General features: G+C 48.6%; 40 protein-coding genes and 2 tRNA genes. 5 read left to right on the forward strand and 37 right to left on the reverse strand.

Translation table 11 applies throughout. The features are described 5' to 3' along the window. Positions 1–5: 5 nt before the first annotated feature. The 4 genes from HMPREF1492_RS07565 to tsaD form a co-directional block, all read right to left on the reverse strand. Positions 6–536, reverse strand: coding sequence for an IS30 family transposase (locus HMPREF1492_RS07565; RefSeq protein ID WP_156924064.1), 531 nt, complete (start codon positions 534–536; stop codon positions 6–8). 76 nt (positions 537–612) lie between these two features. Then, complete coding sequence (locus tag HMPREF1492_RS07865; protein ID WP_156924065.1) at positions 613–1,038, reverse strand: helix-turn-helix domain-containing protein; 426 nt, start codon at positions 1,036–1,038, stop codon at positions 613–615. 205 nt (positions 1,039–1,243) lie between these two features. After that, a complete protein-coding gene (locus tag HMPREF1492_RS02360; RefSeq protein WP_035435548.1) occupies positions 1,244–3,277 on the reverse strand; it encodes an NAD(+) synthase in 2,034 nt (677 codons plus the stop codon). Positions 3,278–3,287: 10 nt separating this feature from the next. Beyond that, positions 3,288–5,759: a tRNA (adenosine(37)-N6)-threonylcarbamoyltransferase complex transferase subunit TsaD gene (gene tsaD, locus HMPREF1492_RS02365; protein WP_035435550.1), complete on the reverse strand. Its 2,472-nt coding sequence runs from the start codon at positions 5,757–5,759 to the stop codon at positions 3,288–3,290. A gap of 379 nt (positions 5,760–6,138) precedes the next feature. Between tsaD and HMPREF1492_RS02370 the strand changes: the two genes are divergently transcribed. After that, positions 6,139–7,023 (forward strand): Abi family protein, encoded by an 885-nt coding sequence (locus tag HMPREF1492_RS02370; RefSeq protein ID WP_035435552.1) that lies wholly within the window; start codon positions 6,139–6,141, stop codon positions 7,021–7,023. A 16-nt stretch (positions 7,024–7,039) separates the two neighbouring features. On the opposite strand, the gene mcrC is transcribed toward HMPREF1492_RS02370, so the two are convergent. From mcrC to HMPREF1492_RS02435, 13 genes are all read right to left on the reverse strand, one after another. After that, a complete protein-coding gene (mcrC, locus tag HMPREF1492_RS02375; protein WP_084054966.1) occupies positions 7,040–8,176 on the reverse strand; it encodes a 5-methylcytosine-specific restriction endonuclease system specificity protein McrC in 1,137 nt (378 codons plus the stop codon). After that, positions 8,173–9,744, reverse strand: coding sequence for an AAA family ATPase (locus tag HMPREF1492_RS02380; protein ID WP_035435553.1), 1,572 nt, complete (start codon positions 9,742–9,744; stop codon positions 8,173–8,175). Before HMPREF1492_RS02380 ends, mcrC begins: the two co-directional genes overlap by 4 nt. Positions 9,745–9,969: 225 nt before the next feature. After that, positions 9,970–11,295 (reverse strand): PTS sugar transporter subunit IIC, encoded by a 1,326-nt coding sequence (locus tag HMPREF1492_RS02385; RefSeq protein WP_035435555.1) that lies wholly within the window; start codon positions 11,293–11,295, stop codon positions 9,970–9,972. 234 nt (positions 11,296–11,529) lie between these two features. Next, entirely contained in the window at positions 11,530–12,621 is a 1,092-nt protein-coding gene (locus HMPREF1492_RS02390) for a DUF871 domain-containing protein (RefSeq protein ID WP_035435557.1), read from the reverse strand. A gap of 82 nt (positions 12,622–12,703) precedes the next feature. Next, positions 12,704–14,077, reverse strand: a complete 1,374-nt coding sequence (locus tag HMPREF1492_RS02395; RefSeq protein ID WP_156924087.1) for a PTS sugar transporter subunit IIC — start codon at positions 14,075–14,077, stop codon at positions 12,704–12,706. Positions 14,078–14,144: 67 nt separating this feature from the next. Next, complete coding sequence (locus HMPREF1492_RS02400; RefSeq protein WP_035428454.1) at positions 14,145–14,468, reverse strand: PTS sugar transporter subunit IIB; 324 nt, start codon at positions 14,466–14,468, stop codon at positions 14,145–14,147. Positions 14,469–14,480: 12 nt separating this feature from the next. Further along, positions 14,481–14,813: a PTS sugar transporter subunit IIA gene (locus HMPREF1492_RS02405; protein WP_035432511.1), complete on the reverse strand. Its 333-nt coding sequence runs from the start codon at positions 14,811–14,813 to the stop codon at positions 14,481–14,483. Between the two features lie 2 nt (positions 14,814–14,815). After that, complete coding sequence (locus HMPREF1492_RS02410; RefSeq protein WP_051479362.1) at positions 14,816–16,741, reverse strand: BglG family transcription antiterminator; 1,926 nt, start codon at positions 16,739–16,741, stop codon at positions 14,816–14,818. A gap of 189 nt (positions 16,742–16,930) precedes the next feature. Further along, positions 16,931–18,118 carry a tyrosine-protein phosphatase gene (locus HMPREF1492_RS02415; RefSeq protein ID WP_035432509.1) on the reverse strand — a complete coding sequence of 396 codons (1,188 nt, stop codon included), beginning with the start codon at positions 18,116–18,118 and terminating at the stop codon, positions 16,931–16,933. A 150-nt stretch (positions 18,119–18,268) separates the two neighbouring features. Continuing rightward, positions 18,269–18,754, reverse strand: a complete 486-nt coding sequence (locus HMPREF1492_RS02420) for a DUF4411 family protein (RefSeq protein ID WP_035432506.1) — start codon at positions 18,752–18,754, stop codon at positions 18,269–18,271. Next, positions 18,755–19,906 (reverse strand): ImmA/IrrE family metallo-endopeptidase, encoded by a 1,152-nt coding sequence (locus HMPREF1492_RS02425; protein WP_035432504.1) that lies wholly within the window; start codon positions 19,904–19,906, stop codon positions 18,755–18,757. It lies immediately after the preceding gene. Between the two features lie 64 nt (positions 19,907–19,970). Then, complete coding sequence (locus tag HMPREF1492_RS02430; RefSeq protein WP_051479363.1) at positions 19,971–21,683, reverse strand: DUF2075 domain-containing protein; 1,713 nt, start codon at positions 21,681–21,683, stop codon at positions 19,971–19,973. A gap of 63 nt (positions 21,684–21,746) precedes the next feature. Next, positions 21,747–22,043 (reverse strand): hypothetical protein, encoded by a 297-nt coding sequence (locus tag HMPREF1492_RS02435; RefSeq protein ID WP_035435560.1) that lies wholly within the window; start codon positions 22,041–22,043, stop codon positions 21,747–21,749. Between the two features lie 269 nt (positions 22,044–22,312). Between HMPREF1492_RS02435 and HMPREF1492_RS02440 the strand changes: the two genes are divergently transcribed. Both HMPREF1492_RS02440 and HMPREF1492_RS02445 read left to right on the forward strand, forming a co-directional pair. Continuing rightward, positions 22,313–23,260 (forward strand): 3-hydroxyacyl-CoA dehydrogenase, encoded by a 948-nt coding sequence (locus HMPREF1492_RS02440; RefSeq protein WP_035435564.1) that lies wholly within the window; start codon positions 22,313–22,315, stop codon positions 23,258–23,260. A 336-nt stretch (positions 23,261–23,596) separates the two neighbouring features. Then, on the forward strand, positions 23,597–24,418 hold the full coding sequence (locus HMPREF1492_RS02445; RefSeq protein WP_035435566.1) for a hypothetical protein: 822 nt from the start codon (positions 23,597–23,599) through the stop codon (positions 24,416–24,418). Positions 24,419–24,577: 159 nt separating this feature from the next. Here HMPREF1492_RS02445 and HMPREF1492_RS02450 read toward each other — a convergent pair whose 3' ends face one another. The 7 genes from HMPREF1492_RS02450 to HMPREF1492_RS02480 all read right to left on the reverse strand — a co-directional run bounded on the left by HMPREF1492_RS02450 (position 24,578) and on the right by HMPREF1492_RS02480 (position 30,270). Next, the gene (locus HMPREF1492_RS02450) at positions 24,578–25,519 is read right to left on the reverse strand and encodes a transketolase family protein (protein WP_035435568.1); all 942 of its coding nucleotides are present in this window, start codon (positions 25,517–25,519) and stop codon (positions 24,578–24,580) included. Position 25,520: 1 nt separating this feature from the next. Next, the gene (locus tag HMPREF1492_RS02455) at positions 25,521–26,342 is read right to left on the reverse strand and encodes a transketolase (RefSeq protein WP_035435570.1); all 822 of its coding nucleotides are present in this window, start codon (positions 26,340–26,342) and stop codon (positions 25,521–25,523) included. Between the two features lie 36 nt (positions 26,343–26,378). Further along, positions 26,379–26,663: a PTS sugar transporter subunit IIB gene (locus HMPREF1492_RS02460; RefSeq protein WP_035435572.1), complete on the reverse strand. Its 285-nt coding sequence runs from the start codon at positions 26,661–26,663 to the stop codon at positions 26,379–26,381. A gap of 154 nt (positions 26,664–26,817) precedes the next feature. Beyond that, positions 26,818–28,287, reverse strand: a complete 1,470-nt coding sequence (gene ulaA / locus HMPREF1492_RS02465) for a PTS ascorbate transporter subunit IIC (protein ID WP_035435575.1) — start codon at positions 28,285–28,287, stop codon at positions 26,818–26,820. Positions 28,288–28,882: 595 nt separating this feature from the next. Then, positions 28,883–28,959: transfer RNA gene (locus HMPREF1492_RS02470), tRNA-Pro, on the reverse strand. Between the two features lie 60 nt (positions 28,960–29,019). Next, on the reverse strand, positions 29,020–29,940 hold the full coding sequence (locus HMPREF1492_RS02475; protein WP_035435576.1) for a 4-(cytidine 5'-diphospho)-2-C-methyl-D-erythritol kinase: 921 nt from the start codon (positions 29,938–29,940) through the stop codon (positions 29,020–29,022). Between the two features lie 39 nt (positions 29,941–29,979). Beyond that, positions 29,980–30,270 (reverse strand): Veg family protein, encoded by a 291-nt coding sequence (locus tag HMPREF1492_RS02480; protein WP_035435578.1) that lies wholly within the window; start codon positions 30,268–30,270, stop codon positions 29,980–29,982. Between the two features lie 347 nt (positions 30,271–30,617). On the opposite strand from HMPREF1492_RS02480, the gene HMPREF1492_RS02485 reads away from it, so the two are divergent. Then, complete coding sequence (locus tag HMPREF1492_RS02485; RefSeq protein WP_035435581.1) at positions 30,618–31,352, forward strand: hypothetical protein; 735 nt, start codon at positions 30,618–30,620, stop codon at positions 31,350–31,352. A gap of 163 nt (positions 31,353–31,515) precedes the next feature. On the opposite strand, the gene nagB is transcribed toward HMPREF1492_RS02485, so the two are convergent. From nagB to pepT, 13 genes are all read right to left on the reverse strand, one after another. Then, positions 31,516–32,250 carry a glucosamine-6-phosphate deaminase gene (gene nagB / locus HMPREF1492_RS02490; RefSeq protein ID WP_035432484.1) on the reverse strand — a complete coding sequence of 245 codons (735 nt, stop codon included), beginning with the start codon at positions 32,248–32,250 and terminating at the stop codon, positions 31,516–31,518. Positions 32,251–32,591: 341 nt separating this feature from the next. Further along, positions 32,592–33,242 (reverse strand): RdgB/HAM1 family non-canonical purine NTP pyrophosphatase, encoded by a 651-nt coding sequence (gene rdgB / locus HMPREF1492_RS02495; RefSeq protein WP_051479364.1) that lies wholly within the window; start codon positions 33,240–33,242, stop codon positions 32,592–32,594. Between the two features lie 2 nt (positions 33,243–33,244). After that, complete coding sequence (rph, locus tag HMPREF1492_RS02500; RefSeq protein ID WP_084054967.1) at positions 33,245–34,084, reverse strand: ribonuclease PH; 840 nt, start codon at positions 34,082–34,084, stop codon at positions 33,245–33,247. A gap of 50 nt (positions 34,085–34,134) precedes the next feature. Continuing rightward, a tRNA-Val gene (locus HMPREF1492_RS02505) sits at positions 34,135–34,210 on the reverse strand. Between the two features lie 46 nt (positions 34,211–34,256). After that, entirely contained in the window at positions 34,257–35,636 is a 1,380-nt protein-coding gene (locus HMPREF1492_RS02510; RefSeq protein WP_035435583.1) for an FAD-dependent oxidoreductase, read from the reverse strand. Continuing rightward, the gene (locus tag HMPREF1492_RS02515; protein ID WP_035435584.1) at positions 35,626–36,261 is read right to left on the reverse strand and encodes a hypothetical protein; all 636 of its coding nucleotides are present in this window, start codon (positions 36,259–36,261) and stop codon (positions 35,626–35,628) included. Before HMPREF1492_RS02515 ends, HMPREF1492_RS02510 begins: the two co-directional genes overlap by 11 nt. A gap of 6 nt (positions 36,262–36,267) precedes the next feature. Next, complete coding sequence (locus HMPREF1492_RS02520) at positions 36,268–38,415, reverse strand: hydantoinase/oxoprolinase family protein (protein ID WP_035435587.1); 2,148 nt, start codon at positions 38,413–38,415, stop codon at positions 36,268–36,270. A 95-nt stretch (positions 38,416–38,510) separates the two neighbouring features. Beyond that, positions 38,511–39,812, reverse strand: coding sequence for a C4-dicarboxylate ABC transporter (locus HMPREF1492_RS02525; RefSeq protein ID WP_035435590.1), 1,302 nt, complete (start codon positions 39,810–39,812; stop codon positions 38,511–38,513). Between the two features lie 243 nt (positions 39,813–40,055). Further along, positions 40,056–41,117: a winged helix-turn-helix domain-containing protein gene (locus HMPREF1492_RS02530; protein WP_035435593.1), complete on the reverse strand. Its 1,062-nt coding sequence runs from the start codon at positions 41,115–41,117 to the stop codon at positions 40,056–40,058. Positions 41,118–41,264: 147 nt separating this feature from the next. Next, complete coding sequence (locus HMPREF1492_RS02535; protein WP_035435596.1) at positions 41,265–42,062, reverse strand: HAD family hydrolase; 798 nt, start codon at positions 42,060–42,062, stop codon at positions 41,265–41,267. 1 nt (position 42,063) lies between these two features. Continuing rightward, positions 42,064–42,921 carry an HAD hydrolase family protein gene (locus tag HMPREF1492_RS02540; protein WP_035435599.1) on the reverse strand — a complete coding sequence of 286 codons (858 nt, stop codon included), beginning with the start codon at positions 42,919–42,921 and terminating at the stop codon, positions 42,064–42,066. Positions 42,922–43,042: 121 nt separating this feature from the next. After that, positions 43,043–43,585, reverse strand: coding sequence for a hypothetical protein (locus HMPREF1492_RS02545; RefSeq protein ID WP_035435602.1), 543 nt, complete (start codon positions 43,583–43,585; stop codon positions 43,043–43,045). Positions 43,586–43,749: 164 nt separating this feature from the next. Next, positions 43,750–45,012 (reverse strand): peptidase T, encoded by a 1,263-nt coding sequence (pepT, locus tag HMPREF1492_RS02550; RefSeq protein ID WP_035435605.1) that lies wholly within the window; start codon positions 45,010–45,012, stop codon positions 43,750–43,752. 245 nt (positions 45,013–45,257) lie between these two features. Between pepT and HMPREF1492_RS02555 the strand changes: the two genes are divergently transcribed. Next, positions 45,258–46,934, forward strand: coding sequence for a glycoside hydrolase family 32 protein (locus tag HMPREF1492_RS02555; RefSeq protein WP_051479365.1), 1,677 nt, complete (start codon positions 45,258–45,260; stop codon positions 46,932–46,934). The last annotated feature ends 218 nt before the right edge of the window (positions 46,935–47,152 follow it).

Here is a 47,152-nt window from a genome sequence, read left to right on the forward strand (position 1 = left end):
AATTCTCAAAGCAAGTGCAACGTTTGGTGATGGTAGACTTCCCAAGGGCACTTCCAACCCAGACGCTTACGTGGCCTCAGATTGAGCTCATTATATACTGCCTCAATCTCTCTATCGCTAATCGATGAGAGGTCTGTACCTTTTGGAAAATACTCTCTGATGAGACCGTTGGTATTTTCATTGGTACCTCTTTGCCAGGGATGATGTGGAAGACAGAAGTAGATACTTACTCCAATAGCTTCTTGAAGTTCTGCTGCTCGAGCAAACTCAGATCCACGATCAAGCGTTATGGTTTTTACTACCTCACCTCTCAAAGCTTGCTGTATAGCTACATTGACATCAGCACTAGACCCTGATGCAGCTTTGCCACCAACAAGGTAGCCGCTCATACGGTCAACTTGTGTGACCAGGCGTGGCCCTTTGGCCTTACCGATGACGGTATCACCTTCCCAGTCTCCAATGCGTTGGCGATCTGCAACCTCTTTTGGTCTTTCGACAAGTTCATGAGTTATCCGTATTTTTCCTCTGCGCTCTATGAGGTGTTTTGTATGCCGTCGTTTACCTCGGTGTCTAAGTCTCTACGTACAGACTGTACACCTGGAAGTTCACAGTCTAGTTTTCCGAGTGTATGGCTCTATATATAGTGCTACAGCTGACAGGAGCGTAGGAAAGTTCTAAGTGTAGTCTGCCTGCAATCTGCTCAGGTGAGAAGTGGCGACTACAGATAAGAAAGACAATACGTGCACGAAGGCTTGGATCATCGAGTAGGGTGCGTTTCTTGCAAGCCTGGCGTCGAACATCGGTCTTTCTCTGAGCAGTCGAAGCCCTATAGCACAGATGCGCCACTCCAATGATTGTCCAACCGTTTCTTTTAATCTCTCGTGAAATACTTGATTTGTTTCGACCGAGCTTACGAGCAATCTGGCTTATACTTTCATGATTTTTCCACCAGACCATAATGTCTTCGCGCTCTTCAATGCTAAGATGGCTATAGTGACCCATGGAAATCCTTTCAATGATCGTTGTCGTAAGCGCCATTGTAGACCCATGGGTCACTACCTTGTCTTTTGTTGTTGCACTTGCAATGAGAATTCAAGGGCCAAAACCACCTCTTCCCCACCCAAAGCGAAAATCCACCTGCATAAAAGTACCCGGCTATTCATTTTCATGAATAGCCGGGTACTGAACGCCTGAGAAATACGCCCTACCACGCTACGATCTGCCGCGCTACGATCTGCCGCGCTTACGCCTCCAAACTCTCCAGTTCAGAGAGCCAAAGCGAGCTCGAGGCGTCGGACGGCATGCGCAGGTCGCCACGCGGAGACAACGAAACCGAACCAACCTTTGGTCCGTCGGGCATCGCCGAGCGCTTAAACTGCTGCGAGAAGAAGCGGCGATAGAACACCTTTAGCCAGTGCACGATAGTCTCGTGGTCGTAAATCTCCTGGTCAGTACCTGTGCCAAATGCGCACTCGGCAAGACGCAGAACCTTGAGCGGGCCACTTCCGTGACGAAGCACGTGGAATAAGAAGAAATCGTGCAACTCGTATGGGCCAACCAGGTCCTCCGTCTTCTGCTCAATGGAACCGTCTGCCGCGGATGGCAGCAGCTCAGGAGAAACCGGTGTGTCCAGGACGTCGCGCAAAACGTGAGCAATTTCGTCCTCGCCCTGCTCCTCATAAGCGTCGGCGCAGTAATCGACAAGGTACCTGACCAGCGTCTTTGGTACCGAAGCATTTACGCCGTACATGGACATCTGGTCACCGTTATACGTTGCCCAACCGAGCGCCAGCTCGGAAAGGTCGCCCGTACCAATGACCATACCGCCCACCTGGTTGGCAACGTCCATCAGAATCTGCGTGCGCTCGCGAGCCTGGGCGTTTTCGTACACAACGTCGTGAACATCCTGGTTGTGGCCGATGTCGGCAAAGTGCTGCAGCACAGAATCCACAATGGAAATCTCGCGCAGGTCGGCGCCAAGCGACTGCACCAGCTCAATAGCGTTGGTGTACGTGCGGTCCGTGGTGCCAAATCCCGGCATCGTCACAGCTACAATGCCCGAGCGGTCGTATCCCAGCTGGTCAAACGCTCGCACCGTGACGAGAAGAGCCAGCGTAGAGTCAAGTCCTCCCGAAATGCCAATAACCGCATGGTCAGAGCCGGTATGCGCCAGTCTTGAAGCCAAACCGTGAGCCTGAATCGACAGAATCTCCTCGCAGCGTGTTGCGCGAGCGTCATCCATCGCGGGCACAAACGGATGTGGGTCAACGTACCTGGTCAGGGGCGTGCGGATTGCAAGCTCGACGCCCTCGCCCTCGCTGTCGTGGCCGTGACCTGCGGCGGCGTGCTCGTTGCCACCCTCGCCGTCAAACTCCAGCGAGAAATACGTGGTCAGGTGCTTGTAATCCTCCGGCGTCGGAGCAACCTCAAACGTCGACGTGCGCCTGCGGTCAGCCGCCAGCGATAGCACGTCAATCTCGGACACGGCAATACCCTCGCCAAACACGCCAGAGTCAGCGAGCACACGGCCATTCTCGACAACAAGATCATGGCCCGAGAAAACCAAATCGGTCGTAGACTCGCCCTCACCAGCACTTGCGTAAACGTAGCCGCAGATCAGATGCGCGCTCTGTTGCGCAACCAGCTGACGACGGTACGCGGACTTGCCGGCCAGCGCGGGCGACGCGGACAAGTTGCAGATCAGCGTGGCGCCGGCGACGGCGTGCGCGTTTGACGGCGGCATGGGCACCCAGAGGTCCTCGCAGATCTCCGCGCCCACGACCAGCTCAGGGATGGTGTCGCACGCGAACAGCTGGTTGGTACCAAACGGAACCTCGCCCAGCAGGCCAAAGTCCACGCTGGTGACCGTCTTGGGGCCAGAAACAAAGTGTCGGCCCTCGTAAAACTCGTTGTACATGGGCACGTAGCGCTTGGGCACCAGGCCCAAAAGCTCTCCCCTAAAGAGAACAGCGGCGCAGTTGTAGAGCTTGCCAGCTACGCGAACAGGCAGGCCTAGCAGCAGCAACGCGTCGACGTCGGCCGTGCGGGCAGCAATGGAAACCAAGCCGCGCTCGGCAGCGTCCAGGAGCGCATCCTGCCAGAACAGGTCCTCGCAGGTGTAGCCCGTGATGCAGAGCTCGGGCAGTACGACCACCTTGGCACCGCAATTACCTGCGGCTTCTTCGATGGCCGCCAGGCAGCTCTCCACGTTAAATGCCACGTCGGCCACGCGGACGCGCGGCGTGATACTTGCAACTTTGATGAATCCGTCTTGCACAATAGCCTCCTTACATGCCGCTTGGGACAACGGGCGCCGCATCCGACGACCACGATCCCAGCTGCGCGTTGGGGTTTGCGTCCAAGGTCAATGGCGAGAAACCCTGCGTACGGTAGCTACGAAGCGCGCCGACGGCAATCATTGCGGCGTTGTCGCCGCAAACCGACATCGGAGGCACCGTTACTCGAACGCCCATACGACCAAAGGTTTCCTTATATGCAGCTCTAAGTGCGGGGTTTGCAGCTACGCCGCCACCCACGCAGAAATCGGAGACGCCCGTCTCCTCAACAGCAGTTTTAGCCTTTGCAACCTGCACGTCAATAACAGCCTGCTCAAACGAAGCAGCCAAATCGGGCAGATTGATTGCTCTACCTGCGCGATTCTCGCCCTCAATGTAGGTAATAACGGCTGTCTTCAGGCCAGAAAGGCTGAAGGAATAGTCGCCGCTGTGCATCATCGCGCGCGGGAAGTGGATGGCCTTAGGATTGCCCTGAGCTGCAAGTTTGCTGATTACGGGGCCACCTGGATAGCCGAGGCCAAGCGCCTTGGCAACCTTATCAAATGCCTCACCCACAGCGTCATCAATGGTGGAGCCCAGGACCACGTAATCTCCCCAGGCACGCACGTGTACCAGCATAGTATTGCCGCCCGAGACCAGGCTGGCCACAAACGGCGGCTCTAAGTCCGGCGTCTCAAACAGGTTGGCCAGCAGGTGGCCTTCCAGGTGATGAACGGGAATAAGCGGCAAGTCAGTGGCCACGCAGAAGCCCTTGGCAAACGCCACGCCTACAACAAGCGCGCCGACAAGGCCTGGACCTGCAGTAACACCAACGGCGGCCAGGTCAGACGGCACCAGCGTGTCGCAACCAAAGTGCGCGCCCGCGCGGGCCATGGTCTCTTCGAAGAGACCCACGATAGCCTCGGTATGCTTGCGAGAAGCAATCTCGGGCACGACGCCACCAAAGCGGGCATGGAAGTCAATTTGCGTTGCAACGACGTTTGCGCAGACCACGCCGTGTGAATCCATAATGCACATGGCAGTTTCGTCGCACGAGGACTCAAGGCTGAGAATCAAATCCCCTGCCTCGCGCAGTGCCGCAAGCGTCTCTTCAGAGCGCTCACCTGCAACAATAGGCCACGGACGCACTGATGCGTGAGGTTCAGGGTTTCTCGCCTCAAAGCCAGCACCAACCGCCAAAGGCAGCTGCGCCGTCATCAAAAGCGCCGCGCAATCTGGACCGTAATATCCCGGGCGACGACCAACTTCAGCAAATCCCAGCTTGCTATAGGCGCCCTGAGCTGGAGCGTTATCCTCCTCCACCTCAAGGGTAATCGCAGACGCACCAAGCATCTGAGCGTCGTACGCCACGCGTTCTACCAGCTTGGATGCGATTCCCTGGCGGCGACGCTCGGGCGCAACCACCACTTCTTCCACCTCAAACTCGGCTCCTGCCAGGCGACCGCCCGCAAAGCCAATAACCGTTCCGCGGTCGTGAGCCAGCCACCAGCTACGCCCAACGCCCGAAAGCTCGTCGTAGAACGTCTGCTTTGACCAGGCCGAATGCGCAGCGTCAGCATACGTTGCCGCCTCAAGCTCCGCCACCTGGTCCAGATCGTTCATCGTCATCGGACGAAGCTGCAGGTGAATATCGGCCAGCGCATCATCCACGCCGGTCAGAGCCACCGTTGTCGGCTCCTTCAAGCCCAAACGTTTGCGCTCCGACTCCTCCGCGTCCGAAAGTCGCGTGTAAATGGGCAGCACCAGCGCCGGATCGCCCGCACCTGCCTGCTGATACTCGGGCATGCACACCGCGCGTACCAGGCCTTCTCCTGTTGGAAACCACGTTGCTTCATCGGTGTATGTCGAGAAACCCGCGCGCTCAAAACGCTCACGGTACTTCAATAAGCCATTGCCTGTGAGCGTGAGCTGGTCCTTATCAGTCCTGCTCGACCACTCCTCCACACAAGCGTCTGCCTTGAGGACGGTCTCCACCGGGAAGGTTCTATGTACTCCAGCATTATCCAGCTGGTAGATGCCCGGATAGACCTCGCCGCGCATAGCGTCTGCAACAACGCCAACGGTGCCGCGCACGCCCGCCTTCCACGCGCTGAACGCCATGGCGTCAAGCGCACTTGCGCCGTAAAGCGGCAGGCCAGAGCCGCATGCAATGCCCTTTGCAGTTGCCACGCCAATGCGAACGCCCGTGAACGAGCCAGGTCCTCTACCTGCGATTACAGCGTCAACGTCGGCCATGGTCAGACCAGCGGCGTCAAGCGCCTCCTGGACTGAACCCACAAGCTCCACGTTTGCCTGGCGACGGCACAGGTGATCCGTTGACGCCAGTACTTCAACGTCAAACCCGCCGTCTGCGGCTGCCGCAGCGGCATCGCGCCTGGTCAGACGTGCGACCGTACACGCCAGCATGTCTGTAGACGTATCAACCGCAAGCACCACGTTTGTTTCATTTTTTATAGCAAGCATAAACACTCTTCTCGGCGTAAAAACGCCTTGTATCACGCCAACATTTCTTCTTGTAACTCTATAACTATACGCCAAGCCACGCCCGCAAACAGCGCGAGTCCCAACCCCGCAAAACTTTTACGCAGCGACTTATCTACCGGCGCGTTTATACGTCGCAACTTAATCAAACCTTGGCTAGCGAGAAACGCTCTGATGCCTACACCATATACACAAACCTGCATAAATAGCTTGGAAAGATTGCTACAGAGAATTTACAGTTTCAGCCCTATTACTCTAGACAATCTTGCTATTTAGTTTATAGTTAATTCATCAGCGCCCACCCAAGGCTACGCAATGCGTCCTGAAATGCGGTGGGCCTTTTCATAGCATTGGGATTCACATGGAAAATAAACCTTTTAAAAGCATCGATGAGATGTGTTGTTTATTAATTCAAGACCGTGGACTTATCTGCCCAGATGATAATGAACTGAGGAAATTTTTAAGTAGGACAAATTACTATCGTTTCTCTGGATATGCTCGTGATTTTCAAGAAGATCCGGAGAAAGGTAAGAACTCGTTTGTCGGCAATACTTCTTTTCAAGATATTAATAAACTTATTAACCTAGATGCTAAATTACGAATTCTGCTGACAGAGCAATTAAGTGTTATCGAAATCGCAATTAGAGCAAAGCTTGCTCACGAATTTGGTAATGAGTACGGTTCAAATGCTTACTATCTTGATTGCAAAGCCTATACGGATCACAATTTTGCAAAAAAATTTATAATTCCGGGAATTTTTTCAGATCTTGATCATGACAAAAGCCGAATCATTCAGCATTATTCAAAAGAGAGTTTCAACACACCATACGAAAAATATCATGATGTACCAATCTGGGTTGCTGTAGAGGTCCTCTCCTTTGGAAGAATTTCTAATATGATTAGCTATTCAGATAATATTGAAGTAACCAAAAGAGTAGCTAAATCTCTCGGTGTCCAATGGAAACCTTTTTCAAGTGTTGTTCATTCTTTACATGTACTAAGAAATTTGTGTGCACATCATCGTCAACTATGGAATAGACCCATGCGCATCCAATGCCCAGTTCAGAAAAAACTTCGCCCAAAAGACATTAGCTTTGACCCCAAGAGCGTTTACGCTCACATACTAATGGCCAACTACTACAGAAAAGCCATCGATGGGGATACTTCGGTTGCCAGAAGAATACAAGAACTTCTCGATAAGAACGATGTTTTTACAGAAGGTATTTATTTACCTCATCCAAAATAGCCACATCTAAAAAAGCCTATATACTTATATCAACATGACCGGTTCCGCTATAGCTTTTGCATAGTCCAGGGCCGGTCCTACTTTTTTCTATCCCAAACTGGTCTTCCACAATCCGGTCAAGCTGTGCCGAAATGCACGAGAACTCTTTGTTCAAATCAAGCGTCTGCACAGAAATCTTATTACCGCTTATGTGATACACGTCGTCAGGAGCCAGCAGCTCATTTGTTCGCGCGTACAAAAGCATGCCTGAAACCTTCCGGTCTGCACCTTTTACCTGGGCTTCTTTGTTCTTCACATACGTATATATCTGATACAAATTACCCGAATGCACCTTATGCGCACCAAAATTTTCCTGAAGCGAATGCTGATAATACTTCGCGTCAATAATTAAAATCTGATCCCCATACGAGAGCGTAATATCCGTCTGCATGTCCGGCAAAAGCCCAACGTATCCATCGTCCAAATCCCAAGGAATTTGCGATGCTCTAGCAGAAAAACCTTTCACATGCTGGGCAAACTCCTGCGCGTAATATTCCAGAATGAACTTCTCGTACAACCTATGCATTTTTTGCTCGTCAATAAAACTTGCCAGGTGATACTCGCCATCTTCAGTGGTCATAAGCATACCTTCAACAATCAACTGGCAAATTGAGAGTAGCAACTGATACGTGCGGTTATTGCGCTGAAAACGAATATCCGCCCAGCGAACCTGTTTTAAATCAACCTCATCAATGTCCGAAAAGAAAAGCATTTCTCGCTTAAGAGCCACTTTATACTGCGACGTTACATCCTTCTGTTTGAGCAGCAACAGAGCCACGGACTTTAAAATCTGATTGAATAGGTTGTTTTGCGAAAGCTCATCAAAATCGCAGGTAACTTGCGCGCGCTGAGCAAGACGGTTCCTAATGGTCCCCGGCATTTCAATTTTGCCTCGAACAACCGCTAGATCCTCCACACAATTTATGTACTCGCGATACAAGCCCTGCTTGAGCTGCAAACCAATTCCCTTGGACAAGATGGCCGCAAACAGGTTATAAATCGAGTCAAACGTCTCCTTCTGCACGTCCTCATACACAGATTCCCGCAGCGTAGTGAAGGCGTACGACAGCATATAGTAAATATTTTTTATGAAGATATGCCTATCTTCGGTCATTGAAACACTCCATGAAGGATGTTCTCCCAGCGCTGGTATTTCTCATGGTCGTCAAACCAATACTCGCCCAGCATTGGCAAGATGTCGTAATCCACAACCTCCTGCATCCATTCATCGGTGCAGCTCAGCTCATCGCGACCGCAGAAATAGCTGTGTCCAATGCAAAATCCTCTGCCTAGCGATCTATCTGACGCAATCTCCAAGTTCAGCTCAATCACCTTGGCGAGAAGATCGTTGAAAGTTTCATTTTTAAGTGACTGCTGGTACTGGATAAAGCCCTCAGTCTCAAAGCCAGGCTCCATCTCAAAGAAGCTAAAGCGACGACGCAAAGCGTAATCAATCATTGCCAGGCTTCTGTCTGCCGTATTCATCATTCCGATAATGTAAAGGTTCTCTGGGACCGAGAACTTCTCGTCATTGTACGCAAGTGTAGCTGGTGTACCTCGATAATCATTCTCAATGAGCATCAAAAGTTCGCCAAAAATCTTGCTCAGATTGCCGCGGTTAATCTCGTCGATAATAAAGAAATACTTTGCGTCAGGATCCGCCTCTGCCTTCTTGCAAAAACGATAGAACACGCCTTTCTTGAGCTCAAAGCTTGCCCCATTAGGCTTGTAGCCCATCATAAAGTCTTCGTACGAATAATTCTGGTGGAATTGTACGAACTCAATAGCGTCCTCGTTCACGGCACCTATCAGCGAATATGCAAGTCTTTTTGCCGAGAAGGTCTTTCCAACTCCTGGTGCTCCCTGCAAAATGATGTTCTTTTTATTTAGTAATACGGCAGCTAACTTGTCATATTTCTCTTCCGACATAAATACTTCCTCCAAAAATTTTCCCTTGTTATATGGAGGAATACAAAACAACTTATCATCAGGTGGAGTTGGAGGAATCTCTTTATAATCCTTTGAGAAATACGCAATATCAGCCGTTAGAGTCACAAAATAAGGATCGGGATAGCAATCTTCTGTTAAAGCAGAGGTAAACATCTTAATGAGTTCGGAATCTTCAGAAATTACATCTCTAACTTCATTATAAAATTTCGTATACGTCCTTATATTAGTTGTAGATGCCCCTTGCTTAAACTCGTAATTGCTCTCTAACCTATCCGATAAAGCTTTTACTTGTCTAAACTTATATATGTAATATATGTCTGGATATCTAAGCCAAAGATAAGTTGTGATGGTTCCCTCTTTTTGATAATGCTGCTTCCCTTCAGGACCATATGTTTCAAGCAGCTTATCTGACCGTGCGATAAACCCATTGATACGCTCAATTAAATCGATATTCTCGTCAAAGAGCTGCATAAACATAGAGCGAACCTCTTCTGGGTTCTGCTCGGCATAGAACTCAATCATCTTACGAGAAAAATCATAAGAAGTAGTTAAAAGATTTTCCGTTTTAGACAGCGACTTACTCAGCATCGCAGGAAAATCCTGGGCGTTTATATCCCAGTTATCCTGGAAGCACTTAATTGCTTCCCACTTATATTTTTCTTCCTCCCAGTGAGAAGGAAAATTCTCTTTGTACTGAGTGAGGACCTCATCAAGAGATTGTCTATCTATCATTGCTGCTCCCTTTTAGGCAAAAGCCAGTAAATCTTTCTGGTTGCTCGCATACATTGCCAGACCAACCTGTGTCATCGCCTATCATGTACTACCAGTTAAATTGCGCTTTATACTGATAGTATCCTCCTAATTGGGACTCATATTTTTAACTTCTTACACATTTCGGCGAACAGAAAAAGCAGCTCACCCAAAGCTGCCTTCAACGCACACTATGTCTCCACGGCACTAGACTGCGCGCTCTGTCTCAGCTCCCTTTTCCTCCTTGAGAAATTGCATATCCAGAGCCTTAATAAACGGCAGGTAGATTGCCATATCAATCAAAATCAATACGAGCTGAAGCAAAGCACCCTGCCATCCGCACAGAAGAAATCCCGAGATCAATGGAGGGGTACTTCCAGGCAGCATAATACCGTTGCACAGAGGCACCAAGCCGGCGCTCATTGCGGACCACGCAATTAAAACGTTAACAACCGGCGTAAAAATCAGAGGAATTGCCATGATGGGATTCAAAACTATCGGCAGTCCATACATAACCGGCTCGTTGATACCAAAAATACCAGGCACAATAGAAATCTTTGCAATGTCTTTTGCACGGCGAGAATTGCAGAAAAAAAATATCACAATCAACAGTGAAAGGGTTGATCCTCCGCCACCAAACAGCGCAAAGAACGCATCAAACTCTCGATTGATAATGTTGGGCAGTGCTGTTCCAGCTGCAAAAGCAGCCTGGTTTTCCAGTGTAAGCGCGGTCAAAATCGGCGTAAAAATAGGGCTCGTAATGTTTGACCCGTTAATGCCAAAGAACCAGAAAATACCCTGGATGACGTAAGCAATCGCCAAGGCCCACACGGTTCCGCCAAGCATGGTCAGTGGAATCTGCAACATCGAATAAATGCAGGTAAATGCATCTCCCCAAGGGGTAAGTGCAAACAAAACGCTAATCGCCCACACTGCGGCAAACGTGAGCGCCATCGGAACCAGAGCACTAAACGCAAGCGAAACAGACGTAGGAACACCCTCCGGCATCCTAATAACCCAGTTCTTCTTGATAGCAAATCCAAAAATGGACACCGACAAAAAACCTACGATAATCGCTACAAACACACCCCTCGCGCCGGTCCACGCAAGAGGAATGCTCTCCACCAAAAATGGCTGAGAAGCTCCCTGGGGCAAAAACTCAGTCACCTGAGGCATCAAAATAAACCAGCTGACGAGCGAAACCATACCAGCAGAAACTCGATCCTCTAAACCAAGTTGATCAGCAAAGTTGTAGCCAATCTCGAACGACAAAAATATTGCCATAAGCGAAACAGTGCAGGCAGAAGGAATGGCCAACAGCGAGAAAAGCGACTTGCCCTGAATCGTAGTGGACTTCAAGAAATCAACCCACGCAGGAATTGGCAAGTTGCCTACCAACGTAAACATTGATCCGATAATAAGGATTGGCATGAGCATGGCAAAAGAGTCGCGCATAGTAAGAAGATATTTATTCTTACTCACCAACTCTGCCATTGGCATAAGCTTTTTCTCAAGGCCTTGCGCTACATTCATATAGTCCCCAAAACAGCACGTAAATCCCTACAAAATTCAGAAATGAGAATCTTATAACAAATGCAACGCTAGCCGTCTATCGCAAGGTCATTCACATAAAATTCACCTGCGGACAACACCAAACCCATTCCAAATACCTTAAATTTGTTATTAAAAACCTGGCGAGAAGATCACTCCTCTCGCCAGGCGACTAATTTTCCATTTCAGCATTGATGTAGCAGCCAAACAACCCCGCTAGTCTCTAACAAATCCAAACGGGAATTCAGGTTTCACATAATCCAACAAGAAAAGTTCGTCTTCTGGGATACGTCCTACAACATTACGGGTTCCATCATCCTCAAAATCTCTTAGAGCAACTTCAACTTCTCCCAGGTAATGAGACAGATTGTCATTCACTACTAATACATCTCCGCGCTTAATATGACAATTTGCGCGCTCGCGAGCAGGAATTGAAGTGGAATACTCAAACATCCTAGGCACTGAAGAACGCAGATAATACTCAGATGCATCGCCACGTGTTACGTGGTTGAACTGATACAAAACGTTCTTCTCGACCTCAGTTGCACCAGAATCAAATTCAACCTTGAACGTTACCTTAGTAGTATCTACGGCGGCTAGTGCGGCAAGTTCCTCTTCAGAAGCAAAGCAATTGCCAATCATAATGTCGTCAATAAGGCCAGTTGCCAACAGGTGTCTTGCCTGCAAATCAATTGAACGAGTACGATCATCTTCGCAGGTAGGAAGACCATCATAAACCGGCCATGGACCAAACGTATTATCCTGCTGACTCGTCACAAATGCCGCCTGAGTTAAACCCATACCAAAATAATGCTCGGAGAATTCAATAAAGCGTTTCTCGCTCAAGCCAGAAAATCTCTGTGGATAAAAATTGTGACAAACGCACATATTGCGACGATATGCGCCACGCTCAATAAGTAGATCAAGCGACAGCATCTGACTGGCATTAAACTCAACCGCAATGCCATAAGGATTTCTTGTCAGAGCAATGTCCTGACGGTCTCCCAAATGCCCATCAAGGCGAATAATATCAACGCCCATCTTGGCAAAAACAGAAATATCAGTTGCCGTTGCCCCTAAGTGCTGGAATACGCGCGGGTTGGTATCCACTGCAACCGTAAACCCATACCCATGAGCGCGGTCCATAAACTGTGAAAACTCAGCTACTGTCTCTTCTGGTGATTTATCCACAGAAAGTAAGCATGTGAAAATGCGCGAGAAACCATAGTTACTTGCTAATGCCATATAGGCATCATCGGCTTCAGGTGTTGAGTGCTCTGGATAAAGAGAAATTCCAAGCCTATGCATCACTTCCTCCAATCAAGCATACAGACTGATACCTGGCACAGCGTCTTAGCGTTGCACCAGGTACAGCTCAAATACAAAAGTTTTACAGCACGACAGAATCAAGGTCGATAGAATCAAAGTCTTCCAGCTCAGTAGAAGATTCCTCGGAAGCTGCGGCTTCTTCCTTCAGATATTCCTTATCCAACGTCTTGATGAAAGGCAGATAAATAAAGATTCCCAGAATAATCAAGAAGAGCTGCAGGACAGCGCCTTGCCAACCACTCAGCAGGAATCCAGAAACCAGAGGAGGAGTAGTCCAAGGAAGCATAACGCCATTGCACAGAGGTACTAAACCAAGATCCATGATGAAGTACGCAATAATGATGTTGACCACTGGAGTGAGGATAAAGGGGATCAACATAACAGGGTTAAGAACAATAGGAAGACCAAAGATAATTGGCTCGTTGATACCAAAGATACCAGGAGCAACAGAAATCTTTGCCAGATCTTTAATACGCTTGGAATTGCAGAACAGAAGCATTGCAATCAGCAAAGAGAGCGTAGAACCGCCGCCGCCAAAGGTTGCAAAGAAGGTCTCGAACTCACGGTTAACAATGTTAGGAAGTGCTGCGCCAGCAGCAAATGCAGCCTGATTTTCCAGCGAAAGTGCGGTAAGAATTGGTGTGTAAATTGAACCAGTAACGCTGGAGCCATGAATACCAATAAACCAGAATCCACTTGCCAAAACATAACTAAATGCCAATGCCCAAACAGTTCCACCAAGTGAAGTCAAAGGAGCCTGAAGGATTGCATAAATGAAGTTAAAGGCATTGCCCCATGGGGAAATGATAAAGACAATTCCAACCAGCCATACGGCGGTAAATGCAACGGTCATAGGGATAAGAGCGCTGAATGCACGGGCAACAGTAGGTGGAACGCCCTCTGGCATCTTAATGGTCCAGTCTTTTTTAATGATGTAGCCAAACACGCCTACTGCAAAAAATCCCACAATCATGGCAATGAAGACGCCTTTTGCACCCGTCCATGCAAGAGGAATACTGTCTACCAGGAATGGCTCTACGCCTTCTTCAGGTGAAAACTCAGTTACCTGAGGCATAAGGATGAACCAACCTACCAAAGAAACAATGCCCGCTGACGCGCGGTCTTTAATACCAATGTGCTCGGCAAAGTTATAGCCAATGTTAAAGGCCAGGAAGATTGCCATGAGCGAAACAGTACATGCGGAAGGAATAGCCAGCAGAGCAAACAGCGATTTATCTGGCTGAACCATCGTAGTCTTCAAAAAATCAATCCACGCAGGAATTGGGAAGTTGCGAAGCAAAGTAAACATAGAGCCAATAATCAGGATTGGCATGACCATTGCAAACGAATCTCGCATGGTCAGAAGGTATTTATTTTTACCAATCATTTCAGCTAGCGGCATAAGTCGCTTTTCAAATACATCCATCGTTTTCATAGAACCCTCCAAACTAACAACTCTCCATTTTTTATAAAATCACAGATAAAACGTATAGCGAGAAACCCTATGCAGTAGAACCACGCTTAATCAAAGAAATGGCCATCTTAAGCACACGCTCGCCGTTCAAGTTGCCATAATCCGCTGACTCAATAACGCCAACAGGAATTTTTGCTCCGTATTTTGCGTTTACATCGTCAAAGCTAAAACGAACCTGAGGTCCCAGTAAAATGCAGTCAGGAGTGTCGTGCTCTACCTGGAAATCAATCGCGGTAGAAGAAAATGCCTCGACCTTTACTTGAATTCCATGGGCATCAGCAACCTCTTGCATCTTGTTTGCAAGCATACTTGTGGACATACCTGCACTACAAAACAAATCAATCTTTTTCATACCTACTTCCTTTCATTCACCACTGCTCGTAGTTACTTGCTTACAAAGCTCAACGATTTGCACTGCTAAATCGTGTGTGGTAAGAGCACACATCAAATGATCTTGTCCGTGGACCATCAGCAAAGATAGTGGCTTGTTATCCTGTCCAATAATTTCCTGCTGAATCCGTTCCATCTGAAACTCATGCGCTCGATTTAACGATTCTGAACTCTGTTTCAACAGCTCATCTGCCTGGTCAAACTTTCCCAAACGAGCGCACTTGATTGCTTGTATTGCATAGCTTTTTGCATCCCCACCATGCACAACCAAGTTGGTGACAATAGCCTCTACCTCTCTTTCATCCATTCCTATCCCCTCTTTCTCAAACCATCACCTGACGATGTAATCTGACCAACAAAAGTTGAAAAACTTTGATGCTTTACAAGTGAACAAATTTCCTCTTTATCCATAAGAAGGGACGCCATGTTCTTGTTAAATAAACGGGTCTTCTCGTCTTCTGAACAAGAAACTGAGATTAAAAACACAGCAGCTACGTCATGACCATCCCAATCAATTGGGTTGTCCAATAAGCCAACTGCCACACAAGTACGATTGGATACAGGCCTTGAGGGATGAGGAAGTGCAACCAAGTTTCCAAAGGCAGTCATTGCTAAAGTTTCGCGGTCAAAAACAAGAGCTCTGAACTCATCTTCAGAAACAGAGATGTTTGATCTCTCAATGCTGCATAATTGACTAATCAAAAAGTTAAGTACTTCCTCCTTGCTCCTATACGCAAGATGTGGGAAGAAAAGGTGTTCGTTGAATTGTTTAGCAAACTCTGCTCGTTCATCTCGACGCAGTAAGTCTTTAACTACCTGGTCTTTATTAATATCATCAAGCAAGAATCCCGAATAACACACGGGAACTGGCAAAGGAGATTCAATCTCAACGGTAGAGAACACGTAATCAATATGCGAGAAATCAATCGAAGAAATCTGGCTTAAATTGCACGTAGAAATTGTCCCGATATAAGGCCCAAATTCCTCTTTAATACGAATTCCCAAAATCTTTGAGGTACCTAGACCTGTTGCACAAACACACAACACATTCTTTTTTGGCAGTTCAGTACGCTTGCGCTCCAAAGCCAATGCAAATGCCAGAGCCAGATAAGCTACCTCATGCTCAGTTAACGTTGCTTCGTACTCTTTGGCCAAAATTGTTGACGACTCCATGGCCATTAAATACGCCAGAGGCATTCGATACTGGATGTCAGTAAGCAGCGGATTCTCTATCTGCAGGTTATAGTGAAGACGAACTGAGAGCGGCACAATATGTCTAGCTAAACCCATATGTAGCTCAAGATCATTTCTGAAATCAAATCTAAAGCTACTCCATACCAAATCAACCATCTGGCGAGTTACGGCAAATACATCATCAGTAATCACTAGATTTGGAGATTCAGAAATATCTTTAAACATCTTTTTAGATGCCAAGTGAACTGCTATATAGGCAACCTCTATCTGAGGAAACTCAACATCAAACTCAGATGACAGGCGATTTACCAGCTTTTGCGCTACGGTATATTCATACGAGCACTGAATTCTCTTAAGCGAGTCTTCCTGTCCTACAACATAGCGCTGTTGCTTAATGCGATTAATTGCAACCACTATATGAATGACAAGATTTCTAATTGCAAAATCATTCAAGCTGACATCATGATGTTCAACACACTCAACTACCAGCTTTGTTACATCAGTAATAAGTTCATTATTTTCTACCGTGGCGTGACAGCTGCCCGAATATTCTTCGTTTGTTACCAGACTTGCCAGGCAGAGTCGCTTATTAAATTCAGTACCTTCAATCTGAATTCCATAATGCGATTTACGCATTATGTGCAGGTCAAATCTGGCGAGAAACTCTTCAGCTTGTTTTAAATCAGCCGAGATAGTCTTACGAGAAACGTAAAGAATCTCTGATAACTCGTCTACCGTGACCCAATCGCTTCGATTAAGCAGATCGTCCAATATATATGCCACGCGTTCATTAGAAGTCTGAGGTAACTGATCTTCTTTATTAAGCCAGCAATCCAAGAGCTCAGGATTAAGAACTTCAAGATGATAACCCTGACCCTTTATTGTTGTAATTTCAGCAATACCTGAGAGTAATTCTTTTGCACGCTTGATATATGCACGCACGGTGCGCTCGGAGACGCATAAGGACTCAGACAGCGTTGATGTAGAAACATCTTCCTGTTTTGCCAAGCACGTTATGAGACGAACAAGTTTGTCATCCATGACGCACCCTCCTTTTTAACAAATTATAAAAAGGGGCTCTGACGTTTCCATTTCCAATTCCGCCAACGGTAAAAGGAAATCAACTTCACATAACATTATTTAAATCTGTTATTAAAAAACCTGGCGAGAAGATCGCTCCTCTCGCCAGGCGACTAACCTGTCAGTTCTTTGCAGTTGCAGCCACAACCACTACTTCTTTGTCAGTCTTGCAATGAGCTGATCAACCTCGGCATCAGTCATTCCAGCGTCGGTCAGATACTTACGAGCACCAGCCGCGTAATCTAAACCGTCAAGCGAGCCACCCAGAGGCTGCCCACCAACACAAAGAGCAATGTCATTGAATTTAACCTCTACAACAGCATCGTAGCGAGCTTTGTCGTTCTTCTCGCTAATACCGTAATAATTGTCATAAGTGGCCATATAGTCATCGCGCATTTCCTCATACGATGCACCACAAAGACCTTCAAGCAAAGCGCAAGTAAAGCCCGTGCGATCCTTGCCTTCCGTGCAGTGAGTAAGATACGGTCCCTCATGCTTAATCATCTCGCGCAAGCCTGCAACCAGACGCTCAGCATACTTTTTACTACGATAATTTGCATTCAAGTCCAAAGCAGTAACGTTTCCGGCCTCATATAGTCCCTTATGCCAAGAAACATCGTAATCGGCTTTCTGGTAATAACCCTCAATCTCTTCATTGCTATCAGCAAGATCCAAAATGTATTGAACGCCACATTTTTGAGCAAGCTCAGCAGCGTAAGGTGCACGATTGTTCTGGTTATCAATAGGTGATGCCGAACGATACATCACATTCTCTGCCATGTTTCCGCCCCTCATAGCACGGAAGTTAGCAAAGACCTCGTCACTTGCATAGTCGGAACGATTTTTAGTGTATGTTGCGCCAAGAGCCTTTTGAACTGTTGCGTATTTTTGCTTCTCGTGCAGAGTTACGGTACCGGTATCGCCCTCTTTAAGACCGGCGGTTTCCCACAGAGGGTCTCCGTTGTTCACGCATACGTCAATATGAGGATATCCGGGATACCCGCTAATCAAAGCCTCACCAGTCTTAGTATAGTAGCCGTTATAGTACGGAATATCGGTAAGCTTGTAGCCGTTGCTAAACGTAACATCCACGCTATCGCCAAACTCAAAGCCCATCTTATTAAAGTCCTCGATGGTAATATCCAGATAAACACCACCAAACTTGGTCTCATGCGTAGCAGCAAGCGCCCCTGTTGTAAGTTCTTTCTGCTGCGTTTGCTCCGCGGGCTTGTTCTCTTGCTGAGAAGGTGCAACGTTGCACCCTACCAACATAAACGAGAGCACCAGAGCCATGAACATACTCAAAACCGCAGTAAACCGCTTCTGTAACTTTTGCATTTCTCGCCTCTTTTCTCTTGTTTCTGCATGTCAAAAGCACAGTGCTTTAACTATATGTCTGGCGAGAAACCCCACCTGTTAAAACGGGTAGGGTTTACATGAACGGTTAAGTTTTATCGGTGGGTGGAGAAAGGTGATAAGGTCATCAATTTAAAATATAAAATTAAAATTTCTCATAAATTCAAAATTATCAATACAATCAATATTAAATTGATCACAGACATTAGGGATTTTAATTTTATTCTTTGAGTTACTGCTTACTTCATTTGTAACTAAAACATAATTGTTCAATTTAGCCTCAGCACACAGCCATGCATCTGCGCGAGACTGATTCTCAAATTCCGCAATCGCTTCTTTTGTATACCCAGCATTTTTTGCCCAGTCTATAATTTCTAAATAGTCAGGCAAAATATTTTTAGATGTTTTCATTGGCTTATATGACTTTAAAGAGTCAAACCATTTTTTTAAAGCATCGTCTTTACGCCTAATTTCATCAAGAACAGTTTCATGAATTACAACATCCTTATTAACAATATGTGACTCCATCTTATCCCAAAAACTTGGAAAGAGGTCAAGCGGATAAGCCTTCATTCCATAGATCCAATAATTTGAGTCGAGAAGATATACGGTAGACATCTAAGATACCTTCTCAAAAAATTTATTGAAACTATTTATATTCATGCATGTCAAATCTGCCGCATCGCGATAACTAATAAAACCCGAATTAACTGCAGACCATATGGCATCGGAAAAAACATTTCCTAAGCGATATTGCTTAGTTCTGTAGTAATTTCCGCCACTATTAGTTTTTTTAATAGGGCTAAGCGTAGATTTATATTTTTTATACAGCTCAAAAAAACTCTCACGATTAACTAAATCTAAATCAAGAATACGACGTGCAACTACAATAAAATTGACCTTAAGATGCTGGGCGATTATTTTAGTTTTATTGTAGATGTTTGTATTGGACTCATTCCAATACTTTAAAATTAAATCAGCAGGAACTAAAAATTCTGCAGCGACGCCATTACAAAATTTTTCAATGGAATTACTATCGGATTCTTCTTCGTCATTAGGATTGCTAACTCCTGTTTGAGCATATGCTAAATGTGCAAGCTCATGAACTAGTGTAAAAATTTGTGCAGTTTTAGCATCTCTTCCATTAATGAAGATTAACGGAGCTTTTTTATCTGCCAAAACAAAACCACGAAATTCACTTACATTCAGTGGTCTAGAAGTATTATCTTTTACCACTCCATTTACAATAACGGCAATGCCAAGACTTTCTATCTTATCTTTTAAGAATTTAAACGCTTCATCCACCGTTTTAAATTTTGTTGCCCAGTCGTTTTCCAGCTTTAATAAAGAATGGAGCTTACTAGATAAGCTACTAATATTTTCTTTATCCATTTCGAGTGCCGCAAAAGATCCTACGAAATTAACATCTTCATATTTCTCATGAGAGAAATAATCTTTCATCCACTCTTGGCGTCTTTTCATCAAACTAATTGTGTCATATAGCTCAGGACTGGGCTCGACAGTAGATACATCATCTACTGTTCTAAAATCTGCAATCTGTAAATTAAAGTCAGGCATTTGATCAGAGAACAAGTCAGATAGGCTTACATGCGTGAGTGCCGCAAACCTCTTCATTTGATTAATTGTGGGAGAATGAGTGCCTTCGAACCACTGATCAAATTTAGGAAATTTTTTTACTATCTCGTCTTTGTTTATATTACTGCGCTTCGCAGCCCATAAACAAACTTCTTTATTTAGTTGATTCTGCATTCACACCACCCCTCCCTCAAGAAATAGCTAATATGATAAACACCCTAATGAATGTATTTATAGATTATTTCATGATATAACAATAACACTTTAAATATTCCCTCAAGGCATCATCCACTACATACACATGCGTTCCGTAGATGCCTCGAGTAAGAAGAACGTAGTAGATGTTCTTGATGTATTGGGTTAGCTGCTCAGCAGTTGCTCCACCCTTACCCTTTTTGTCAAAGTAGTGGTCTTTATCGCCAATTAGTCTTCCGGTTATCGGATCTAGCTTTAAATCTGGACCAATAATTACGTACGAGTAGCTTAAATCATACCCCTGGGCTGTATGAACACATCCGACTTCCTGAGCATATATCGGATTAGCCACTCCATTACCAACCCAGTTAGCAAGCATAGAATTCCATCTGAACGACTTGTCTCCTATAACAATATCTTTCAGAGGGGAAGCGACTGGTTTACCTTTTGTTTTCCAATCCCATGCATATCCAGCAAGCATTCTTGTCAGATTATGTTCTGATAATTTCTGTTCAAAACTATCTGTGAAATCATCTATTGAGTCATGAAGGACAAACTCATAGTTATCAAATGTTCTTCTCGCGGGGTGTTTATCATTCAGAATGTCTGAAATGTAATTCAGGTATTCCGCTCCACCTTGAACTCTCATTTGATTTTCTAGTCTAATAGGATGCCTAAGGGCATCTCCAAGTTTTTCTTCAAACGAGTTAGGGTCGATATCCGCAGGCTTAATTGACTGTGATGCATCGTAAAAGAAGATTGGAAGTTTAGTGAGCTTTAATGCCCAATCTAACTGTGTGGATTCTTTTGGCAAACCAAGCTTTTTATTTACTTCATCATAGCTGCCAAAAGCAGTAATCCCTCGACGTGCCGTTAAACGATGTGACTCATCAATGAGCAGAATATCAAATGGTTTCTCTACCTCGGGGTTATAGCCAAATTTGGGATTTGCCAAGTCATTGGGTCCAATAACATCCCTTGCATTGAGTCCGCCAACGCCCTTTAACGACTTCTTTAAAGTTGCTCTTAAGGAGGTCATAGGTTCAACAATTTTGATATTCAAGTCTTTGAACTTCTCGTCATCACGAAGAGCTTTTAATAGATAGATAGCAAGAATCGTCTTACCTGTACCAGGCATTCCTTGGACAACGATAGGTTTGGCTTTTGACAGGTCAGATTCAATTGCAGAATAAATTTTATTAAGAGCAACTCGCTGATCAACCGACAAGCTTTTGTAAGGAGAGTATTTAAATACTTCCGATTCTTCAATTTCGCTGATAGTCTTATCTGCTAACTCCATCCTACGGAGCTCTTCCCAAAGATCATCAAACATTGATTCATACTTTTCTTTAGAAAAGTAATTTAAGTTGCTATGACCTTCGTTTTTATTAGTGAGCTTATAGACTCCATCAGCAGCCATAAGACCAATCAGACGATTTTCATAATCCTTAATAACTGACTGGTTAAACTCTTGATTAAAAATAATATTTACACTGGTAAATAAATCCTTTTCGGAATTTTTACTATGCTGAGACATACGCTCACTAACACTTGTGGTCTCACCCACATAAGCACTTTTTTGGCGAGGATTATCGTTAGCCAAAATATAAACCATTGGCCAGTTTTGAACTTTATCATCATCCAATTGAAGAGAAGAGATTTCAATTCCTTGAGTCGGAGTAAATCGACACCGGTCAACAAAAAACGGAGCTCCTTGAGGAGACTCTGCATCTGACTTTGTATCGATTACTTTCATACTCCATCCCCACCCAGAAGTTAACAAATTGATTGTACTGCTAACAGGGATGATGCAACTACCTTAACTCTCTCTTGTACCTGTAAACACAAAGTCTCGGTTAGCGATGTGGGCGATGCCTTGAATGGTGTCGCCTTCAACGGAGCCGCCTACAGCAAAGATAACAGGACCCACAAAAGACTCAAGCTTGCCGCCAAAGGTAAACGAGTTGTCGGTAACCTTGCCGTTCTCAATATCAATCTGGACACCCATGGCGGTCAGAGAGCCAGTGAGTTTCTCGCCAGAGGTAATGAGAACAGCGGTACCCTCTTTGGCTCCAACGGGAGAATCCATTTGAATCTTGTATGTTCCGTCGATCATGATGCCTCTATTCTGTCCAGATGTTATACCTGGTGTTTTATTGGCTTGCAGCCAATAAACTGCGCTAAAACCAGCTGCTGGTGGTACGCCTCTATTCTACCTAAGAAGTGTGAGGGATAGATGTGGTTTCTCGCCAAGGGGTGATTTGTAGGAATTAAATGAAAGTTGGAAATTTTCCGAACGAATGTTTGACGGAGAGTTTCTGGGGTATAGGGACGGTAGATAAATCGCGCGGCACTTCTCGCCACGCTTGTAGAAAGGAACGTCCTATGGACATTTCACAGGTTAAGAAAGTTGTAGTTGCTGGCGGCGGCGTTTTGGGCAGCCAGATTGCATTCCAGACCGCGTATCGCGGCTACGAGACCACCATTTGGCTGAGATCCGAGGCTTCAATTGAGCGCGCTCGTCCAAAGATTGAGCACCTCAGAGAGGTGTATCTGAACACCCTCGAGGCTATGAAGAGCGATCCTAAGGCTTACGCTTACGGCCTCATTGCTCAGGACGAGATTACTCCAGAGAAGCTTGACCAGCTTAAAGAGCAGGTAGAGCGCGCATACAGCAACCTCAAGCTTACTTCCGATTGGGACGAGGCTTTTGGTGACGCTGACTTTGTTATCGAGTCTGTCGCTGAGAATCCAGAGCAGAAGATTGAGTTCTACACCGAGCTAGCCAAGCACCTGCCCGAGAAGACTATTGTGGCAACTAACAGCTCAACCATGATTCCAAGCATGTTTGCTGCAGCTACTGGTCGTCCCGAGAAGTACCTGGCTCTTCACTTTGCTAACGAGATTTGGCGCAACCCAATCGGCGAGGTCATGGGTCACGCAGGTACCGCTCAGGAGAACTTTGACATGGTCGTCGCTTTTGCGGCAAGCATCCGTATGATTCCGGTCAAGGTTCTGAAGGAGCAGCCTGGCTACCTGCTGAACTCTATGCTGGTACCTCTTCTGGTCTCCGCAGAGCAGCTCTGGGCTAACGGCGTCGGCGACGTCGAGGACATCGACAGGGCTTGGCGCATTGGCACCGGTTCGCCAAAGGGTCCGTTCCAGATTCTGGACATCATTGGCCTGGTCACCGCATACAACGTTGCTCTGATGAATCCTGCAGCTAAGGATCCTGAGTCCGTACAGGGTCGCATTGTTGCCCTCCTCAAGGAGAAGATTGACAAGGGCGAGACCGGCGTTGCCGCTGGTAAGGGCTTCTACGAGTACAAGTAAGGGCATACAGGTAGAAAGCAATTTCAACCCGGCATCCATTTCGTGTGGATGTCGGGTTTCTTGTGCGAAAGCGCTGCTAGTGGACGGGGCTTCTCGCCAGGCGGCGCTGGAAGTCTGGCGGATGCCTAGGGGCGCCTGATTTCTGCAAAGAATCTGTAAGTTTTGCCTAAAAGCATCAAAGAAACTGTGGATTTGCCTGATTTTGTAAAAGAATCGGTGGCTCAAATACAGATTCTTTGCACATTTCAGGCGGGTTTTGAAGTGTATCTGGTCATGAGTCGCCTCCCCGCCGTAGAATTGTTATAGTTTCGGTGCTGAAGTCCATGGGAGGCGTGAGTGGTTGAGTCTTTCAAACTATTCGTTCGGACCTACACGTATTGGGTAGGGCTCATCCTCGGCTTTGCGATAGTGCCCGGTTCCCTGCTCTTCATCGGTGGAGTCGCCCCGGTGAGCACCCCATTGTGGCTTGCCCCTCTAGCAGGACTGCTATTTTTTATCATTGATAGGCCATCAACATGGGAGACGCCGCTCTGTCGAGCATTACTGATCCGCGTATTGGGTACAGGGGTTGCGGCCATCGCGTTAGTCGCTTTTGATGCAGTTGCTTCCACCCAGTATGGATCTCAACATTGGAGTGAGACGCTCCTATCTCTCGGTCTCGGCTGGATTGCCTTCACGGTCATGGCAGGACGGATGCTCATGAGGAGCTCAGCCCGATTTGCCACGCCTACTTTCACGAACAGGGATGCGATCCGTACGTACACGACATGGATTGGAATCTTCTTCGGGATTTTCTATATCCCCGCCACGGGGCTCGCCGCAGCTGGCACTCTTTTGATGGTATTTCCACTTTATGGAGCGTTTCTCACCGGCCTGGTTCTTTTGATTGTTGACCCGCCACAACGATGGCCACAACGGAGAGTGAGAGCACTGTGGACACGACTCTTGTCAAGCGGGGCAGCAGCATTACTACTTGCTGTCACGAACTCGTTCTATCGCAGTACTGACACACACGAGATTTTCGTTGGGGACTGGCTGGGAAACCTGCTCTTCTGCGTAGGCGCTTGGGCACTTTATGCCGCAGTGGCTGGGGCCGCGTATCTTATGCGTGGCCCCAGCCACGAAGCATCTGACAACTCAGTAGATGAATTCAGCTAGAGCTTGTCCTTTGCGGTTCCTCCGTCGCTTGCAAGTCCGATGTGATTCAAAAGCCCTTCTCGCCAGATGACGAGAAGGGCTTTGTTTGTGCGACGATAACGTGCGACGGGCGTGCTGCCGTGCCCCATGCACGCTAAAGCACGCCAGAGCTCGAAGAGCTTACTTCAAGAAGTCCTTGACGGATGCAAGGACGCTCGGGGTATCCAGGCCGTACTTAGCAAGAACCTGAAGTGCTGGTCCGGACTCGCCATAGGTGTCCTGAACGCCAATGACCTTGACAGGAACAGGAGTGTTCTCGGAAAGTGCCTGGCAAACCGCACTGCCCAGACCGCCGATAACGGAGTGCTCCTCAATAGTCACAACCTTGCCGGTCTTTGCTGCAGAAGCGGTAATCAGCTCAGTATCCAGAGGCTTGATGGTGTGGATGTTGATGACCTCAGCGTTGACGCCCTCTGCGGCCAGCTGCTCAGCAACCTCAAGAGCCACAGGAACCATAAGGCCACAAGCTACCAGCGTAACGTCAGTACCCTCCTTGAGAACAATACCCTTACCCAGCTCAAAGTGATAGTCAGGGTTGGTGTTGAAAACAGGAACAGGGAGGCGGCCAAAGCGCATATAAACAGGACCGTCATGGTCGTAAGCGGCCTTAACAGCGGCCTCAGCCTCAACAGCGTCGGATGGAATGATAACCGTCATGCCAGGAATGGTACGCATAACAGCAATATCCTCATTGCACTGGTGAGTAGCGCCGTCCTCTCCTACCGAGAGGCCTCCATGGGTAGCGCCAATCTTGACGTTTAGGTGAGGATAACCCACCGAGTTTCTGATCTGCTCAAACGCACGACCAGACGTGAACATTGCAAACGAAGTTGCAAAGACCTTGTGACCCGTAGCCGCAACGCCGGCTGCCATGCCAATCATATTGGCCTCAGCAATTCCGCAGTCCACGAAGCGCTCAGGATACTCCTCGCCGTACTTGCCGGAACGAGTTGCCTCTGCCAAGTCAGCATCAAAGACAAGAAGATCGTCGTGCTCTTTACCAAGCTCTACCAGGGCTTTTCCGTAAGCCTCTCTGGTGGCAATTTTCTGTACATCTGCCATGTTATGCCACCTCTCCCTCAAGCTCTTTAAGTGCCTGCTCGTATTGCTCCTGGTTAGGAGCCTTACCGTGCCAACCTACCTGGTTCTCCATGAAGGAGACGCCCTTGCCCTTTACGGTGTGGGCAATGATAACGGTTGGCTGACCCTTGACGGTGCGAGCCTCAGCAAATGCAGCTGCAAGCTGATCAAAGTCGTGTCCATCAGCTACATCAATAACGTGGAATTTGAACGCCTTGAACTTCTCGTCAATTGGCTGTGGTGTGTTGATCTGATCAAGCGAGCCATCAAGCTGCAGGTTATTGTTGTCAACAATAAGCGTGAGGTTATCAAGCTGATGGTTGCCGGCAAACATGGCAGCCTCCCAGACCTGGCCCTCTTCGATTTCGCCGTCGCCCAGAAGTGCGTAGACGCGGTAGTCCTTGTTGAACTTCTTGCCGGCCAGCGCCATACCAACGGCGGTGGAAACGCCCTGGCCAAGGGAGCCGGTACTCATGTCAACGCCAGGCGTATCGTTCATGTTTGGGTGACCCTGAAGGCGTGAGTTGAGCGCGCGGAAAGTCTTGAGCTCCTCCTTGGGGAAGAAGCCGCGCTCGGCCAAAACGCCGTAGAGCGCTGGGGTAACGTGCCCCTTTGAAAGCACAAAACGGTCCCTGCAAGGACAGTTTGGCTTGGTGGGGTCTACGTGCATCTCCTTGAAGTAGAGATACGTTAGGATTTCTGTTGCAGAAAGCGAGCCACCGGGATGGCCGGATTTGGCCGTAAAGACCTGCGTGAGGATGCTTTTGCGCACCTCACGAGCAACCTGTTTAAGGTCGACGTCCATGTAATTTCCTTTCACGTGCTACGTGCGAGTCAGCGCTTACAGACCGAACTTCTCGCTAAGCTTTTCCTTCATCTCATCCTTATCAAGAATGTTGGAGAGAATGATCTTCTCGTCCTCTGGAATGTCAGCGATAAAATCCTCAAGGTCGCGAGCAACAATAAAGAGGTCAGCTGCACCGGGAGTAACGTCGGAAACGGTTGAGTGCTCAACCTCGACGCCGCTCACGCCCAGCTCATTCAAGACGTCCTGGATCTGCATCTCAACCATAAGACTAGAACCAAGTCCACTTCCGCAACAACAAAGAATCTTCTGGATAGCCATAAAAGCCCCTTTCAATTCACCACGTGTGATATGTGGGTTACGTGGGTTAAAAAGTCGGGCCCCATCCAAGGACGAAGCCCGACCTAGATACCTAAATTCTACTCGCATTTTCTGCAGCAACTGCGATGTTTAGCTGCAATTCTGTGAGCGGATGCTACTCGGCCTTCTTCTCCTCTGCCTTCTTAGGAGCAACAAGGTTGAAGAGAATTGGGAGGCAGAAGCAGACAACGCAGATGCCCGTGAGAACTGCGCCCTGGACGTTCAGAGCAACGTTACCAAAGATCAGCGCCATGATAGAGAAGTCGGCGTCGGAGAAGGTAGCGGAGGTGAAGCCCATGAGGGTGAAGACTGGCATGCACAGTGCAGGCAGGAAGGTAATGAGCAGACCGTGGACAAAAGAGCCAGCGATGCAGCCCTTGATGCCGCCCTCTGCGTTACCAAAGACGCCTGCGGTTGCGCCGCAGAAGAAGTGAGGAACAACGCCTGGGAGGATCAGGGCAATAGCTGCGATCTGTGCATTAATGACACCAAGGATAAGCAGGCCCAGGATGCCGCCAACGAAGGAGCTCAGGAAGCCGATGATAACGGCGTTTGGAGCATAGGTGAATGCGATTGGGCAGTCGATTGCTGGCTTTGCACCAGGGACAAGCTTCTGAGCAATACCCTTAAATGCAGGAACAATCTCGCCAATGATCAGACGGACACCGGACAGAATGATGTAAACACCACCAGCGAAGGAGAGGCCGCGGGTAAATGCCCAGACAATCCAGTTAGTGGTGGTCTCGGTACCAATGTTGAGCAGGTCGCCGAGGTGCTGGAGACCAGCATACTGTGGGTTAGAAACAAACTCTGCAGCGGTAGTTCCTGCAGGTACCAAGGTTAGAAGACCGCGACTGACAGCAACGCCGGTGATAACCAAGAACATGATGATCATGGTCAGACCGATGGAAACAGTGTTGTCGCGCAGGAAGATGAGACGCTTGGAGAACTTGATATTCTCGGTGCTATTCTCGCGATCGGAAGCAAAGAGCTTACCAACCATACCAGCAAGCCAGTAACCAGCTCCGCCGAAGTGGCCAAGTGCAACGGAATCGCTGCCGGTAACCTTACGCATGGTTGGCTGGCAGTATGCAGGAGACAGAACCATGATCAGAGCAAGCAAGCATGCGCCGGAGATGTAGAGCATCCAACCGGAAAGGCCGCCGACGTGCAGGATGATGGCGAGCATAGCTGCCATGTAGAGGGTGTGGTGGCCGGTGAGGAAGATGTAGTTAAAGCGAGAAAAACGTGCGAGGACAATGTTTAGGACCATGCCGACGCACATGATGATTGCGGTTGCTTGGCCAAACTCGCCAAGTGCCAGGGAAACGACAGCCTCGTTGTTTGGGACGACACCCTGCATGTCAAAGGCAAAGTTGAAGATTTCACCAAAGGCCAGGAGGGAACCGGTCTGCAAGAAACCTGCACCTGCAGAAAGAACGAGGAAGCCGACGATGGTCTTGAGGGTGCCCTTGATGAGGTCCTCAACTGGCTTTCCCTGAAGTGCCAAACCTAGCAGGGCAACAAGACCGACTAGGATGGCTGGTGTTGATAACACATTGACAAAAAACTCAACAACAGGCATACAAAACCCCTTTCAACAAAACGCGTGTGTGCAAGCGCGTAGAAACGACGGTGCGCGCGTTGCCTTAAACGTAGTGCTCTTCGTCTGATTGTAATCCATTTGTGTTTATTTTGTGTCGATTTATTTATGTTTTTGTAGGCCTAAACATTCACAATGTTCATTTGATAGAAAAATGAAGCTCAAAACAATAAGAAAGTGTACTCATAGAGCTGTCATGTAGATTTTTAAGGAACGGTTGATACAAGGTCCAGGCGATTATGTGTCCGCCTAACCAAAAACGTATAAACAATCTCAAATATGCACGAAAACTAGTCAAGAAATTGATATGCCGGAAAGTGGCGTCTGATTTGGGTAAAAAATCCGTTTAGTTGGAGATTTATTTTCTAGCTCGGCGTTTTGGCACTTACGTTTTTCCAGTTGAGCTTTTTTATAAAAGTTTCAATCAAAATTGACCGAGAGTTTATGCTGGTAGATGACCTGCATAGAATGCATACGTTTTTGTATATTCCAACTAAACGCATTTTTTACCACTTTGACTGCCAAAACGCTTATTTCGCGGTAAAAACGGTGGAAGTTCACTGATTATCAGGAAAAATGGTCGGGTTGACTGGATTTGAACCAGCGACCTCTCGGTCCCGAACCGAGCGCTCTACCAAGCTGAGCCACAACCCGTTATGTTTTGCCTTGTCCGATGGGATAAATCCATCAAACATTTGCCGCTCTATGTTACCACTACAACTTGCAGGTAGTGGAGAATCCTCGCCAACCTTTTGCTTGAGCTGCGGCTGCAATTGCGTCGGCAGCATCCTGTGATTCGCAAAGTGCAAAAGAGCTGCTACCTGAGCCGGAAACCTGAGCGCCAAGAACGCCAGACTGTGCCTTTAGCCACTCCTCTACCTCGGCCACCTGTGGTTTTAGTGATTTTGCTGCTGGCGCAAGATTGTTGAAAAGGAGGCTTGCTACCTGCTGAATAAATTGCTTACTTGCATCGTGATCAGAAGTAGCACCCTGGCCAGCGTCACGCAAAAGCGCGGACAAATTCTCGTAGGACTCTGGTGCAATTGGTGACGTATCAAACTGGTCGTATGCCTCTTTGGTAACGACACCTGTTTCTGCTGGTAAAACAATGGCAAGAGGAGCGTCAACAGTAGACGTATAGGTTTCTACCAGCGTATCCCCAGCGCCAAGCATAAGTGATGGTCGCGGATCCAAGAAGAATGCAACGTCTGCGCCAACAGCCTTGGCTACCTCAACTACCAGTGGGTCTAGCGGGTCAACGCCCCAACGCTGGGCCAACAGATAGAGCGTCGCGGCGGCATCGGCGGACGATCCGCCCAGGCCGGCCTTCTCGGGAATGTGAACCTGCACGTCAATGGAAACATCTGGGGAAACTCCCAGCTTATCGGCGAGAAGAACCGCGGCCTTCCAGGTTGTTGTGCGCTCGGGCAACACGCAGAGCTGCGGCTCATGTGTAACCGTAAGCTCCGGCGCGTCATCGACAACAACAGTGTCGTACAGCGCAACGGGAACCATGAGTGAATCTACTTTATGGTATCCTCGCTGGTCTTTCTGAACGTGAATCCCCAAGTGAAGATTGACCTTGCAAGGAATTTTGATGGTTTGGCGTCCAAAATTGGACAACGAGGCAGCCATGAGTGTGAGCCTAGTCGAAGTGATGCGGGCGCTTCTGAACTACTCTTCAAACTCGAAGTCAAACAAACGCTCACCGGTCTCAAAATCAAAAAGCTCAACAGTGCCGGTCAGAACGTCAACGTACTGGTAGGACTGGCGGGCAGTGCGACCGCGGCGCTCGCCAACCTCAACGATAAAAAGAGATGGATGCGCCATGACCAGGGTGCCTGTGCGCTCAACAATACGAGAACGTCCCATGTTGGCCTTGACCTTGAGTTTTTGGCCCTGAAGTGAGCTGAGCTTCTCGTGAATCTCGTCTACACGATTAACTGGTGGAATCTCGTTTTCCATCAATCCTCCAAGTCAATCAGTACGTTTGCGGTGCGACACGTTGATGTGTCGGAGATTTGTACCGGTCGACAAACAATAGTCAGAATTTCCGAAACTCCACTATACGAGGTAGAAAATAAAATCTCAAGGTTTTACAACAAATGTCACGGGAACAACATCAGTCGATCGGTCAGGTTTGCGTCAAGATCGCGAGAAGATCGCGAGAAGATCGTATCAGGCGCGCGTCAGATTTGCGTCAGGTTGGCATCGGACTTGCAACGACAGCGCGTCAGAACCCCAACAAATTTATGACAAATAGGGGTCCTCTGATAAAATTAGTAACTAACTTCAAAACACAAGGAGGCCCAATGACTGAGACTCTGGGATATGCCATCAGTAAGACCTGGTATATCGTGCTTATTTTTGTTGCTCTTGCTATCGGAATCGCATTCCTTTCCAAAAAGAAATCATCTAAAGCTCTTGTTGCTTTATCAGCGCTTTGCCTGGTATTTAGCGTAGGGTCGTTCGCATTTGGTGGATTGACTGTTTCTGAAGCACAGTCCAAAGGCGCTTCATCTGAACAGCTCAATTCCATGAACCTTATCGAGCTTGTCCAGGCTAACCAAGCCGCACCAGCTCAGACCTCTGTTAATGATGTCAACGAGCTCTACAACAAGATCGTTTACGTCTATCAGTACGGCTCGCCTATTTCGCAGTCGCTCGCGAGCGACAATCCCTTTGTTCACCATGATCTACCTTGGGTAGCAGCGACTCTTCCAGAGCTGAAGAAGGAGTTTGACAGAAACGAAGTAGTCTATGTGTCAACAAACAGTCAGATTTTCAAACAACTGCACATCAACCCTGGTGAAAACGCCGTCGAGCCTTTTATATTCTTTGTTACTTCGGTCAATCCAGCTGGAAGAATTTTCCCACTTACAACTGGCGATATGTCTCGTACTGGCAAAAAAGATGGCGATAAAATCACGGTTGGTGACAATCTTGAGTTTACGCTTCGCACGGTTCATACCGATCAGGGAGACTATGTGCTTGGCCTTAACTACCAGGTCCTTTTGGCTATCAGCAGTTACTACAAGGACTATTAATATTTTTCGGAGTTCCAATAAATGCGCGATTGTAGAGCGTCACTAAACACGCAGGTACAACGCTTACGCACGATAAACTGCTACAAAAAAACTCCCATTCATGTGGATGGGAGTTTTGTTTTCTCGACAGGTGCTTTTTTAGAAGCTTTGGGTCAACCAGACTTTACTCAGCTGGGCAGAGCGAGAGGGCGGCCTCGTCAGCAATAACGGTGCAGTTAGTATGAAGCTGCAGGATAGAGGCTGGGCACTGAGGCGAAACGTTGCCGTAGCACATGTCGTAAACAGCCTTAGCCTTGTCCTCACCGCTAGCCACAATCAGAATGCTGCGCGCGAACATGATGGTCTGCGTACCCATGGTGTAGGCCTGACGAGGGACGTCCTCCATGCGCTCAAACAGGCGGCTATTTGCCTGAATGGTGCTCTCGGTAAGATCAACGCAATGCGTACCCTTGGAGAAATGGTCGTCAGGCTCGTTGAAGCCAATATGACCATTGTGGCCAATACCAAGAAGCTGCAGGTCAGGATAGCCAGCCTTAGCAACAAGCCTATCGTACTCGGCGCAAGCTGCCTCGACGTCAGGATTAGAGCCGTCGGGCACATGAGTGTTCTCAAGATCAATATTTACCAGGTCAAAGAGGTTTTTGCGCATGAAATAGTGATAGCTCTGAGGATCGTCGTGAGAAAGACCACGGTACTCGTCAAGGTTATACGTAGAAACCTGCGAGAAGTCCAGGTCTCCCCTCTTGCACCAATCAGCGAGCTGAGCATAGGTGCCAATTGGCGTTGAACCAGTTGCCAGACCAAGAACACAATTTGGCTTCAGAATAATTTGTGCAGAAATGACATTTGCAGCTTTTCTACTCATGTCCTCGTAATCGCGAGTGCGAACAATCCTCATGCTTTCCTCCAAGACAGAAGTCACAGTTACATTTAGTTTAACATTTGAAACAAAGAAAAAAGTAACCGGTCGGCGAGAAGAACAAATATCTCGCTGACCGGTTTTGACCTGTTATATGGCGTGTTTCTGTCGCTATTCTGTTGCGATTCTGTCGCGATTCTGTCGCGATTCTAACGTAGGGCTGACGCCAATCTGACGCGGCGGTAGTTTTCTGTCTGGAATCTGTCAGGAATCTGTCGCGATTCTAACGTGAGTCTGACATAGCGGCAGTTATCTGTCAGAAATCTGACGCAAACCTGACATGACCCTGACGAGAATCTGACGCGAAACCTACGCCGTGCCTATCCCAGAATCTGCTTGGAAAGATCCTGCAGAGCGTGGAAACGATGAGATATAGCGTTCTTCTCGTCAGGCTCAAGCTCTGCCATGGTTTTACCTGGAGCATCCTCTGGCCAGAAGAGTGGGTCGTAACCAAAACCGTTGTGACCCTTTGGCTCATGGCCAATAACGCCCTCGCAGTCACCCTCTCCTACCAGCACAGATCCGTCTCTGTAGACCAGAGCAACGGTGGAGTGGAAGCGAGCAGTGCGATCCTCATCAGCAACGTTAGCAAGCTCAGCCAAAAGCTTCTGATTGTTTGCAGCATCATTGCCATGCTCGCCAGCATAACGAGCAGAATAGATTCCAGGAGCTCCGTCCAGAGCGTCAACGCAAATGCCGGAGTCGTCTGCAATAGCCGCTACGCAATCTACCTCGTCAAGCGCAGCCATTGCCTTAATCAGAGCGTTGTCACGGAACGACTGGCCATTCTCCTCTGGATCAGGAAAATCGCCCAGCTGTCCAAGCGCTACAAAGCTCATACCAGGCATTACCTTAGAGAGGATAGCCTCAATCTCAACAAGTTTGTGAGCGTTGCCTGTTGCAACTACCACGGTTGTATTTGGATCAAAGGTCACAGCGTTAGAACCCTGATTTTCACTGTTTTGACTCATGGTTACTCCCTAAATCCAGTCACTTGATTTTGCAAGTCAACAAGGTGAGCGATGCCAGCTTGACCAAGGTCGAGAAGCTGGTTGAGCTGCTCTCGATCAAACGGACCGCCCTCGCCTGTTCCTTGTACTTCAATTATCTGTCCAGTTTCTGTTCCAACAAGGTTCATGTCAATGTCCGCATGAGAATCCTCGGGATAGTCAAGGTCCAGCAGCGGCTTGCCATTCACATATCCCATAGAAATCGCAGCTACCTGACCTGTGAGAGGAAGTCTGGGGAGAATGTCCTTCTCGACAAGTGAGTAGAGTGCGTCGTGGAGTGCCACCCAAGCACCCGTGATACTGGCGGTTCTGGTGCCGCCGTCTGCCTGAAGGACGTCGCAGTCCAGCGTGATGGTGTACTCGCCCAGACGGTTGAGGTCGACAACGGAGCGTAGCGAGCGGCCGATCAGGCGCTCAATCTCCATGGAACGACCCTTGCGGTTGGCGCGCTCTCGCTTGGTGCGGCGGTTAGTTGACGCAGGTAACATGGCATATTCGGCCGTGACCCAGCCCGCGCGAGAACTGCGTCGCCATGCAGGGACGCCCTCTTCGACGGTAGCGGTGCACAGGACACGCGTGTCGCCAAACGTGACCAGGCACGATCCGTCGGCATTCTTCATAACGTTGCGCTCGAGGGTGACGGGGCGCATCTGGTCCCACGCGCGATCAAACGAGCGCGCGGGCTCCGTGGCGGTTCCGGTCTGCGCGGCGGCTCCGGGCTCCGTAGCTGCGTCGGTCTGAGCGGTGGCTCCGGCCTGCGCGGGTTTCTCGCCAGAAAACCTGCCTTCTACCTGATTATCCATTGCACTCCTAAGAAAAAACGCGACACCCGAGGGCGCCGCGTGAGGTTCCATGGTGGGCGATGAGAGATTTGAACTCCCGGCCTTGTGCGTGTAAAGCACCTGCGCTAGCCGCTGCGCCAATCGCCCGTGACTGTAGAAGTTTATCACAGCTTCCACAATTCTTCGGCGGCAATTATGAATTCACAGGTTTCATTTGTTCAACTTCAGCACGGACTGCCACGCCATCTAGCTGAGCGAGTGGTGTTGAAGTCTGTTTTGCCAGAGCACATGCCGTGCCCATAGCATCTCCCATATCAGTGACCGTTGGAATAATGCGAACACTTGCCTGCATCAAAAACGTCGTAGAGATGCAGCGACCAATAACGCCTAGGTTATTGATGTGTTTGGTGACCATCGACCGGAATGGAATCTCGTAATAGTCACCCTGCTCGTAGGTATTTTTGTGGAAGAGTCCGCCCTTATTGGAGTGAACGTCAATGTACCAATCGCCGCGAACAAGACCGTCGTCAAATCGAGTCTGGTTGACGTAATCTTCCTCGGTAAGCATTGTCTGACCTTCAACACGCCAGCTCTCACGAACACCTAACAATGAAGCCTGCTCCATAAGGTAGCTTTGCTCAAATCCAGGCATCATGCGCTGTAAAAACGTAACTAATCGGCGAATGCGAGCGTGCGCCTCAACTGTTGCGTTAGAACGCGCAGCTCCCGAGGTGTTTGTACGCATGCTTGCAATATGCGGACAGTTTAGCGCCATGCAACCTGGCTTTCCAGGAAGCGAGAAAATCTGGTAATAGCGCAGGTCCTCTTCTTCAAGAATGCCTGCTTCAATTCCCTCACGGAACTTTGGCTCCAGCTTAAAATTCTTACCTGCAACCATCGCGGACTCAAAGAAATATCCTTCGACCAATGGCGAGAAGTGATCATCAAGTGAGAGCACGTAATCTCTATAGCGCTCAACATCAATTCCACCCATGGTAAAACGCAAGCTGCAAACCTGATTGATGCCGTCCTCATCACCAGCTGCAACTGGTACCCCAGCGGCTCTAGACAAAACTGCATCGCCTGAAGCATCAATCCACGTTTGAGCTGATACAGCAATCAAACCTTCAGTTGAAGCAAGAATTGCATATGTGATGGTTTTCTCGTCACCGGCATCAGATAGAACCGCAGCTACGAGAGACGTGTCATAGAGGATTTGTCCACCTTTAGTGGTGTAGAGCTGCTCATACACTTCTCCCAAACGCTCAGGAGCAAACCAGATCATGGTAGTGTAATCGTCACGCGTAGCGTCACCTGAAGCCAAGAGCTGCTGCTCGATGGTAGAAAGAACTGGCAGATGGCGCACATATGACGGCATCATAGGGCACACAAGCGCTCGTGTAGCAGAGCCCCCAAGCAGATTTGACTTGTCCACAATAAGTGTAGAGAGACCCTCGTTGACGCAGCGAATTCCACAAGCAGATCCAGAAACGCCGCCGCCAATAATGACCACATCAAAGCTTCCAACAACAGGAATCTGTAGGTTGTTCCAGGTAATCTCTTTATGATTCATTGTTTCCTCCTGTGCCAGAAATGTTATGTAGCAATTCGTAGTAAGTATTGGTAAACGCATGTGCTGCAATTTCAGATAGTGCGTGAATGCCTGTTTTTCCCAGCTTACAAGGACCAATAGTAATAAGCGGAACGGTGTATTCTTTGCTGGTTAATCCAAGTCGCGTCGTCTCCAAGACATGAAAAAACTCATGCATCAGAATGAGATTTTGAGCTTCATGCGGCTCGAGTTGATTTTGTTTTGCCCACAGCACGCACGACTGCTCATAGAGCGTAATTTCTTTTGTACCAGAAACATAATCGCTGAAATATCGCTGGTTTCCATACACACAATCAATATCTTTTTTTATAATTGTCATGCTTGCATCTTTGCAGATTTTAAAGAAATCACTTTGACCGTTTGATTCTTCAAACACCATATGCGCAGCGCGCTCACCCTTTGACCAAGCCAAATCAATCACGCGCTCTTTATCCTCTTCAGGAATTCGAGCAGCAAAGCGATCCCACGAGAGCTCTTTACGTGCAAGCTCACGAGTTGGAAACGGAAACCGTGAAGCAGAGCCAACAGTAGACTCTGCTTCAAGGTTCACCGATTTTCTCGCCAAAGTGTGATCTGCGTTCTGCATGTGAGTTTAATCGCCTAAACGAAGTGTAGCAGCGATGATAACAGGCTCGTCGGACGGATAGCCGCCCAACTCCACTGCTGCAAGGCTCAAAATCTGCTCAAGAGAAGTCATTCCGGACAGATCGATGACGCGCTTGCCAACTACTACATAGACATTTGGCAGATTGGCTCCACCGTCGTTATAAACGGTCAAGTCCTCTACCAGGGCTGTTACTCCCTTGCGCCAAGAGCTAATAGTCTCTTGAAGCACCTCAGCATTTGGACGCTGAAGTCTAATAACACCCTCGGAATCAATAAGACGAAGAGCTGTGCGTTTCTTGGTGAGAAGACCAAAGAGCTTCTTTTCTGTAGTGGTTGCAGTGTAAGCAAAGAGCTCAGAAGAGTGAGCAACCTCGGAAACGTTATCTGCACCCTCGCCAAGGTTCTCTACTACAAGTTTTTTAAGCTCGTCTGCACTCAGACGTGTAGCATTAACGTCTTTACTACGCAGCTCAGTGGCACCAACAGCAATCGCGCGGACAACGTGGCACTGGGTATCAACCTCAACCGTAACCTCAACAGTTCCAGGAGCTGCTCCCATCTTAATAGCACGAGCTTCTGCTTCACGCCTAACGCTGACAATGTCATCGTCGGTTGGGTTAGTAACACTGCGCTCAACCATGTCTCGGACCATAGCAAGAGCAACGCCAATAGTTGAGATAACAGGAGCATTCTTAGCAATGCGGAACGTATGACCCATGGTCTTTGCCAAGTGTGGCACTACCGTAGAAGCTCCGCCGCCACCGCCAACGTAAACGGTTGTGCGAGGGTCCATGCCGTAGTCTTTCATAAGCTGTTCTGCTACAGCACCGTTCTTCTTTGCGGCAAAAGCAAGGACCTGAGCTGCTGCATCTTCAACGCTCATGCCCATATTCTCTGCAAGAGGAGCCCACGCCGCACGAGCAGCTTCAACAGAGCCGTATGCATAATCCCCCTCAGGAACAAAGCCTGCAAGGTTTGCAGCGCCAGCCATGGTCAAACAAACGCGAAGTCCACCATCGCACTCAATAGCTGCGTACTCAGGATCTCCATCCATAGGACGAACAGCAACCAGGCGTGGATTCACAATTTTTTCTGCGTCGGTGTATACCTCGTAATCCAAGTTAGCAATGTGAGCAGAACGAGGTCCCACGTCAACGGCCTTGCCATCAGAAATCTGCACCATAGAACCGCCACCAATACCAACGGTTCTCACATCTAGTGACGAGAGGTACGTCTTGTGGCCACCAACTTCTGCGTATTTGACCATAACCTTGCCGTCTTTAACGCAAGAAATATCGGTAGAAGTGCCACCAACCTCAAAGAATAGGCCGTCGGTAAGCTTCTCATACATCAAAGCGCCAGCTACACCAGCTGCAGGACCAGAAAGAATGGTTAGGATTGGACGATGACGGACCTCATCAACAGTCATAACACCGCCGTCGCAGCGCATAACCATAAGTGGTGACTCAATGCCTGCCTCGCGAATACTCTTGTCAGTCATGTTTGCAGCTTCAAGCATCTTTGGCATGATGGAAGCGTTAACAACTGCTGTACGAGTACGAATAGCCAGGCCGTAAAGCTTAGAAATGTCATTTGTAGCCGTAGCAGGAAGTTCTCTATCAGAGCACTCTGCAATAACAGCATTCTCGTTAGTTGGATCATCTACGCTAAATGCCTCGGCGGCAACATAAGAAGTTGAACCGTCCGAGAAAAGCTGCTCGATTGCGCTCTTAATGCCAGCTTCAACATCAGAAGAGGTGTCTACAAAAGCATTTTTGGTACGCAGGAATTTACCGGCAGCAAGTTCAATATCGCCAACATTGGTGTCACTCTTACTCTTGGCTCCCTGAAGACCACTACCAAGCGTTACGATACCAACCTGTGCAACATCGCCCTCAAGCAGGGCATTTGTTGCTTGGGTAGTACCGTGAGCAATAAAGACAACATCTTCAGGCTTAATGTTGTGCTGCTCCATAACACCATGAAGCACCTGCACAATACCTGCTGCAACACCTGCTTCAGCGGTGTGCGTAGTAGGTGTTTTAACCGTGCCGATAATTTCGTACGTATCATTGTCGATGGCAACAGCATCAGTAAATGTTCCGCCAACGTCGATTCCAATACGAACTTTCACGTTTCCTCCTTGATTTACAGCAATCCATCAGCTGCAAAGATAAAACGAGGCGAGAAGACCACAACAAGAGGGTCTTCTCGCCCCAAGGTCAGAACTTAGAAGTACAGAACACCAGACAGAATTACACCAAAGATGGAAACTGCCCAGAGGTAAGGAAGCATCTTACGAGTAACGGTGTTAACGTCAACCTCGCAGAAGTTTGCAGTCCAAACGTTCTGAGTGTTGGTTGGGTCGCCACCTGCCTGGATGCGCTCTGCAGCCAGGAATGCGCCCATGACAGCAAGAGGATTCAAGGTGTTCAGGCCAATGATAAGAGCTGCGATACCAGAACCAAGACCAAACATGTTCATAGGTCCACGATACAGAGCCAATGGCGAGAGGACCGCGAAGAAGACGATGTATGCAATAAGGTTCTGTGGCATGATGCCAAGCAGGAATGGGTTAAGAACTGCCTTAACCGTTGGGTTGGTAACTGCAAGGTAAAGGATACCAATGCCAACCATCAGGATAATTGCAGGACCAGCGTCGGTTACGCCGTCATAGCAAGTCTTTGCAAGAAGGTTCATTGCCTTGCTAAAGCTCTTGGAGGTAAACAGCAGGCACCACAGAATACCAACGGTAAATGCTGGGGTAACAGGAACCTTCAAGAAAGCAACAAGCACAATAGGAATGAGTGGAGTAAGCATTGCAAGACCACCAGCAACACCGGTGAGCTGCTTGGAGTTGCTCTGCTCAGCAACTGGAGCGCTGAAGGCAAACTTAATGCCATTACGCTTGAACTCAACAACAATCATAATCAAAGTTGCAATACCAGTTGCAACAGCAAGATAAACCTCAAAGCCCTGAACCTGAGCAATGTCTAGGTTGAAAAGCTTTGCGAAGGTTGTCCAGTTGGCAATATTGAGTGCCAGACCAGTGGTAAATGACATCAAGAAGATACATGCTGCACTAGCTGCGGGAACACCAACAGAAATCAAAATTGGCAGGACGATTGAGCCAACCATGATGATGGATCCCAAGCCAGAAAGTGTAGTAAAGAGGACAGCTACTGCAATAGACATAATCAAGGTGATTACCAGGGGCTTATCGCCACCAAGCTCTGCACTTTTCTTGATAATTGTCTCGGTAACACCAGTCTTGTTCATAAGCTGACCCAACCATGCGCCAAAAATAACAGCCATGATTGCGGCGCCCATGCGGACGGTGCCAGCCTCAAATACTGATGTCAGCCAGCCAATTTCTTTTCCGTCGCCGTCTTTTCCAAACATTGGAACGCCTGCGATGACACAAATCAAAATGGCCATCAGTGGCAGGGCAAGCAGAGTTGGAATCTTCTTAGTCATCATCAATGCAGCTACAGCCACAAAGACCAAGAGGATCAAAATACCCTGAACCATGTTTCCTCCTTAGGAACACATTGTTTGATAGCAAGTGCAGCTATCTTTCCTTCAAACAACCTACACGTACTTCTATAGATGCCTCAGCACCATGTTGACGACTTTGATGAGCAGACAAAGTCGAGAAACACCTTTGTTCCAGCGCGGCACATAGCGTACTACTTCCCTACATCTACCTTGCTGGCTTCTTACGCAAGCCTTGCTGGTTTCCTGCACATAACCTGCGTAAGTCTTACCGATTTACTACGTAGAACTTGCTGGACGCCAACCAGAAACAAGCACCCGTTTCCAAAGCTGGACAGTTTCTGGACAAAGACAAGCAAACCTTAGAGCAGAAACAGCATCTATTAATAAGTTTGTTGAAGTCATTCTTGTTACGATTAGTTTTGGAAATGCTTCAAACTGAGCAAATTTTTGCGCCAAAAAGGCAGGAGTAGACAACGCCTTATTTAGCGTATCTTCCTTAATCAAAGAAGTAGAGATATCTTCTTCGGGCACAGATACAACCACAGCATCAAGAGAAAATAGACTCTGAACCGTGCTGATAAGGTTCATTAACTTATCAAGTTGCAGGCCGTCTACGCTCACAAGTTGCTGAGTAATGTCTGCGTTTAATCCTTCTTTCATAGGAAGAGGGGTGTTATTGCTGACAACTTGAGCTACAACTCGAGTTCCAAATGAGAGATGCAAGTATGAAGAAACATCCTCAATGTTGTTTGAGCTTTCTACTTGAGAAAGAGCAAAGTCACTCTGCTCAAATTGCTTCACCGCTACCCTGAAGGAACTCTCTAACGCTTGTACCAGGGAAATTGTTGCCGAATCATGACCCGTTGAATACATGACGGAAAGCTCTGATTCAAGTACATCGCCCTCAAGCAGAACTCCAATTCCCTTAAGAATTGAGCCGTCAACAATAAACCTTGTAAGAGCAGTTTTAATACTTTCAAGTAGAGTTTCTCCCGAAGGAGCCTCTTCTGACAGCGTGGTACGAGCGTACTCGTTAAGAGCCATGTCAACGAGCACAAGTTCCTGACTCTGGCGAGAAACCCGAACAAGTCCCAAGAGACCAAACTCTGGAGCAAGTTGCAGAAGCGTCTTTGATCTACCAGCGGTTACTACGCGCTCTGAGCTTTCTTCAACCATTTTTGACTGAAGCAAATCTTGAACAATAGTAGTAACGGTACTAGGAGAAAGAGATAATTCACGAGCCAATTCAACACGAGACAGAGCGTTTTTCTCGCACAATGCTTTAATAACGGCACGTTTATTGGAATAGGCAATATCTTTAGTGCTGACAATTGACATACGTGTCCCCTCCTCTCCATTTCTGTCTGTACTACCTTATTTCGACTCTCGAAATAAGTCCATCAAACTTGGAAAGGAACGGGGCTAACGGTATGAAATTATCGCCAAATGGTCATGCTGAACAATTTGGTAAACGGCGCCAAGCCCTTACGCCAGCTCTTCCAGAATTCGACGCATTTCTTTCTGAACGCCCTGCTCGGTGTTGGGTGCAATGACCTTGGAGGCAATCGTCTTGAGTGCGTAGCGAGCGTTGTCCATAACGTACGCAGTGCCGGCATAACGCAGCATAGCGTAATCGTTCATAGAATCGCCAAACACAGCAATCTCGTCACGAGAAATGCCATAGTACCTGCGAATCTGCTCAAGTCCCGTAGCCTTGTTCACACCACGAGGCACCACGTCAATCCAGGTCTCTCCAGAAGGCATAAACGAAAGTCTATCGCCCATCTCTCGCTCAAGAATCATAGCCATATCCATGGAGCGAGCCCTCGAATCGCAGCAAATAGCAGCCTTGATGATACTAACGTCAGGTGAAGGTGGATCAAACACGCGCTCGGCGTTTGGCAGGTCTTTATCCAGCTCACGCACAAACGAACTCTGATCGTCCAGCAGATACGTATGCGTGCGGTCATAAACAACCAGGTGAATGCAGTCAAACTCAGACGTCAACTCAAACAGCTTACGAATAGAAGCTGACGAGAAAACCTCGCGGTCGATGACCTCGTTCTCTACATAAACCTGCGTGCCAAGAGAGGCCACGTAGTCAATCTTATCCGCGACCGGCTCAAACAACCAACGCAGTGTATCGTAACGACGACCGGAGCTTGCCACAAAGTGAACGCCACGCTTGTACAGCTCTTCGATGAGCTCGAATGTCTCTGGCGGAACCTCGGAATTCTGGTCCAGTAGCGTACCATCCATATCCGATGCAATGAGTCTAATCATGCTAGTTCTCCATCATAAAACGGGGAGTCTCCCCTGCTTTTGTTGCGCGTACCAGCTCAAGCAAGGCATGCGCAACGCCGTCATCTGCAGATGCACCTACGTGGTGCTTTGCTACCTGCTTGACCTCTGGAATTGCGTTTGCCACCGCCACCGAGTGCGGAACTTTACTGAGGATATCAACGTCATTCTCGCCATCTCCAAAAACAAGCACCTCTTCTGGAGAAATGCCCGTTCTTTCCAGGAGAGTTTCAAAGCCAGACAGTTTGGACACGCCCTTGGGCAGCACGTCAAACCACTGGGGAACAACCGACATGGTGTACACGTCTGGGCAGGCTGCGGCCACTTTCTGGCGACAGCGCTCCATGTCTTCCTCCGTGCCTGGACACGCAATTGTTGCGGCGACAAAATCGACGTCATCGGGGACTTGGTCGACAATGCCCGAGACAAATACCAACTTACGCTCGTAATCAGCGAGAATATCTTTGTCCAGCGGGCCGACAACATATGCCGGGTTGAAGAGGTTAGTCTTCTCTGGATAACAGACCAAGAACATGTTCTTCTCGTCAGCAAGAGCATCTGCGACGCCCTGCAACGTTTTGTGGTCAAAGATGGAGAGCGAGATAGTCTTGCCCTTGTACAGCACGCGCTTGCCGGTAGACATAACTCCTGTCTGCATACATGCCTCATCGAGGCTGAAAAGACGCATCAGCTCAACGTAATCTCGGCCGGTACAAGGGCCAAAGGCGATATCTGTTTCTTCAAGGAGCGTGTGAATAGCTTTGCGCGTGAAGTCCGACACGCGTCTGTTCCCAAAGGGTACCAGCGTATTGTCCATATCAGATAAAACAAGCTTAATCACAAACGTCCCCCGTTACTGCATGCTGCACAGGTCAGTGTGGACGTATCGTACGCCGAAGCTTTACGTTGACGCAAGCGACGCGCCTCAGAGCTGATACAGTCCAAGCTGCATCTTTGTACTTCTATCTAGTTGAACTATGTGCCAAGACGTCAAAGCGATCAATCTTGAGCAACACTTGGTCTAATCCAATCATACCCGAGAGACGCACCTTTGACGCATTCGAAGTCAAAATTAGAAGATCTCTAAACCCGGAACCCCGACGGCCGCCAACCCACTCCATGCGCTTAATGTCCTGGTAATTGATGGAAATTTCAGAGCCTACAAAGGGCACTACAACCATCTCGTCATCAAAAAGCGAGACCTTATAACGACTCAAGATGTACCACGCCATAAACATGACAACCGAAAAGGACGCAAAAAACGCCATAACAATGTCTGGGTTTGGCGTAAACACGTTAACGTAGCAAAGCCAGCCGAGAATAACTGCGATTGCACTGACAAATGCCATGTCAATAATGAGCGAACGTGTGAGCGATGCGGGAGTCACGTAGGTATCGTGGTGGCTGTGGCGACGCTCGGAAATTCCAACGTTTCCCGAGTGCTCTAAAAACGCAGCTATAACGGGTGCCGCAACGACAACAATTCCAAAAAATATTGCGAGCATTGCGACCTCCCTTACTCCGTGAAAAAAAGAACAATGACCCTTCATAATTATGCTACGCTCCCGCACACCATTTATTGACAAGGGTGAACGGGAGCGTAGACGGTAGAAATCTAGCTATGAATGGCAAAGCTGCACGTCAAGTAGTCGCACGCGATGCGACGACGCTAGCCGCGGGCAGCAAACTTGGCGACGAGCTTCTCCAGAAGGTCAACAGTAACCTCAAGGCTTGGCACGGGGACAAACTCACGCACGGAGTGGGCGTTATATCCGCCGGTAGCAATGTTGGGGCATGGCAGTCCGCGGAAGGTGAGCTGGGCACCATCGGTACCGCCACGAGCGGCAACTGGCTTAGGCTCAATACCAACCTCACGATTTGCCTCAAGCGCATAATCAATCAGGAACTCGTAGCCGTCGAACTTCTCGGCCATATTGCGATACTCCTGGTGAATCTCAACGCGGACGGTATTCTCGCCATAGCGCTTGTTCAAGAACGCGGCGATATCCTGCAGGACCTGCTGGCGGTTGGCAAAAATCTGGGCGTCGTGGTCGCGGACGATGTAGCTGAGCTTGACCTCGGACGCAGAGCCCTCGATGGCGATTGGATGGTAGAAGCCCTCGTAGCCCTCGGTGTGCTCAGGGCGCTCGAAGGCGGGGACCATCTGCTGGAACTCGGAAGCCACGGTAATTGCGTTGATCATGACGTCCTTGGCGCTGCCGGGGTGAACCATGACGCCCTTGAAGTAGACGTCGGCGTGGGCGGCGTTGAAGCACTCGTAGTTGAACTCGCCAAGAGCCTCGCCGTCGACGGTGTATCCGTACGCGGCACCGAGTTTGTCCAGGTCAAGTAAGCTTGCTCCGTGACCGATCTCCTCGTCGGGAACAAACGCAATCTTGAGCGTAGGATGCGCGAGCTCGGGGTTATCGCCCAGGCGCTTGAGCAGCGCACAGATCTCAGCCACACCGGCCTTATCGTCAGCGGAAAGCAGCGTGGAGCCGTCGGAGCAAATGATGTCCATGCCCACAAAATCCTTGAGGTCAGGGACCTGCTCCTGGGTGGTTGCGATAGTCTTGCCGTTGACGACGCCGGCGACCAGGTCACCGCCCTCGTAGTGGACGACGTGCGGTTTGATGCCCGAGGCAGGCGCGTCGATGACGGAGTCCAGGTGCGAGCAAAGCATCAGCGCGGGAGCCGACTCGGCACCCTTGGATGTGGCGAAGGTGCCGGTTACGTAGGCATGCTCGTCGACAGTGACGTCGGTGCAGCCCAGCGCCTTGAGCTCCTCGCCCAGGTAGCGAGCCATCTCGTGCTGAGCAGGCGTGGAAGGGGTGACGGTGTCGTTCTCGGGGTTGGACTGGGAATCAACCTGCACGTAGCGCATGAAGCGCTCGGCGACATCGGGGAGCTGGTTAGGTGTGGTTTCAGGCATAGGTATCCTTTCTGGATCAAGTACGGCTCGGGGCAGCGCGGGCGTCGCGCGGGTGCGGGCGTCGGTGCGGGCGCGTGGGCACGTGCAGCTACGGGCGGTGCGGGCGCGCGGGCGCGAGCGCGACCGTCGTCGTTGAATGTTGTATGCATTTACTGTACCGCAACTCAAAACGAATTAAACCTACCTGCACGAACTTTGCGCGCACATGCCATAATAATTGCAAGAAACGCGAAAGACGGAGCGCTATGACAAACGACTTTTGGACGCCACAATTTCATCTCTTCCCGCCTCAAGGTTGGATGAATGACCCCAACGGACTTTGTCAGTTTAAGTCCGTCTACCACGCGTTTTACCAGTACACTCCCGAGTGGCCTGCCAACGAGCTCCGCTTTTGGGGACATGCTGTGAGCAAGGATTTGCTCTCTTGGGAGACGCTTCCGATTGCAATTTCTCCAGACGCAGCTTGCGATAAGGACGGGGCGTTTTCGGGTTCGGCCTGGATTGAGACGCGCAACGCATCGGCCGGCGACTGCGGTCACGACAACGGCGCGGCGGCCGGCAGCTGCGGCCACGGCGGCGACGGCAACGACGGTGCCCACGACGGTGCGGCGGCCAGCGAGGTCATGCGGCTCTTCTACACCGGCAACGTTATGGACGAAACACACCCAGAAGCCGACGGCATTGACGTCGGTCGAGAGGCCTATGAGGTCATGGTGACCTCTGAAGATGGACTGAATTTCTCGCCAAAGTGCGTTGTTTTGAAACCGAACGACTACCCCAGTACCTGCACAAACCACGTGCGCGACCCGAAGGTTTGGGAGCAAGACGGGGTTCTGCGCATGCTGTTAGGTGCTCGCGAGAGGGACACTGCGGCTGGTCCCGCGAAATCCGCAGATGAACGCTGCGATTCGGGAGCGGTGTTGATTTACGACTCCAGTGATTGTGGCGAGTCGTGGACGCTCCACTCGGTTATACGCGGGGCTAACGACCTGGGTCATCGTGAGGCGTTTGGCTACATGTGGGAATGCCCTTTTTTGGTGCAGCTAGATGACCAGGAGTTTCTATCTGTGTGTCCGCAAGGGCTAAGTGAAGGCGCTAGTACGGAGCCAAGCGCTGGTACGGAGTCAAACGCCGATGCGGAACCAAGTGCTGGTACGGAACCAAGCGCCGATGCGTCCAAGGGATCGCGCTTGAGCGATTCCGCTAACTTGCAAGAGAATACTTCAAGCGAGCCTCTCGACAAGTGGCAAAACATCTGGCAGTCGGGCTATTTTCCGCTTCCAGAGGGCCAAAAGCTTATCAATGTTGAAACTGTTTCCACCGATAGCTTTGTGCTCTGGGATCATGGTTTTGACTTCTACGCACCTCAAACGTTCGTCGATGATTCTGGCCGAACCATTTTGATTGGATGGATGGGCATCATCGATCCGACTTACCATAGTTATCCTGAAGGCATTGGATTCTGCCACAACCTTACTCTGCCGCGAGAACTTTCGCTGTCTGGTGATGGCGTTATCCTGCAGCGTCCTGTTAAAAAGCTTGATGCTAAGCGACGCGAATGTGTGGAATTTGTCGCCGACACTGTCGTCAAAATAGATCAACTATCTGCAGATATTGAGATTACTGGCATATCCGGAGACGGAACACTTACTCTCAACGACGCGCTTGAGCTTTCTTACTCCAAGGGTATTTTTGCCTTGAAATTCATTGACGAGGACACCGCTGCAGGCAGGACTCAACGCTCTATTAGGCTAAAGGAGCTTTCTGACCTGCGTGTTATTGTTGACGGCTCTACCGTGGAGATTTACCTGAACGATGGTCGCGTAGTTTTCTCGACGAGATGGTTCCCTGCGTCCGAGCATCTAACGTTGAACAGCACTTTTGTTGCTTCTGGCTCGCGAGCATACAGCCTAGTCGCGTAACTCGGTGGGTTTGCTTGGCATAGTCTAGCTCCGACACCAAAGGAATACTGTTTGTAGTCACGGATTGAAGCCGTTATGCATGAAATTGCATATTCCGTACGTTTTATAAGCAAAATTTTCACAGGACTCGGAAAATTGCCGTTTTTGGGACCTCAGGCGGTAAAAAATGCGTTTAGTTGGGGATGGAGAAATTTAGTTCGATTTTTTATCTTTATGTT

Origin of the sequence: Atopobium sp. BS2 (assembly GCF_000565075.1) — a bacterium.
In the GTDB taxonomy this organism is placed as follows: Bacteria; Actinomycetota; Coriobacteriia; order Coriobacteriales; family Atopobiaceae; genus Lancefieldella.

Coding starts and splice junctions, on each gene's coding strand:
- HMPREF1492_RS07865 (WP_156924065.1), bottom strand. CDS start 1,038: ATGGCGCTTACGACAACGATCATTGAAAGGATTTCCATGGGTCACTAT.
- tsaD (WP_035435550.1), bottom strand. CDS start 5,759: ATGCTTGCTATAAAAAATGAAACAAACGTGGTGCTTGCGGTTGATACG.
- HMPREF1492_RS02370 (WP_035435552.1), top strand. CDS start 6,139: ATGGAAAATAAACCTTTTAAAAGCATCGATGAGATGTGTTGTTTATTA.
- mcrC (WP_084054966.1), bottom strand. CDS start 8,176: ATGACCGAAGATAGGCATATCTTCATAAAAAATATTTACTATATGCTG.
- HMPREF1492_RS02380 (WP_035435553.1), bottom strand. CDS start 9,744: ATGATAGATAGACAATCTCTTGATGAGGTCCTCACTCAGTACAAAGAG.
- HMPREF1492_RS02385 (WP_035435555.1), bottom strand. CDS start 11,295: ATGAATGTAGCGCAAGGCCTTGAGAAAAAGCTTATGCCAATGGCAGAG.
- HMPREF1492_RS02390 (WP_035435557.1), bottom strand. CDS start 12,621: ATGCATAGGCTTGGAATTTCTCTTTATCCAGAGCACTCAACACCTGAA.
- HMPREF1492_RS02395 (WP_156924087.1), bottom strand. CDS start 14,077: ATGAAAACGATGGATGTATTTGAAAAGCGACTTATGCCGCTAGCTGAA.
- HMPREF1492_RS02400 (WP_035428454.1), bottom strand. CDS start 14,468: ATGAAAAAGATTGATTTGTTTTGTAGTGCAGGTATGTCCACAAGTATG.
- HMPREF1492_RS02405 (WP_035432511.1), bottom strand. CDS start 14,813: ATGGATGAAAGAGAGGTAGAGGCTATTGTCACCAACTTGGTTGTGCAT.
- HMPREF1492_RS02410 (WP_051479362.1), bottom strand. CDS start 16,741: ATGGATGACAAACTTGTTCGTCTCATAACGTGCTTGGCAAAACAGGAA.
- HMPREF1492_RS02415 (WP_035432509.1), bottom strand. CDS start 18,118: ATGCAAAAGTTACAGAAGCGGTTTACTGCGGTTTTGAGTATGTTCATG.
- HMPREF1492_RS02420 (WP_035432506.1), bottom strand. CDS start 18,754: ATGTCTACCGTATATCTTCTCGACTCAAATTATTGGATCTATGGAATG.
- HMPREF1492_RS02425 (WP_035432504.1), bottom strand. CDS start 19,906: ATGCAGAATCAACTAAATAAAGAAGTTTGTTTATGGGCTGCGAAGCGC.
- HMPREF1492_RS02430 (WP_051479363.1), bottom strand. CDS start 21,683: ATGAAAGTAATCGATACAAAGTCAGATGCAGAGTCTCCTCAAGGAGCT.
- HMPREF1492_RS02435 (WP_035435560.1), bottom strand. CDS start 22,043: ATGATCGACGGAACATACAAGATTCAAATGGATTCTCCCGTTGGAGCC.
- HMPREF1492_RS02440 (WP_035435564.1), top strand. CDS start 22,313: ATGGACATTTCACAGGTTAAGAAAGTTGTAGTTGCTGGCGGCGGCGTT.
- HMPREF1492_RS02450 (WP_035435568.1), bottom strand. CDS start 25,519: ATGGCAGATGTACAGAAAATTGCCACCAGAGAGGCTTACGGAAAAGCC.
- HMPREF1492_RS02455 (WP_035435570.1), bottom strand. CDS start 26,342: ATGGACGTCGACCTTAAACAGGTTGCTCGTGAGGTGCGCAAAAGCATC.
- HMPREF1492_RS02460 (WP_035435572.1), bottom strand. CDS start 26,663: ATGGCTATCCAGAAGATTCTTTGTTGTTGCGGAAGTGGACTTGGTTCT.
- ulaA (WP_035435575.1), bottom strand. CDS start 28,287: ATGCCTGTTGTTGAGTTTTTTGTCAATGTGTTATCAACACCAGCCATC.
- HMPREF1492_RS02475 (WP_035435576.1), bottom strand. CDS start 29,940: ATGGCTGCCTCGTTGTCCAATTTTGGACGCCAAACCATCAAAATTCCT.
- HMPREF1492_RS02480 (WP_035435578.1), bottom strand. CDS start 30,270: ATGGAAAACGAGATTCCACCAGTTAATCGTGTAGACGAGATTCACGAG.
- HMPREF1492_RS02485 (WP_035435581.1), top strand. CDS start 30,618: ATGACTGAGACTCTGGGATATGCCATCAGTAAGACCTGGTATATCGTG.
- nagB (WP_035432484.1), bottom strand. CDS start 32,250: ATGAGGATTGTTCGCACTCGCGATTACGAGGACATGAGTAGAAAAGCT.
- rdgB (WP_051479364.1), bottom strand. CDS start 33,242: ATGAGTCAAAACAGTGAAAATCAGGGTTCTAACGCTGTGACCTTTGAT.
- rph (WP_084054967.1), bottom strand. CDS start 34,084: ATGGATAATCAGGTAGAAGGCAGGTTTTCTGGCGAGAAACCCGCGCAG.
- HMPREF1492_RS02510 (WP_035435583.1), bottom strand. CDS start 35,636: ATGAATCATAAAGAGATTACCTGGAACAACCTACAGATTCCTGTTGTT.
- HMPREF1492_RS02515 (WP_035435584.1), bottom strand. CDS start 36,261: ATGCAGAACGCAGATCACACTTTGGCGAGAAAATCGGTGAACCTTGAA.
- HMPREF1492_RS02525 (WP_035435590.1), bottom strand. CDS start 39,812: ATGGTTCAGGGTATTTTGATCCTCTTGGTCTTTGTGGCTGTAGCTGCA.
- HMPREF1492_RS02530 (WP_035435593.1), bottom strand. CDS start 41,117: ATGTCAATTGTCAGCACTAAAGATATTGCCTATTCCAATAAACGTGCC.
- HMPREF1492_RS02535 (WP_035435596.1), bottom strand. CDS start 42,062: ATGATTAGACTCATTGCATCGGATATGGATGGTACGCTACTGGACCAG.
- HMPREF1492_RS02545 (WP_035435602.1), bottom strand. CDS start 43,585: ATGCTCGCAATATTTTTTGGAATTGTTGTCGTTGCGGCACCCGTTATA.
- pepT (WP_035435605.1), bottom strand. CDS start 45,012: ATGCCTGAAACCACACCTAACCAGCTCCCCGATGTCGCCGAGCGCTTC.
- HMPREF1492_RS02555 (WP_051479365.1), top strand. CDS start 45,258: ATGACAAACGACTTTTGGACGCCACAATTTCATCTCTTCCCGCCTCAA.